The organism is Paenibacillus hunanensis (assembly GCF_014645615.1).
Taxonomy (GTDB): domain Bacteria; phylum Bacillota; class Bacilli; order Paenibacillales; family Paenibacillaceae; genus Saccharibacillus; species Saccharibacillus hunanensis.
Genome location: NZ_BMMB01000011.1, coordinates 1 through 57,671, shown reverse-complemented (window position 1 = coordinate 57,671; position 57,671 = coordinate 1). Strand labels below are relative to the sequence as shown.

Genomic DNA, 57,671 nt, shown 5'->3' with positions numbered 1-57,671 from the left:
ACCCTGTCAGGTGAATGCCAGTAACCTCGGACGTGATCGGCAGTAGCGATACATAAGGATAGCCTTGATTTTGAATAACGGATGTGGTGGAGGTCAGCGATATGTAGTTATGCATATCCTTAATGGCGCAGCTCACCTGATGATGAAGAGCACGAATGAGTAGCTGTACATTGGCGATCGAATGATCAAATCGCGTACCCAGCGCACCGAAAATAACAATCTCATCGATATGACGTTCCATTGCCGCTTCAAAAGCAGCCTCGGTATCGGTCAGATCCTTCTCAATCGGATCATACACAACCAGTTCACCAGCTTGCTGACGAATCTGCTCCAGCTCTGTCTCCTGATCGTTCAAGGAATCAAAATCACCGATGGCCAGCTGTGGCTGTACACCATGCTGAATCAAAAATAACGCACCACGATCAGCACCAATGACCAGATCATCTTCACGAATCTCCTTTAAAAAATCAGGATGTAACTGACCGCCGGAGAAAATAAGAGCGCGTTTTGCAGCCATGAAATTCCCTTCTTTCTGTATAAAATAAGTCGGATTGTGGCATTGATCGCAGGTGCCGAACAATCGGTTCTATTCGTAACTGTAAAAGGAAATTAACAGTTGCGCAACTTTTGCTCACGCCGATACAATAGAGGATGGGAGCTGCGGGTTTCTTTTCATAAAGTATAAAAAGGCATTAACCTCAGCAAAATGATTCATCTATCTCGAATTGTAAGCGCAAACAAATGAAGAACACCGTTTGAATCCCTGTATTTAAATGTAATAAGTTATGAACAAACCATCACAGACACGTAGAAACGAATTCAACAACCCATGTTCTACTCGCCAGCTACGAGCAACATGCTATGCAGAGCAGATGGGTGATCTTGTCCATACATAACGAAGCAGAAGAGACGGAAGCAGGATAACTAATGATCCATGTGCCGTCCCATTCTGTTCGATTGTATCGACCTGATCATCCGTGCGAACTATAGCAGGTGCCAGCAGCATGCCATGGCATAGGGGGAAACGAGAAAGCGAACAGCTTACACTTATGCTGTAGTCCTTATACTTCCTGCAAAAAATACTTGATCGCGTCAGGTAGTTCCTTTTGCCAGAAGCCCCATAGATGCTTGCCATCTTTCTCGGCATAGCGAACCGTGGCGCCGCGTTCTAGCAGCAGGTCGCGTGTATCCTGGTTAAGCTTTACAAAGTCGTATACGCCGGTATCACTTTCAAAATCGGTTTCCTGCAAGCCAATGATCATGTACACATCCAGTGCAGACAGATCGGATTCGGCAGCGATGAGCTGCTGGCTTTGTTCATAATACGCACCGGACAGGCTAATAATGCGGCGGAACAGCTCTGGATAACGAAGTGCGATATGAACGGAAACACTGCCGCCAAGGGAATCGCCAGCAAGTACACGCTCGTCCGCAGAACGGCGTACCGGATACTTTTCTTCAATATAAGGAATGATCTCCTCTGCGAAGCAAGCGGTATACGCTTCAAAGCGGCTGCCGAATGGCGCGTATTCCTGGGTGCGAATTTTGGTATTTACCTCTACGCCAACAACGATGAATGGCTCGATGTTTTCATCTAGAATCAGTTGATTGGCGTACGTAGCAATACGACCAAAGTTGAAAAATTCTTCACCATCCTGGCAATAAATGACCGGATAGCTGAGCAATTCATTATAGCCGGGTGGCAGATAGATGCGAAGCGTGCGAGCTTCACCCAGATGGCGGCTTTGAATTTCCTCTTTTAAGATTGTTCGTTTCAAGTAGCGTGAATCTGTCATGGTGGTCACCTTTTTCTATCGTAATTTTTGCAATGGGTTAAACGATGCGTTAAGATGGAGTCGTGTGATTTTCACGAAATGTATTTAAATTTGATCAAACTGTTATATTATTAAACCCCACCTGTTATATATACAATAATAGCTATCACACAAGAATTTCAATGTATGCTTTGACGAACCGAGTAGAACAGGTGTATAATAATTCTATAACAGCGGAACATGATATTCAAATTTTTTATTGAGGTGAATAAAATGAGCAAGGTTCCATATGAAGTTTATACGGAAGAAGTGGAAGCACTTTCCGTTCTCTCCCCAGAAGGTAAAATTGTCAACCCTGACAAAGTACCTGATCTGACTGATGATCAATTGAAAGAAATTATGTACCGTATGGTATTTACACGTACTTGGGATGACCGTGCAGTAAACCTGGGTCGTCAAGGCCGTCTTGGTTTCTACGCACCGGTATCCGGTCAAGAAGCAACAATGGTTGGTAGTGTATACGCGCTGGAAAAAGAAGATTTCGTTTGCCCAGGTTACCGCGATATGCCGCAGCTGGTATGGCACGGCCTGCCACTGTATCAAGCATTCCTGTACTCCCGTGGACATCAAGAAGGCGGACGCATCCCTGAGGGTGTAAACGTTCTGATGCCTCAGATCATCATCGGTGCACAAATCCTGCACGCGATGGGTATCGCTATGGGTTACAAGCTGAAAAAACAAAAACAAGTTGTTATCGCTTATACCGGTGACGGTGGTTCCTCCGAGGGCGACTTCTACGAAGGTCTGAACTATGCAGGTGCTTACAAGCTGCCAGTAATCTTCTTCGTACAAAACAACGGCTATGCAATCACAACTCCATTTGCAAAACAAACAGCTGCACTGTCGATCGCTCACAAAGCGGTTTCCGCTGGTATCACTGGCGTACAAATTGACGGTATGGATGTTTTCGCGGTTATCACTGCGGTTCGTGAAGCAGCAGAGCGCGCACGTAATGGCGAAGGTGCTACATTGATCGAAGCGTTGACTTATCGTTTCCGTCCGCACTCCATGTCTGACGATACAAGTAAATATCGTACAAAAGACGAAGAGGGCATCTGGAGCGAGAAGGATCCTATCGCTCGTCTGGCAAAATACCTGGCTGAAAAAGGCCTGTGGACAGACGAAGATACAGAGCGCGTACGTGAAGAAGCAAAAGCAAAAGTAAACGAAGAGATCAAAAAAGCTGAGAAAACAGAGAAAATGACTGTGACTGGCTTGATCGACAGCATGTTCGAAACTACACCTCACGATCTGGAAGAGCAAAAAGCAGACTTCAAATAAGATCGACATGCGGCCCGCTTCTGGGCCATGAGGTTTTAGCATAGTACGAACCAGCACATCCTTGATGCGTGAACATGAACAGTGAAATGTTTAAGGAGGAAATGAAGCAAATGGCACAAATGAATATGAAAGAAGCGATTCGCGACGCAATCCGCGTCGAGATGAAAAATGACCCTAACGTGCTCATTTTTGGTGAAGACGTAGGTAAAGTCGGCGGCGTATTCCGCGCGACAGAAGGTTTGCAAGATGAGTTTGGCGAAGAGCGTGTATTCGATACACCACTGGCTGAGTCCGCAATCGGCGGTCTGGCATTCGGTCTGGGTATCCAGGGCTTCCGTCCAATCGCTGAGATCCAATTCGTTGGATTTATCTTTGAAGCATTGGATCAAATGGCGATTCAAGCAGCACGTCTGCGTTATCGCTCCGGCGGTCGCTACAATGCACCAATCGTATTCCGTACACCTTACGGTGGCGGCGTAAAAGCGGCTGAGCTGCACACAGACGATCTGTCTGGTCTGCTGGCACAAACCCCGGGTATCAAGGTTGTTATCCCTTCGAACCCTTACGATGCAAAAGGTCTGATGATCGCGGCGATCCGTGAAAACGACCCTGTATTCTTCATGGAGCATCTTAACCTGTACCATGCATTCCGTGCAGAAGTACCGGAAGAAGCTTACACAGTTGAAATCGGTAAAGCGAACGTTGTTCGTGAAGGCTCCGATGTAACGCTGATCACTTATGGTATGACTGTTCACACAGCAACCAAAGCAGCAGATCAACTGGCTGAAAAAGGCATCAATGCTGAAATTATCGATCTGCGCACTCTGAGCCCGATCGATATCGATACAATTATCACTTCCGTACAAAAAACAAACCGTGCGATCGTTGTTCAAGAAGCTCAAAAGAGCGCGGGTATCGCAGCAGAGGTTATGGCTCAAATCAACGAGAAAGCGATTCTGCATCTGGAAGCTCCGGTTCTGCGCGTTTGCCCACCGGACACTATTTATCCATTTGCTCAAATCGAGGACGCTTGGCTGCCAACACCTCAGCGCATCATCGACGCTGTAGACAAAGTAATGAACTTCTAATGAGATTTCCGGCGTTGCCGGAGCTCACGTTCATCGCTTGATGAATTAAAGGTGCAAGGAACAAAAGGCGGTTTGCAAGATGGCATCCGACTGCGACCCCTCCATCCCGGGAAGATGGTGAGCAGCGGAACTTTCTACAGGCGCCTTTTGGCTTGCCCACTGGCTGCTATACAGCCACTATACAACAAGAACTACACATATTACTTATCAACGATTGTTGAAATAAAGGCCTTTTCAGTGCTGTTCAACAATTTTAATCAGGGAGGTTTTGCAAGTGGCAAGATTCGTATATAAATTTCCAGAGCTTGGTGAAGGTCTGCACGAGGGCGAAATCATCAAGATGCACATTAAACCAGGTGACAAAGTAACAGACGACAGCATTATCATGGAAGTACAAAATGATAAAGCAGTTGTTGAGGTTCCTTGTCCAGTAGAAGGTACTGTGCTTGAAGTACTGACTGCTGATGGTCAAGTATGTCACGTAGGCGAAACTGTAGCGATCATCGATGCGACTGGCGATATTCCAGATCAAGATGAAGAGCCAGCAGAAGAGTCTGCACCAGAGCAAAAGAGCGGTCAAGAAACAGACGCAGCTAAAGGTGGAGTAGACACAACTTCTTCTCCAGCAGCTTCCAGCCCATCTGATGCAAAAGACGGTCAAGCAACTAATGCTTCGACTCCAGCTGCACCGAACAAAGATGTACTGGCTACACCAAGCGTTCGCAAATTCGCACGTGAGCAAGGCGTTGATCTGTCCCAGGTTTCTGGTACTGGCAACAACGGCAAAATCACTCGTGAAGATGTTGAATCGTTCAAACAAGGTGGAGGTCAAGCTTCTAGCGCGACAGCAGAAGTAGCAGCTGAAGAAAAAGCAGCAGCACCTGTAGCATCCGCAGCAGCGCCATCTACTACTACAACTTCCGCAGCAGGCGAAGAAGAGCGCGTACCATTCAAAGGTATCCGTAAAGTTATCGCTAACGCTATGGTTAAATCCGCATACACAGCTCCACACGTAACGATCATGGACGAAGTAGACGTTACTGAGCTGGTTGCATTCCGTACACGTATGAAGCCACTGGCTGAAAAACGCGGTACAAAAGTAACTTACCTGCCATTCATCGTAAAAGCACTCGTGTCGGCTGCTCGTCAGTTCCCGGCTCTGAACGCTTCGATCGACGAAAAAACAGAAGAAATTGTATACAAAAAACACTACGACATCGGTATTGCAACAGATACGCCTAACGGCCTGATCGTACCGGTTGTTAAAGACGCTGATCGTAAGAGCATCTTCATGATCGCTGATACAATCAACGATCTGGCTGTTCGTGGACGCGATGGCAAACTGGCTGCTAACGAGATGAGAGGCAGCACAATCTCGATCTCTAACATCGGTTCTGCTGGCGGTATGTTCTTTACTCCAATCATCAACTTCCCTGAAGTTGCGATCCTGGGTACAGGCCGCATCAGCGAAAAAGCGGTTATCAAAAACGGCGAAGTGGTAGCAGCACCAGTAATGGCACTGTCCCTGAGCTTTGACCACCGTATTATTGACGGCGCAACTGCACAACACTTTATGAACCATATCAAATCACTGCTCGCTAACCCTGAGCTGTTAACTATGGAGGTGTAATTCAATGGTAGTAGGAGATGCTTCTATCGATATTGAAACGTTAGTAATTGGTGCGGGACCTGGTGGCTATGTAGCCGCTATCCGCGCTGCGCAACTGGGTCAAAAAGTTCTGATCGTCGACAAGTCTGAGCTTGGTGGCGTATGTTTGAACCGTGGTTGTATTCCTTCCAAAGCACTGATCGCAGCTGCTCACCAGTTTGAAGCTGCACAGCACGGCGAACAATTCGGTATTACTGTAGGCGACGTACAAGTTGACTTCGGTAAAACGCAAGAGTTCAAAAATGGCGTAGTTAAAAAAATGACTGGCGGCGTAAGCGGTTTGCTGAAAGGCAACAAAGTGGAAGTATTCCATGGCGAGTGTATGTTTATCAACCAAAACGAAGCGCGTCTGTTCAACGACCATGAGTCCCCGCGCTACCGTTTCAAAAACTGCATCATTGCAACTGGCTCCCGTCCAATCGAGCTGAAAGCATTCCCATTCGGTGGTCGCATTCTGTCCTCGACAGAAGCTCTGAACCTGCCTGAGATTCCAAAATCGATGATCGTTATCGGTGGTGGATACATCGGCGCCGAGCTGAGCCAAATGTATGCTAAATTCGGTACTAAAATTACAATCATTGAAGGTCTGGATACCATCCTGCCAGGCTTCGATAAAGATATGACTACACTGGTAGCGAAAAACATGAAAAAATCCGGTGCAGAAATCTTCACAAACGCTAAAGCGGAAAGTGCTACACAAACCGACAAAGACGTTACTGTGAAATTCACTGTAGACGGTAAAGAACAAGAGCTGACAGCAGACTACCTGCTCGTTACAGTTGGTCGTCGTCCTAACACAGATGGCGAACTGGGTCTTGATCTGATCGATGTTGAGCTGACTGATCGTGGTCTGGTGAAAATCGACCATCAAGGTCGCACTAACATTCCACACATCTATGCAATCGGTGATATCGTTGAAGGTCCAGCACTGGCACACAAAGCTTCTTACGAAGCAAAAGTGGTTGCAGAAGCAATCTCTGGTATGCCTTCCGTGATCGATTACAAATGTGTACCTGCTGTAGCGTTTACTGATCCTGAATGCGCAAGCGTAGGTCTGACTGAGACTGAAGCAAAAGCAAAAGGCTACAAAGTATCCGCAGGCAAATTCCCTTACGCTGGTAACGGCCGTGCGACTTCCCTCGGTAACACTGAAGGTTTCGTAAAAATCGTTGCTGACGAAGAAACAGGTATCGTGCTGGGTAGCCAGATCGTAGGTCTGGAATCCTCCAACATGATCGCTGAAATGGGTCTGGCAATCGAAATGGGCGCTACCCTTGAAGATCTGGCACTGACTATTCACGCTCACCCAACACTGGGCGAGATCGTAATGGAAGCAGCTGAGCTGGTAATGGGTCACCCGATCCACGTTATCGCTCCACGCAAAAAGTAAGACCTTTACTCGTCTGTAAAGACGAATAGGGAAGACGTACAGACGGATATGGCTATGCCCCTGTAGGTCGCGGCAATCTTCTTATCTTCTATTGTTGCATTCAGCGGTGCAGCAATGCGAAAAAGGAAGATTGTGCGCTTCCTTACAGGTATCTTTCTCCATGTCGTAGCTTATTCGTAGATTTCATCTAATTTGGCATGGTTGTATCGGCTGTACGGATTCCTCTGGTATATGAGTTGTAGACGCATGCGCAGCATCTATAGCTATGTTGGACACTGTCATCCTAGGCAGACGAACAGCATATACCTGGCCGCCAGTGAGCTTCTGGCGGCCTTTATTTTATGTATTCTCTCGGGTGAATACATGTTCGTAAAAATCTCTTGGATTTCATCAAAATCTATGATAGAATGGACAAGGTGTTTCAAGTGATATTTACGGATAATGAACGGACTATACATTGTTTCAATAGATGATGTTGAACCTTCACCTGCTTGCAGGCTGAAGCGTATAGTTAAACGAACAATTCCTGATTACCAATGAAGTGAGGTGAATTCACATGCGCGTTATCGTTACTTTGGCATGCACAGAGACTGGCGATCGTAACTACACAACAACCAAGAACAAACGGAACCATCCGGAGCGTCTTGAGCTGAAAAAATATTGCCCACGTCTGAAAAAATACACGCTTCACCGCGAAACTCGTTAATTTTCGCTATGGTGTGTACGTAAACCCCGGTTGCAATTGTAGCCGGGGTTTTTCATTATGTTTCCAGAGGCAGTATCTATGCATATGGCGACCCAGTAAGAGCGAGTGTAATACGTATTATGAAATTTTCAAAATCGAACATCATCCGGTTGTATGGACACGTGGATATGTGTACAATGATACCAGCCTACCATTTGTACATTATGCTGCACTCATTACATATGTTTATGAGTACAAGAAAAAGCGATGATTTGTGGTCAGGTCGCTAGATTTGATCATAAGTCTGATGTCTCCATCAGATCCAATCGGTTCTACACATACATGTAACAAAGTACGAGTCATGCAGTATCCCGAGCATGACCGTACTGGATAAAGTCTACTATTTTAATGAGGTGTATATAATGAAAGCATATCTAGAGCTGTTAGAAGATATTTTGGAAAATGGAGTAGAGAAGGGGGATCGTACAGGAACAGGCACCCTATCTGTGTTTGGTCGTCAGATGCGTATTAACCTTCAGGAAGGCTTTCCACTGCTGACCACGAAGCGTCTGCATACACGTTCCATTATTCATGAACTGCTCTGGTTCCTGAGCGGAGATACGAACATCAGCTATCTGCGCGAGAATGGCGTCACGATCTGGGACGAATGGGCAGACGAAGACGGTAATCTCGGACGCGTATACGGCTCTCAGTGGCGCGACTGGCGCGGTCCAGGCGGTGAAACGATCGATCAGATCACATCGGTCATGGAGCAAATCAAGCGCAATCCAGATTCCCGCCGCCACATCGTAAATGCTTGGAATGCAGCCGAGGTCGATCATATGGCACTGCCACCATGCCACTATGCGTTTCAGTTTTATGTAGCAGACGGCAAACTGTCCTGCATGTTCCAAATGCGCTCTGTCGACACCTTCCTGGGACTGCCATTTAATCTGGCATCCTACGCTCTGCTGACCCATATGGTCGCCCAGCAATGCGATCTGGAGGTGGGCGACCTCGTCTGGACAGGCGGCGACGTACACATTTACAATAACCACCTGGAACAGGTTAAGCTCCAACTGACACGCGAGCCTTATCCGCTGCCAACATTGACCATCCAGCGTAAACCGGATTCCATCTTCGATTACAAGTTCGAAGATTTCCAATTCGAAAACTACCAGCACCACCCAACGATCAAAGCACCTATTGCTATTTAATTAAGGATAAGGTGATTGGTAATAGGGGTCTATTGTAAGCATATCCTATCAATACGATGAATGAGAATGAGCTTTAACTTTAACGGTTTTAACGGTATATTTCAGGTATCTATTAAAATGTATTCAAATAAACTCAAACATCATTCAAACACTACTAAAGAGGACACTTCCTCAACGAAGTGTCCTTTTTAGTAAACATATAAAATGTAAAGAATATACGGTTGCCTTAAATCAATCGCTAAATTGGTTGCTTTAGATTGATCGTAAAATAAATAAAAGCATTCTTAAAATGGACGGAATGACCTCACGCGGCTTTAAAATAAACTTATTTCATTTATTATGCAATGTATATCATACAAGTATCATACATGTAATTCATAATAAACGAAAAGTATCTACACACCCTCAACTAACCAGCACTAGCCCATCACCCAGCACAGAACGGAAGACAGAGAACAATGCCAAAAGACCGACCTTTAAGCCGGGATACGCCATCTTTCTCACTATTCAAAGTATCCCGGCTTAACCGGAGGTCGTTGGCATGTTCTTTGTCTGAAGTGGTTGACTCCGAGAGCACACGCAAACCTAGACTCTCCATCCTTGATACTCCCACTTTGATGTTCCCACCATCCATCGACTTAAAACAAGCTGATCAATTTTATCAATCCCCTCCTATAAAACATTTAATCACTTGCTTTTTCACGAATTATCCCTTATACACTCCACAAAAACATTCGTAAAAGATTACAAGAAGTTGATGCAGAATGATAGCTTTTAATGATATGATATAGAATAAACTTATCCGGAATATATTTCGGAAGACTGGAGGTTCAGCCACAATGACAATTACCCTCATATGGGCGCAGGACCAGAACGGCGTGATCGGCAAGGATAATGATATGCCGTGGAAGCTGCCTGCTGATATGGCTTATTTCAAACAACAGACCCAGCACAAAACCATTGTCATGGGGCGGAAAACCTGGGAGTCCTTTGGCTCCAAACCACTACCGAATCGTCGCAATATCATATTAACGCGAGATTCCAGCTTTACTGCGGAAGGTGGCGAGGTTGTGCATACACCCGAGCAAGCACTGGAGCTGGCAGGAAGCGAAGATGAGCTGATGATCATCGGTGGTTCACAAATCTATAAGCTATTTCTTGAGCATGCCGACTGTCTTCTTGTTACACAAATTGATCATCCATTCGATGGAGATACCTTTTTCCCAGAAGTGAACTGGTCTCAGTGGAAGCTAGAATCCGCTGTGCCTGGTGTACGAGATGAGAAGAATGCGTATGACTACCGATTCGAGCAATATGTGCGTGCCTAGCTGATAATTAGCTGGCTTCGCTATCATTCGCAGTATGAACTAGAATGAGACGGACGCACGACAGTGAATGGTGAAGCGGCTCGCATCAGGTATACTACAATAAATGTATATTTATTAGCAAAAATTTATATTGACTGTATAAGCGACAAAATGATATATGAATGTATGTGTAGTTGGACGAAGGGTAGCGCATCATGATCCATTTGCATAAATGTATAAAAAATAAATAGAGTAGCTGAAATCCCTTGCTATATCTCGCTTTCAAATAACAATACGATTGTAATGCGTGACTGGAATTATACAAAAAAGCTTGAAAATATCCAGATTGTTCTTGCAAGATCTTTCATGACGGTGTAATCTCTATGTAAAAAGTACAAATAATTATGCGCTTAATCCATTTTGCCAAAGTTGGTCCTGGTGCTACTCTTGAAAATAAACTTATCGGCAAGCTGATGGATAGAGAAGAATCGGCAGCGTATAGAACGGATGGGGGAAATATTAACATGTCTACACCTACTGGATTCATGGAATACAAAAGACAAATTCCTGCGGATCGTAATCCGCTTGAGCGTGTAAAAGACTGGGAAGAGTTCCACAAGCATTTATCCGAAGAAGAGCTGCGTACACAGGGTGCACGTTGTATGGATTGCGGTACGCCGTATTGTCATACAGGTATGAATATGGCAGGGTCCACCTTTGGCTGTCCGGTTCATAACCTCATTCCAGAGTGGAACAATCTGGTATACCGTGGACTTTGGAAGGAAGCGTTGGAGCGTCTGCATAAAACGAATAATTTCCCTGAGTTTACTGGTCGGATCTGTCCGGCTCCGTGTGAAGGATCTTGTACGGTGGGTCTGATTGGACAACCGGTAACGATCAAAACGATTGAAGAAGCAATTATCGAACGAGGCTTTGCTGAAGGCTGGGTTGTACCTGAGCCACCAGAAAAGCGTACAGGTCGCCGTGTAGCGGTTATCGGCTCTGGCCCGGCGGGTCTGGCATGTGCAGCACAGCTGAACAAAGCTGGACATAGTGTAACCGTATACGAGCGCTCGGATCGTGTCGGCGGGTTGCTCACATACGGCATTCCAAGCATGAAGCTGGAGAAAAATATTGTTGAGCGTCGTGTGAACCTGCTGAGAGCAGAAGGCATTGAATTTATCACCAACACAGAGATTGGTAAAGATATTCCGGCACAGCAGCTGGTGGACGAATATGATGCAGTCGTGCTTTGCGGCGGTGCAACGAAGCCGCGTGAATTCAACATTGAAGGCAGCAAGCTAAACGGCGTCGTCTACGCAATGGATTACCTGAACAGCACGATTAAAAGCTATCTTGATAGCAATCTGGAAGATGGTAACTATATGTCCTCCGAAGGCAAAAATGTCATCGTCATCGGTGGCGGGGATACAGGTTCTGACTGTGTAGCTACATCTCTACGTCATGGCTGCAAAACCGTAACCCAGTTCGGTACACACGACAAGGCTCCACTGGAACGCGATCCAATCGCTAACCCGTGGCCGCAATTCCCGAATGTGTACACACTGGATTATGCTCAGGAAGAAGCAAAAGCGATCTTCGGTAGTGATCCACGCGAGTTCTCCATCATGACAACCAAATTTGTCGGTGATGAGAACGGAAACCTGAAAGAACTGCATACGATTCAAATCCAACGTATCGTTGACGAAACAGGACGCAAAATCTATCAGCCAATCCCAGGCACCGAGCGTGTATTCCCAGCTGAGCTGGCACTGATCGCTATCGGCTTCGACGGCCCAGAGCAAACTCTTGCTCAACAGCTGGGTCTGGAAACGGACCGCTGGACAAACGTAAAAGCACGTTACGGCAAATACAACACTAACGTTGACAAAGTATTCGCCGCTGGCGACATGCGTCGTGGTCAAAGTCTGGTTGTATGGGCAATCAACGAAGGCCGCGAGGCTGCACGCGAAGTGGATAAATACCTGATGGGTGCAACGGTACTGGTATAATTTGTAGCACTTGTATGACAAACCGATCTATTTGTACCAGCATTCTAGTTTATAATCTTTCCTTAATACGTAGATGTGGATCAACAAAATAAAAATTGCTTTCACTTCATCTATACAAAGTGAAGCCGAAAAGTATTCCCAAAGACTCTATCCTATGCACATAAGCATAGATAGAGTCTTTTTTTATCTTTATTCATACAGAACCCTATTTCACACACAATCATATAGAGCTCTAAATATAGCTCTAATCATGTAGTGCTTATCCATATCTATCAGACCCCATTGCCCAATCCCCTCATTCATGCCAACTTCTATGTTACTTTAAGCACACATCGCGTCTATCTGTCTCTTCTGTATATTCCCAATTCTACCTCCTATGCTATTGCACAATAAGTATCCGCCCAAACAATAGCTTAAAATAACGAATCCCCTATCTACACGGATATTGCTCGTTTTTCATACTATGGTATATTCTATTTTCCAGCACAGATGAAGCATACCCACAGAGCGGAAGGCAAAGAACAATGCCAAAAGACCGACCTTTAAGCCGGAATACGCCTTCTTTTCCACCATTCAAGTATTCCGGCTTAACCGGAGGTCGCTGGCATGTTCTTTGCCTGGAGCGGTGTCTACCAAACATCAGCCAAAACAAATTCCAATGCAGTGCAATCCTCCCCAAACATGCACATACTTTTACGCATAGCCAGCTTGTGCTATACTAAAATAGAGTTAAGTGATCGTGGAAAACAAGGGCTGCACTCCAGAGTGTAGCTCCTTTTTTTGCCAAAAATCTATAGTGCTGAGCATAGCTACTTTGTAAAAAATCATCATAAAAGCAACGATAGCATACAAGCTCAGCATCCTAATCTATACAAACTACCACCATTCCGAGAAAGGAATGAAAGCATGAAAATTCTTGTTATTGCCGAAAAGCCGGATATGGGACGTAATATTGCGGCTGTGATCGAGCCAGGTGCGAAAAATCAGCGTACGTATATCGAAGGCGAACGCTATGTGATCACATGGGCGATTGGGCATCTAATCGGGCTTGCAGAGCCAGAGGCGTATGATTCCAAATACAAGCGCTGGAACTTTGGCGATCTGCCGATTATTCCAGAGCAATTCAAAATCGTGCCGAACCCACGTACAAAGGATCAGCTTAAAGTGATCGGAGATCTGGCAAAGCGTTGCGATCGTATCGTGAATGCCTGCGATGCCGGGCGAGAGGGTCAGCATATTTTTGCGCTTATTCAGCGTCAGCTCAAGCTGCGTCAGCCGGTGAAGCGTTTATGGATCTCAGACTTGACCGCGGAAAGTATCCGTAAGGGCTTTGATCAGTTGCGCGATGGCAGTGAGTTTGAGAATTTGACGCAGGCGGCGCGTGCACGTAGTGAGGCAGATTGGCTCATTGGTATGAATGCATCGCGTGCCTTTACGACCAAGCATAATAATCTGTTATCTGTTGGGCGTGTACAGACGCCCGTGCTGGCGCTGATCTATGATCGGCAAAAGGAGATCGAAAACTTTACATCTCAGACCTTTTACGAGGTGCGAGCGACCTTCAAGCAACCAAGCAAAACGTATGAAGGCGTATGGCAGGGTGAAGAGCGACTCACCGACAAAGCGAAGGGTGAGGCGATCGTAGCTAAGGTACAGGGAAAGGAAGGCAAGATCAGCAAGTATGAGATCAAGGAAACGAAGGAATACCCATATAAGCTGTATGATCTGACCCTATTACAGCGCGATGCCAATGCGAAGTTCGGATTTTCCGCGAAAAAGACATTGGATGTCGCGCAAGCATTGTACGAGCGGCATAAGGTCATTTCGTATCCGCGTACCAACTCCAACTATGTAACCAAAGAAAATATCGATGGCATGCAAAAGGTGCTCGGTATGCTGCAAAATGGCGAATATGCTGAGCTGGCAGGTGGCGCAGAGCGTAGTCGGGTGCATACAGGGAACAAGGCAGTATGTAACCCAGCGCGAGTAGAGGATCACCATGCGATTTTGCCTACATTGAAAAAACCAGGCACACTGAGTAAGGAAGAGCAGCAGCTGTATGATCTGATCGTACGACGCTTTCTTGCACAGTTTTACCCACCTGCCGAATATAAGCAGCACACGGTATTAACTGTAGTCGAGCAGGAAACGTTCCGCACTAATGTCAAGGAGCTGCTCTCACTTGGCTGGAAAGTCACACTGCCAGATAAGGATAAAGCCAAATCAGGCAGCAAAACGAAGCGTAGCACTCGTGACGGCGACAATGAAGAGCAGCAGGAGGAAGTCGAAACGGACAAGCCCTTCGTGCTGGACAGCAAGCTACCTGTTCAATGTCGTAAAGCGGAAGTGAAGGAAAAGGAAACCCAGCCACCTAAGCCTTACACCGAGGGTACATTGCTGAAAGCGATGGAGAGTGCCGGTAAGCAGATTGAGAATGAAGAACTGCGCGATGCGATGAAGGAATCGGGTCTGGGCACACCAGCCACGCGAGCAGCAACGATCGAGCGTCTCAAGCAGGTAGGCTATGTGCAGGCGAAAGGGAAAAAGATCGAGCTCGCCTTAAAAGGTCGTGCTGCGATTGAGCTGATTCGAGCTGCTGGTGTAGAGCTGTTAACCTCACCCGAAATGACCGGACAATGGGAGCGTCGCCTGAATCAAATTTCGCGTGGAGAAGCCGACCCCGATCGCTTTTTAGAAAGTGTCAAAAAATTCGCTGGATTGGTCGTCAATAAAGTACGCACCCAAACACCAGCCGCCGCGGATATTTTCGGTGATGAAGGAGCACGTGGCAAAGGAAAGGGTAAACGCACTGCTCGCAGCAGCAGTCGTTCCTCCAGTACTACACGTGCTTCATCAGCTACAGGCTCAGGCTCCAAGCGCGGTACAAGCACACGTGGCAAATCAGGCTCTCGTTCATCCAATGCTAGTAATATGCCAGATGATCTACCGTTGCCTGCGCCGCCACCAGAGAATGAAGACGGGTACACCTCCAGTCGCTCTATGACCGCTGGAAGCTCTACTGCGACAAGTAACCGTAACACGTCCAGCTCATATGAAGCCGAAGCATCCATATCATCAGCGACGCGTACGCGGTCTGCTGCATCCCATGGATCAGCTTCACCAGCGCATACCGCTCTCGGTGCTTGTCCGCGTAGCGGCTGTGGTGGAACGATTATCGAAGGCAAAAAGGGCTACGGTTGCTCCCATTTCCGCCAGGGCTGCGGCTTTGTCATCTGGAAAGAATTCGCAGGCAAAAGCGTATCGATCCAAATGCTCAAAGCTTTACTGCTCAAGGGTGAAAGCCAGGTACTCACCTTCAAACGCGGAGGAGAAGCCTTCAAGGCTCGCATTCGCCTGTTGGATCGAGAAACGGGTAAGCTGGGCGTAGAAAAAGCGGAATCACAGTGAGCGATAATAGTAGCGATAACAATGTAATCGCAATAGTAGCTTGTCATAATCACACTGCCGCAGGGTTCATGTTATTGATTTATGTTGTGTGAAAGTGCATGATCGCATAACCTTTGTTCATTCGTTCAGATATTTCTTTATCGTCAGCGATAATAGAGGCGTATGATATATTTTATATATATTGTATAGAAGTACAGAAAAATAAAATGATTTAAACACCTAAACACCTAAACACCTAAACACCTGAGTTTTGGAATACCCAACGGCCTGAATATCTAAAAATTTGAATACAATTATTGTTAGTTACTCATGAATGCCACTTTTTGCTTGTTCTTGTCTTACAACCAGCAAAAAGCCTGCTCTAGCACATAACGGAAGACCAAGAACAATGCCAAAAGACCGACCTTTAAGCCAGGATACGCCATCTTTCTCACCATTCAAAGTATCCTGGTTTAACCGGAGGTCGTTGGCATGTTCTTGGTCTGAAGTGGTGTATGCAACACATGCAACACATCCACCAGACGCCATAAACTCAACAGATACGATATATGAACTCAGCGCAATACATGCAACAAACACGCTACACACTAGCATAGCTCTCGACAAACCATGAGCAAGCAATACAACCACCTCTGCAAATAAATAAAAACGGACCAGGATTTAACCCCAGGTCCGTTTGTTATCGTAAATATGAAGATGCTGCTGAATCGTATGTGGCACCTCTGTCAGCTTGGCTACAGTATGGAACGATTGCTCCGTACCAGTTTGAAGCTGAACAATATCGTATGCCCATTCATGCTCCTGCTTAATGTAGATCGTGTTCAGCGCTGCCTGTAGAGCCGGCTGCACATCGGAGCGTAGTGAATTACCAATCATCCACGTATCCATGCGCGGCAGAAGCTGCGTCGTAATAATCTCTTCCAGTGCACGAATATTTTTGTGCTGGCGAATGAAAATACGATCATCAAAAAATGTGCTAAGCTTCATCTGGTCAATTTTACGCTGCTGAATAGCCGTTTCGCCGCCTGTATACAGATACAGTGTATGGCCTTCTTGCTGTAAATGCTCTAGCGTATCGACCATGCCAGGATAAGGCTCGACTTCTTGCTCATACACACTGCTGCCGAGAAGACGCAGCTGGCGTTCCTCACGCTCAGCTAGAGGACGACCGTACAAGCGAGCAAAGTGTCGGTACGTTTCTACCAGCGAAGCCGGGAAATGCTCGCTAGCGAAGCCGACCTGATGCACACCGGCAACATCGATTTCGATTTGCTTTTGCCGGATCGTATCCATTTCGATTCCATATTCCTTAAACCAGCCCGATACCAGGCTAATGAATTCATCCAAAATCGAATTAAAGTATTTGTTACAGTAGATCAACGTATCATCCATATCGAAGATCAGATGCTGGTGTCGAATGTCTTTCATGAAGTTCACTCCTTAAATACGGATATACGATTCAAGGAACAGCTGTAGCTCGGACGCACCGTCCTGGCGCAGGCTGAACCGATCAATATCCTCTCTGCCCAGATGAATGCGTAGCAGTCCAGCAACACGTAGCATCATCAGATGATGCATCAATGTCTCCTGTGGCTGTAGCAGATCATGGGCCATATCTTGCAGGGAACGGGGCTCATCGCCACCGATATAACGAAGCATTCGGAGTCGCTCCGGATCAGATAATGCACGGGTCATGCGAAGCAGCACATTAGGTGGATCTTCTTCGCCTTCCTCATGTACATCGACTGGATACTGAATCAGCAGAAAGCCCTCATAGAAGCAGTACGTATTAATCGGGCGGTTATGCACGGTTGGGAACAGAATGACTGTGTTCAAGCCTTGCATTTCCGGTACAACTAGTCCGCCTGATGCGTATTCGATCAATGCGGCCGGGTCCATTTTGTCAAGCAGGCGCATTTTCTCTTCGCCATCTTCGGTGATGAGGGTCATGATCTCATCTTCAAGCTCGTTAAAATAATGCTCATACCACAGCTTGAGTAGTGGAGCATAGCTTTGCTGAATACGTGCCGCTTCACTTTCGGTCAAGCCAGGCATCAGGGGGTGAATCTCATTCCACATCGCCGCTGCTGACGTGGCTTCCAAATGGTGCAGGAAATCACGTACCGTGCCTTCACGTGTACGGCAGCTTGCCCAAGCATACAACGCATCATAATCATCAAACGGCCATGAAGATGCTTCCAAAATAGCCGAGCGCACATCTTTACTTAACCTATTATCAATTTCCCTGATCCATTCGGGGCCGAGATCGATATCACGAATCCATTTTTTGGTCACATAGACCATAAAACTGCCGAGCAGATCGTAGACCGGGGAAACGTCTATTTTCACCTGATAGCTCATGAAACCAAGACCTCCCAAATATAATCGGTAGCAGTCAGCTTCCTCGTATAGGAAATACTGAAAAACAGGAGCTGATTCCTAAATCCCTGTTGTGCTTATTATGGCTTGTTCACCTACGGATTGTCCACTATAATGTTCGGATGGTCTGATTTGTTTTCATACCTGTTTCCATACACGTTTACATACGGAACAACCATCATTAAATTACATCATAAAACGCACACTTTGTAAAATAAGTGACTAATCTGGAGGATCGCATCTGTGTTCAACAAGACAAAACAAGACAAGACTAACCCGAATCATGTTACATCAGCTTCACCAGAAGCGAACGGGCATCAGACGATGCACTTCGTGATTCTTGTACTCGCCATCATTAGTGCGGGATTAAGTCAGGGGATGCTATTACCCGTACTGGCCATCTTTTTGGAAAAAATGGGTGTATCGTCGACACTGAATGGCTTGAATGCCGCAGCATTGTACGTCGGCTCCTTTGCAATGACGCTAATGGCGGAAAGACTGGTCGGCAGGCTTGGCTTTAAAAAGCTACTATTGCTCGGCTTACTCATTGTGATTATCGCATTGCCGCTATTCCCGCTTGTTCCGGGAGTTGCATTCTGGTTTGTGCTTCGGTTGCTGGTCGGTATTGGAGATAGTGCCATCCATTATGTCGCTCAGTTGTGGGTATTGATGGTTACCTCGCCAGAGAATCGCGGACGCAATCTGTCCATCTACGGCATTTCCTACGGGATTGGCTTTAGCATTGGCCCACTAGGCATCTCATTACTGGACTGGGGAATGGCGGTGCCATTCCTGCTGATGGCCATCGTGTTTATCATCGTGGCATTACTCGTCTGGTGGAAGCTTCCATCCGGTGGACCAGGACGCGGTGAAGCGATGAAGCCGGAAAAGGGACGGTTTGTACGAAGTTATCGACTTGCCTGGTATGCGCTCATTCCAGCATTGCTGTATGGCTACATGGAAGCGGCAATGAACAGTAATTTTCCGGTCTATGGACTACGTACCGGATTATCGACGGATCAGATTGCCTACTTACTTCCTTTTATCGGCGTCGGCGGGCTTATATTACAGCTTCCGCTTGGAATTTTGAGCGATCGCTGGGGACGTAAACGCGTTCTAATGCTGGCAGGTGCGCTCGGTGGATTACTTTTCATGCTTGTTCCATTTGCAGGTACGAAGCTGGTTGCGATTGCCATTCTATTTGCAGTAGCCGGCGGGCTAGTCGGCTCGTTTTTCTCGCTTGGTCTTGCGTATGCGGCAGACGTGCTGCCACGAGCCTATTTACCAGCTGCCAATGTGCTTGCTTCGTTTCATTTTAATTTTGGTAGCATTGTCGGGCCGGCGGTTGGTGGTAAGGGAATCGAGATGGGCTCCGCTTCGAGTCTATTCTGGTTACTCGGCGGTTGTTATGTGATCTTTGCACTATTGGGTGTATTATTCAGGCAAAAGCAAAATAAAATGTCGTCATAGATGGCATTTATTCGCTTTTTCCCCTAAACTATAGAATAGAAGAATAGTACGATATTTTGCTCGCGCAAAAATCTTTTTTCATTTCACCTCGTATGTATGGTTCTCAAAAAAATCAGAATATTATCGTTTCAGCAACAGCTTAGAAGGGCGGTCTGTAGTAGATGTCGATGATTCAAATTGATAATCTGACCAAAGCGGTCGGTGAGAATAAAACCAAGGTGCTGGATCATATTAGCCTGGAAATTCAGCATGGCGAAATGATTGCACTTGTGGGACCTAGCGGTAGCGGTAAAAGCATGCTGCTCAAATGCCTGGCGATGAAAGAAAGCTGGAGCGAAGGTAACTTTCGTGTAGGGGATACCGATATTTTGAAAGCAGGCTTTAGCGGTAAGCGCAAGCTGAGTAAGGAGTGGTCGTATCTGGAGCAAAGCCCACAGCTTCATCCAGAGCGTACAGCTCTCAAAACCGTGCTGATCGGTCAAATGGGACAAACGCCCCTCTGGCGTATGCTCACAGGGATGGTACGCTCCGATGATTATATGGGTGCGATGGATGTGCTGGAAACACTCGGACTGCTCGACAAAGCGCATCAGAAGGCAGGCACATTAAGCGGTGGTGAAAAGCAGCGTGTAGCGATCGCCCGTGCGCTCGCTCATGGTGCCAAGGTTATTCTCGCTGATGAACCGATCACCGGGCTTGACCCTCGCTCTGGTGAGGAAGTGATCAAAACGTTACGCGGCTTATGTTCAAGTGAACGACTAACAGTGATCTCGGTCATTCCGCTGGAGCTTGCGGAGCGCTATGCGACACGTATTATCGGCTTGCAGGAAGGTCGGATTATGTTTGACGTGAAGGGACGCAGACTGACCAGTGCCGAGCGCAGCAAATTGATCTGATTCCGCAATCTATCTTGTCTACATAGACAGCTGTTACGTAGCTTGCAGGCTTGCGAGCAGGGTACAGCATGACATCTTGAGCAGTACATGATGTCTGGAATATGAAATTCAACAGGTGGCGCAGCGCTACTTGAAATGAAAGAGTGATATCATGAGTAAAAGTATCTGGATCAAGCTATTTGCGGCAGTAGGATTGCTGTTTTTGTTAAGTGCTTGTAGCTTCAATCCACTTGCCGATCCAAAGACGCTCATTCAGACACCTGAGCTACCATCAGATAAGCAGACATTGAGCAGCATTATTAGCTCGGAGCTACCTGAAGGAGCCAGTATTCAGAGCCCGAAAAACGGCAATGGCAGCAAAATTCAGACCGTCGATCTGGACGGCGATGGCACAAGTGAGACGATTGTCTTTTATCAGACGACTACGGGTAGAATTGTTGGCTTGATCTTTGAGAAGTCTGGTGATACGTGGGTGAAAAAAGATACGATCGATAGTGCCGGCTTCACACTGGAAAGTGTAGAAATTACCGACATTACTAATGATGGTCATCGCGATCTGATTGTCGGTTATTCTAATGATACGAGCAATTCAGAAAGCAGCCAGAAACGGCTTGTTATTTATAGCTACGATAAGGGCAAGATCAGCATTGTAGATGATATGCCATATTCCTACTATTCCATCATTGATATGGATGGGGACGGTATTAATGATCTGGTCATTACCAAAATTAATAATAGTGGGTATGTGAATATTGCTGCCTATCGCTACAAAGCGGGCTTCCAGCTGATAAGCTCGATGGATCTGGTCAATACAATCGGAAGTGACCATTTTTATAATGTGGTCGCAGGTAAGGTTACCGCGAATCAGAATGGAATTATCATGGATCAGACCCTTGGCGTATCTGCCTTCTCACATCTGATCGTGATGGAGGATGGACAGCTCAAGGATGTGTTCCCGCTGAGTCGACAGGCAACCTATAAGGACATTCAGATTACGAGTGAAGATGTGAACAATGACGGCATTCTGGAGATTGGCATGGCTGAGATTCCAGAGGGCTGGGAAAATATTGCACCAACGGAGATTCCAAGGTTCACCAGCTATTATCAGTGGAGCGGTGGAGCTGATCTGACCAAGCTGGTCAGCCAGCAATATCGTGATGAACAGGGACGCTTCGTGATCAAGCTAGCGCCAGAATGGATCGGTAAGGTAACGATCGATACCAAGTCGAACAAAAATCAGGATCTACGCTTCATCTTGAAGGATACAGGCGAGAAGGTCGCTGAAGTACGCTTCTTTAGTGAAAATGAATGGAACAACCATAGCGGCGATTGGGAGATTATCGCTCAGAACCGCGGCCAGGTGATTGCACTCTGGGAAAATAGCAAAATCAACGTCATTCAAAACTAGCCGTATAACGATCCTATTTTTATACTAAAACACTACTAACAGCCTGACTCTGGAGGAGGATTACACATGAGTAAAGTATTGATTATGGAGGACGAGGAGTCCATTCGCAGTTTTATTATTATTAACCTGAAGCGTAATGGCTTTGAGGTGCTGGAAACAGAAAACGGAGAGCAGGCGCTTCATATGCTGGAGACTGTACCGGATATCGACATCGCGTTGCTCGATGTGATGGTGCCAGGCATTGATGGCTTTGAGGTATGCCGCCGTATCCGTGAGAAGAATGAGCGCATCGGTATCATTTTCCTAACAGCTAAGGTGCAGGAGCAGGACAAGGTCTATGCGCTATCTGTTGGCGCGGATGATCATGTGAGCAAGCCGTTTAGCCCAACTGAGCTGATCGCACGTATTCAATCCTTGCTGCGTCGTGTTAATGTACAGCGTGAATCGAATACGAAGGTATCGTTTGAATCGGGTCCATTCACATTGGATCTGATCTCCAAGCAATTTAAAAAGAGCGGTAAGCTAATCGAGCTGACACCGACCGAGTTCTCACTCGTTCAATTTTTCCTTGAAAAAGAAAACACACCACTGAGTCGTGATGTGCTACTGGATCATGTATGGGGTAAGGAATATATGGGCGATCCGAAGATCGTGGATGTGAACATTCGTCGTTTGCGTCAAAAAATTGAAAATAACCCATCCGAGCCGGAATTCCTGCAAACGGTATGGGGACATGGGTATAAATGGAGAGGCCGGGATTCATAATGATTAAAAAGGGGATGACCCGTCAGATCGTCCTGCATTATTTTATCGTTGTATTTTTGACGATCTTGCTGGTGGAGCTGGTATTTTTATTCGCGATCCGCACCTACTACTATGACGGGATATCAAACTATTTGCAGTCCTCCTTTGACAACACACGTGCACCTGCCAATTATCGTGATATTGTGTCTAGCTACAGTCTGGATAAGGCAGAGGTGCAGGTGCTTGATCTGAAAGGGAATGTACTGCAAAACTCGACTGCATTTATCGTGGATAAGCCGGTGCAGACTGGCGACATTCCACAGGCACTTTCCGGTTCGACCGGACGCTGGATCGGCAAGCAGGCAGGGACAGGCGAGGATGTTATGGCTGTCACGCGCATGATCAAGATCAACGGGGATAAGGAATACCTTGTACGCTATGTGACCTCGCTGGAGCTCGTTAACCAGAAGCTGTTTTATATCACCATGGTATCCGCAGGGATTGGCGTCATTATTCTAATCGTCGTCCTGATGGTTAGTATTGGACTCGCCAATTCGATCGTTAAGCCGATTAACAATATTATCGGTGTCTCTACGCTGATGGCTAAAGGGGACTTTAACGTTCGGATCAAGGGCAATTATCCCCATGAGATCGGGGAACTTGCTGCGACATTGAATTATATGGCAGACGAGATTGTACGTAGTAACCAGATTAAGGACGATTTTATCTCCTCCATCTCGCATGAGCTGCGTACACCACTGACCGGAATTAAGGGCTGGAGTGAGACACTCGTATCAGGTGGTTTTGATCCGGAAGAAACCAAGCTTGGGATGAGCATTATTTCCAAAGAAACCGAGCGCCTGATCGGGCTGGTGGAAGAAATGCTCGACTTCTCGAAGCTACAGCAAAATCAGATGAAGCTTGTGATCGGCCAAGTGAATCTGAAAGAGATTTTACAGGAAACGATGCTGAATGTATGGGCAAAGGCAGAGCAAAAGCAAATCAAGCTCGTGCTGGAGCCTGGCGATGCGAGCTATATCGTACAGGCAGATGGTAATCGTCTCAAGCAGGTATTCCTGAATCTGGTCGACAATGCGATCAAGTTCTCACCTAATGAATCCACGATTAAGCTGGTGATCAAGGAGCTGGCACCAGAGCGTGTACGTATCGTGGTGAAGGATTCCGGTATCGGTATTAGTACAGAGTTTTTGGAAAAGGTAAAGGATCGCTTTTTCCAGGTCAATCCGAATCAGGGTGGTACAGGTCTCGGTCTGGCGATTACGCAGCAGATTGTGCAGCTGCATAAGGGTGAAATGCATATCGAAAGTGAGCTGGATCACGGTACATCGGTCATGGTCGATCTGCCATTATTAGAGAAGAAGCCTGCTACGCCGGATCTGACAAAAGAAGCGAACTAATAGCAGCAACAATAGCAGTAGCAGATAGAACAGAATATATAAAAATCCCCTCAGGGTACACAGTGAAGCTGGAGCTTATCCATTTTGCTTAGAAATGTGACTCTCTGAGGGGATTTTTGTAGTATAATAGCTCAAACCATAACGCTTCATACATAGAGCATAGTGTGAAAGGGGTATATTTAATGTCACAGGAGTACAATTCGATCGGATCCAACGAGTTACATATTCGGCGTGCTGAACGAGGAGAGGAGGCGCTGATTACTTCTTTTCTGGTCGAGGCTGCCGATTGGATGGAGGAGACAGGAACCGGACAATGGCGTCGCGCGATGTTTACACCTGAGCTGATTGAGGGCTATTTTAAAGAACGAGAGGTATACGTAGCCGAATATAATGGTGAGCCGGCTGGAATGTTTACGTTGCAGCTAGGTGATCAGGAATACTGGCAGGATAAAAATGATGAAGACTATTACTATCTCCATCGTCTGACCGTATCGCTCAAATTCCGTGGTATGAATATAGGGTTATCCATGCTGGACGGGGCGGTACAAATCGCAGCTGACAGCGGTAAAAAAGGACTGCGTCTTGATTGCCTGACAGAGCTGATCCCGCTAAATCGTTTTTATCAGCGACAGGATTTTCGGTATATGGGTACGCATAATGTGAATGGCAAGCTGGCTAATTTGTATGAGAAGCTACCACCAGCCAGGGAAAACGAGCTACGCTTAGAATTTTTTGGTGAGCGTGATATGGATCATCTGCTGGGCTGGACGGATCAACAGGATGCACAGATGCTGATGCAATGGAGCGGGCCAATCTGGCAGCATCCACTTCAGCGTCATGAGCTAGAGCAATATATCGATGGTGCCAATCATCCTTCCCATTCAGAGTGGCTCATCTATGCAGTAGTGGAGCGCCTTAGCGGTAAGACGATTGGACATATGGCACTGGGACGTATCGATCGTAAAAATCGCTCTGCACGCCTATCGCGTGTACTTGTCGGTGACCCTGCTGCACGTGGTAAAGGCTATGGGCGTCAGATGGTAATGGAGGGCTTGAGAATTGGCTTTGAAGCGCTCGGCTTACACCGTATTACACTGGCAGTATTTGATTATAATGAACAGGCGGCAGGGCTATACGAATCATGCGGATTTCGTAAGGAGGGCTTACTACGAGATACAGCGCTGGTGGAGGGACGCTATTATAGCGTGTACGAGATGGCCATCCTGGAGGATGAATGGCAAGAACTCGCAAGCAACATATAGAAGGTGGTAATCGTTTAATAAAGTAGTTTAAACGAAAGGATGATTACCATGTATCGAATCATCGCCAAGCTTATTTTGGTAGCTGGAATCACTGGCGGATCTAGCTCGGCTATGGCTGCTACACCAGCAGCCTGGGAATTTAAAGTCAATGACAAAGTTATTTCGACCTCAACGACTTCCCCTTACCGTACGGAGGAAAATGTAGTTATGGTGCCTTTGCGTATCACATCGGAGCAATTGGGTTATCGTGTGCATTGGAATGCTAAGCAGCAGTATATCTCCCTTGATGCGCCATATCAGATTATTTCATTGAAGGAAAACACCAGGGACATTCATGTTGCCAATGACTTCCAAGCTATTCCTTTAGCCGGTGACTTTACACTGGATAGCCAAGTTGTGAAAAAGCAAGGTGTAACGTATGTACCTGCAACCTTTTTTGAACGATTATTCAATACGGTGGAAATTGGTCAACAATCGGTAACTATCGCGGTCAGTGTGGCGTATACGACAGACACCAATATACCGACCAATTCTTCAGCAGACAATAATAGCATCTCGGTAATAGAGTAGGAAGCAGATTTATGAATAGCAGACTGCATACTGCTTGCATGTCAAAAGCCACGCTTACGCAATGATGCGGTAAGCGTGGCTTTATTTATACCTGTATAAAACAATACATTAAGAAGACATACCGCCTGCATGAACACGACCGGATTTGTCGTATACTTCTTGCAGCAGACGAGCAGGCTGGGTGCGTACGGATGGTTTTGGATAGACCGTTTCATATGGACCCACTACTGCTATCTGTTCCGGTGTACCTTCAACCACAGCGCCATCCTTCACGATCGCGCCTTCAGCAACAATCGCATATTCGATATGCGCCTGCTTGCCGATAATTGCGCCTGGCATGATGATGCTATGTGACACTTCTGCCTGTTTGCCAATCGTGGAGCCGTTAAATACAACGGAACGCTCTACATTACCTTCCAGCGATGCCTTGCAGCTAACCATGGAGCAGTCTGGTGCATGAGCATGATCATTGTCCTGAAGTGGATTATAATCGGCTGAGAACATCGGCCACGCAGAGTTTTTTAACTCAAATTGACGGCTATGCTGTAAAATGTCCATATGAGCTTCCCACAGGCTATTGATCGTGCCGACATCTCTCCAGTAGCCAAGGAATTCATAAGCGACTACCTTTTCGCGCTCCGCCAGCATTTGAGGGATAATATTTTTACCAAAGTCGTGACTGGATTGCGCGTTCTTCGCATCCTGAATCAGATGCTGACGCAGGTATTGCCAGTCGAATACGTAGATGCCCATGGAAGCCAGATTGCTTTCCGGCTCAGCAGGCTTCTCGGAAAATTTGGTGATATTCATCTCCGTATCGGTGCTCATCACACCAAAGCGGCTTGCTTCTTCCCACGGTACCTCGACGACCGCGATCGTAGCACGCGCTTTATTTTCGCTATGGTATTGCAGCATTTCATTATAGTCCATATGATAAATATGATCCCCGGACAAAATCAGCACATCCTTCGGATCAAGTGCATCGATATATTCAATGTTTTTATAGATTGCATCGGCCGTACCTGTATATTCACCAGTACGCTCAGAAGAGAGTAAAGTGATATCCATCGGATTGCCATCAGTAGACCAGGCGTCGCCACCACCAATATGGTCGTGAAGGGATTGTGCTTCATACTGGGTCAATACCCCGACTGTATCGATCCCGGAATTAGCACAGTTACTAAGAGGGAAATCAATGATTCTGTAGTCTCCACCAAATGGAACTGCTGGTTTGGCTATAATGGAAGTCAAAGGAGCCAGCCTGCGTCCTTCACCCCCGGCCAGCAACATTGCAATGCATTCTTTGTTTGTCTTTTTCATGTTGTTTTCCCTCCCATTTTCATGACAACGCTCAGTTGACAATGTATTAGTCTTTTAAACGTTAGCAAAGCGTGTTGAAACAACAAAAATTGTAAAAAAATATAAAAAATCTTGAACATACTTTTTTTGGACGAAATGGTATTTATATTTATACGATTGACGCTGGAATTTCATTTGCTTCGCCAGTACAATAATATAAAAGCCCGTCAGAATAAGCATTTAGCGAGCTTGCTAATTTTTCATATTCAAGGCATATTGAAAAGGGTAATAAATAAAGTTGACTAATTTTTGTGGCGGAGATTGGCTTTTGTTATAATCCTTTCCAAAATAAGTGATTGATTATATTCCATTGTAGGGGAACATGTGCAAATGAAAGGCATTATTTGGAATTCGAAAATTGGCAGTACGTTAATCATTCTGGAGGTGATCATTTGAGACAACAACGTTCGCAATCGACGCTGCCTAGCTCGGAGGAAATTTATCTATTCCATGAAGGAACTAATTATCATGCGTATCGTCACTTTGGTTCACATCTAGCTTCCGAAGAAGGAAAGGAAGGTGTGCGCTTTACTGTATGGGCACCACACGCGCAGCAGATCGGTGTAGCTGGCGATTGGAATAACTGGAATGGAGATCATCATTTATTACATAAAATTGAGGACACGGGTATCTGGACGGGGTTCTTTGAAGACGTTCGGCTCGGTCATTTGTATAAATATCATATTACTAGCGCAGATGGGGAACGCCTGCTGAAGGCAGACCCGTATGCGATTCATGCGGAGGTACGTCCTGCAACGGCATCCGTTGTATCGACACTGGCAGGACATAAGTGGGAGGATGCTGCATGGCGTCGTAAGCGCCGCCCTCTATATCAACGCCCGCTGAATATCTATGAAATGCATGCAGGCACATGGCGGCAAAAGGAAGATGGCAGCCTGTACAATTATCGAGAGCTAGCTGACCTGCTGGTGCCGTATCTATCCGATATGGGCTATACGCATGTAGAGCTAATGCCGCTTACTGAGCATCCCTATGATCTATCCTGGGGCTATCAGAGTACAGGCTATTTTGCACCTACCAGTCGTTATGGCACGCCACAGGATCTAATGTACTTTGTGGATCGCTGTCACCAAGCGGATATTGGAGTGCTGCTGGATTGGGTTCCGGGTCATTTTACAAAGGATGCACACGGTCTGCGCCGATTCGATGGTACAGCGCTGTACGAATACAGTGACCCGGATCGAGCGGAAAAGCATGGCTGGGGCACGCTCTCATTTGACTTTGGCAAGCCAGAGGTACGTTCCTTCCTTATTTCCAGTGCGCTATACTGGCTGGATGTATACCATTTTGACGGTCTTCGTGTAGATGCGGTCACCAGCATGATTCGACTTGATTTTGAACGTGAAGGTGGAGGCTGGCGTCCGAATCAGTATGGCGGTGTGGAAAATCTGGAAGCCATCTCATTTTTGCAGCAGCTGAATAAGACAGTCTTTCATTATTTCCCACATGCGTTGATGATGGCAGAGGAGTCCAGCGCATGGCCGGGTGTAACCAAGCCAGCACATGAGAGCGGGCTCGGCTTCAACTATAAATGGAATATGGGCTGGATGAATGACACACTCGACTATGTAGAGACGTTTTTCGATGAGCGTCCGTCCAAGCATAATTTGTTGACCTTTCCAATAGTCTATGCCTACTCTGAAAACTTCACGTTGCCGCTCTCGCATGATGAGGTTGTGCATGGCAAGCGCTCGTTATTGAATAAAATGCCGGGCAGCTATGAGCAGAAGTTTGCCGGACTGCGTCTGTTACTTGCTTACCAGATGACGCATCCTGGGAAGAAGCTGCTCTTTATGGGTAGTGAATTCGGGCAGTTTATTGAATGGAAGGATCAGGAGCAACTCGATTGGCTGTTACTCGATTATGAGATGCATCGTAAGGCTCAGCACTATACACGCGAGCTGAATCATCTGTATCTGAAATCCCCCGCGCTATGGGAACGCGATCATGATTGGGAGGGCTATGAATGGCTCAATGCGGATGATGCGAGCAATAGTGTGATCACCTATATGCGTAAAGGACGCAAGCCAGCGGACACCTTGCTGATTGCGATCAATTTCCAGCCGGTTCCACGGGTGAATTACCGGATCGGCGTACCCAAGGCAGGCACATATGCTGAGGTTTGGAACAGTGACGATCCTCGCTTTGGCGGTACAGGCGGACGGACAGAGAAGCTGATCGCCTCGGAGAAAATTCCGTGGGATCGACAGGAGCAAAGTATTCGTCTGACGATTCCTCCGCTCAGTGTATTAATTTTGAAAAAAGGAACTGCCAGTAAAAAGGCGAAAAGCTAAAATCATAGCGAACGGAATATAGCCTGCAAAAGCGATAAGCTAATATGGCAGCAGGCAGGGCAGTACCGTTTACATTCAAAGGAGGAGTTTTGCATGAACATTTTATTTGCAGCAGCAGAGGCTAACCCTTTTATTAAAACTGGCGGACTGGCAGACGTGATCGGTGCGCTTCCCGCAGCACTCAAGAAGGAAAAGTGCGATGTGCGTGTTGTGATGCCTAACTATAATAGCATTAGCGAGCCTATTCGCAATCAAGCGACACTGGTTGATGTCGTTCAGGTGCAGGTCGGGTGGCGCAGCCAGTATTGCGGTATCAAGCAATTTAAGCAGGATGGCATTACGTTTTACCTGCTGGATAATGAATATTATTTTGGGCGTGATGGTGTGTATGGCTATGGTGATGATGGGGAGAGATTTGCCTTTTTCTGCCGTGCGGTACTGGATATTTTGCCAGTGATTGATTTTCAGCCAGATATTATTCATGCGCATGACTGGCATACAGGAATGATCCCACTGCTGCTGAAGGCGCAATATCAGTCGCTGCCATTTTACTCTAACATTCGTACCGTATTCACCATTCATAATCTGCTGTATCAAGGCATTTTCCCCTATTCGACGCTGTGGTCATTATTCGGTCTCGACGACCGTTATTTCCATGCAGGCGGCGTAGAGTATTATGGGAATGTGAGCTATATGAAGGCAGGTATCGTGTTCGCCGATCGTGTAACGACCGTTAGTCCTACATATGCCGAAGAGATCAAAATGCCGTATTACGGCTATGGTCTGGACGGTCTGCTGCGTTCACTCGGTGGACGTCTGCGCGGTATCGTGAACGGAATCGATACGAAAAGCTACAATCCAGCTACCGATCCTTATCTGCAAACGCATTACCGTAGTGCAACGAACAAGCGTCTGGAAAATAAGGCAGCGCTACAGGAAGAGCTTGGCTTGCCAGTAAGAGCCGATGTACCGATTGTGGCGATGGTTACCCGTCTCGTTGAATCAAAGGGGCTTGATCTGGTTACTCGTGTGCTGGATGAATTGCTCTATTATAATGATGTACAGTTCGTGCTGCTTGGTACAGGTGAAGCGATGTATGAGGACTGGTTCCGCGGAGCAGCCTATCGTCATCCGGAGCGTCTGGCAGCAGAGATTCGTTTTAGCGAGGGTGTAGCACGTCGTATTTACGCTGGAACAGATATGTTCCTGATGCCATCCCAATTCGAGCCATGTGGAATCAGCCAGCTGCTTGCACTGCGCTATGGCAGCATCCCGATCGTACGCGAAACGGGCGGTCTGAATGATACGGTGCAGTCGTATAACGAAATGACAGGCGAAGGTAACGGATTTACCTTCCATTCGTACAATGCTCACGATATGCTGTATACGATTCGTCGTGCAGTATCCTTCTATCAGCAGCCAAAGCATTGGAAACAGGTGATGAAGAACGCAATGACTGGCGATTATAGCTGGCAAACCTCTGCACGCGAATATCTGGATGTGTATCGCGAAGCGCAAATGTATTAATCAGTTACAATCATATGGGATTATGATCTTATATAAAATGGTACATGTAAAAGCTCGTTCTCTAGCTGGTAGAGAGCGAGCTTTTTGTATAGAGCAGGCTTATTTATCAGCAGGAATACATAACAGCTCCAGCAGTATATCACTACATATAGCGAAATGTAAGCTCATGGAAAAGAAACAAGCATTTGCAAATGAAAGACAGGTTTACAGAGAATAAGACATCATGTATACTGTTCAAGTTGATAATAATTATCATTATCATATGAAATATGTACATAAAGGAGATCATGTTATGAAAGTTCAATCCTGGTTCAAGCATCTGATGGTGGGAGGAGTCTGTGCCGCACTATTAGCTGGCTGTGGAAATGGAGCATCATCTAACGCTACCTCTTCTGCAAACAACGCTACGTCTACAGCAGGAAGCATCGTCATTCAGCATGATATGGGGACGACAGAGCTGAAGCAGCCAGCCAGTCATGTGGTCGCACTAGAGTGGTCATTCGTAGATGATCTGCTCGTACTTGGTATTACTCCTGTAGGAATCGCAGATGATGATAAGCCGAAAGCGATGGAGAAGCTGGCAGGCAAGCCAATTGAATATATACCGCTGGGCAAACGCGAAACACCTAATCTGGAAAAGATCGCAGGCGCAGCGCCGGATCTGATTATCGCCGATACCGATCGTCATTCGAAGGTGAAGGATCAGCTGGATCAGATCGCACCTACCATTGTTTTGAACAGTCGTAAAGGCTCTTACGATGATAGCCTCAAGGATTTTGAAACGATTGCGAAGGCAGTAGGCAAGGAATCCGAAGCAAAAGCACGTCTGGCGCAGCATGATAAGATGATGGCTGCGATGAAGAAGCAGGTCGAAGCTTTGCCAGAGAAAAAGGTGCTGGTCGGTGTAGCGCGTAAAGGTGACTTCAATGCGCACTCCACCACTTCCTATGCAGGGGAAGTGCTGAGCGATATTGGTTTTGAAAATGTAGTTCAGGGTAGTGAGAATGAGCCTTATAAAGAGGTGAATTTGGAAACGATCACGGCGATTGATCCCGATATCATCTTTATTGCTACCGATGATTCACAGGTGATTACTAATGAGTGGAAGAAGCTACCGGTATGGCAAAATCTAAAAGCGGTGAAGAATCATCATGTGTATATGGTAGATCGCGATATATGGACGCGTTTCCGTGGGATCACACCGGCTGAGAAGATTGGTCAAAGCGCGCTGGATTACATTAACGGCAAGCTCAAATCCGAATCGTAAGCTAAGGAACATAGCTTCATTATAAAAGCATGTAAAAAGAGAATTCCTGTTTCTCGTATACCGCACCTGTTGTGTGGATAGAGAGAGCTGGAATTCTCTTTTTAAGTTTGGTTTTACATACATTGCATGGGGCTGTATATAGCTAGCTCCGCAAAATAGGAATTTAAAATACTAATTTCAAATGTACCTGGACGCACCTGCATTCGAAGTCTGTGATCTGCGCTGCCTTATGATAAACGTACCTATATCAATCCACAAACTTGAATTTATTCTTGTTGCACATTATCTTGTTGCAGCATAACATTGCCATTTACATGTACTGCGGCTTGGTTTAGATGCTAAATTACGTTAGCACATCCAGCCTCTACGCAGCTAGCGTCTTATGATGACGCTCATAACGAACCGTCAGTACACAGGCAAGCGCAAATGCAATAATCATCAACCAGATTGGAATGCGTGGATCAAATGTATACGCCCAGCCGCCAATAATACCCGCTGGTGACGTGATCAGCAAAATAAGTACAGACAGCATGGAGAAGATCTTCGCACGCTTATTATCATCAATCGCATTGGCAACAGCCGCTTCCAGATAAGGCGAGCTAATCATCATACCGACCGCGGCAATCACCGTACTGAGTGCCACCCATGCCAGCTCGGTAATTGGACCCACCACGAGCATAACATTGGAAATGACCGATAATCCGAAGCCAGCCATCATCGATTTGTACATGGCCTGTTCTGGAATACGAGGCGTAAGTAGCCATAACACCACGAGCATAACAATCGAAGACACCGCTGGCACCAGAGAGATCAGATCATTATCAATATGTAAGTAATCCGCCATATATAACGAGAGATAGGTCGTTTTTAAGGTGGTCTGGAAATTGAACAATACGTATACACCGAAAATGAGCAAGAGCGAACGACTGGCTGTAATTTCACGAATTGCTCCAGCGTAATCAAGCAAGCTTTTACCGAGCCCAAGATCGCGAGTTTCTTGCATTTTACGATAACCCATCTCGGTTTCCTTCGTTGTCAGATGTCGACCGATAAATTGGAAGGTCATCGAGATTGCAGCAATCCAATACATGATCCGTGTGCCATCGACCAACCCATAGGAATAAACAAGCAGCCCGCCAAGTGGTGCAAACAAGCCACCAATCACGCTAATAATCTGCAATAACGTAAATACATAAGTACGGTCGGACGGGCGCGTATCCTCAACAACGAGACAATAAAAAGCAGTCGAGGGAACACGCTGCAAGCCATTCAAGAGCGCTGCCAATACAAAGAACCATACATTTTGCGATACCGCCCACACAATCGTAGCCAGCGTCCAGCTGAGTAGATCAAAATAAAGCACCGCTCGCTTCCGACCGAGTCGATCGGTCAAATAACCGCTTAAAAAAGAAGATATAACCTGAACAATCAAACTCAGCGTCGTAATCCAGCCGATTGCCGTCTCGGTTACACCAAGCTCGTACATATACAGCGTGGCGTAAGTCATTACCATGCTGTACGGAATCAGAAAAAAAGGCTCAAAGGCAAGACAGCCACGGCTGTTGCCTTGAAGTCGGGGGAACCAGGTGCGTGCCATAATGTGTGTAATCCTCCGTTTGGTAGTGGGATGGTAGAGCGGATAGAGCATTGAGTAGTAAAACACACCTCCTATTGATTTTCTCTTCCATGTCGTTATTATTGTAACAAGCCTCTCTTGTCTTTCAAATAGGTTTATTTGGAGCAAGATGATTCCTATCCTCATTGGGATTAGAGACGACTGCTAACAGTAAATTTATTGTAGCTACTCTTCGTTGTTGTTCCATTTATTTATATAAATTAAATAATAAACGTTTCTAGCCGTTGCTATTCATTCTAGATTAAGTATAGTGTAAACCGCTTACTAAGCTTACATAAAGAAAAAAGAACATAAAAAAGTTAAGCCACGCTTTTATTGAGTCTTGCCACTGTTTTTTAGATTGTAAATGGTGTGGTATAGTCGGTTAAGAAAGTAGTAAGCAATACATAAGCAAATCATTTTTTAAAATAATAATACGGAATAAGCATACCAGGAAAGGAACATAACGATGAGCCATTTTACTGTTGCAGTAATTACACCCAGTTTGCATGATTTGGAGCGTTTATTAGCTCCATTTCAAGAAAATAATATGGGAGATTGCCCGCAAGAATACCTTGAGTTTTTTGATGTGGAAGAAGAGTATCAACGATCTTATGAATCGGAGTCAGCAGAGTATGTAGAAATGGAGGATGGTCGTTTGCTTTCGCCGTACCACGCCATTTTTCGTGTGCCTTCTGCACAACTGATGACGCTTAAGCATGAAGTCCCGGCGCATTTAAGACGTGTGCAGATTCCGCATAGAGAGAAATACAGTACATTTGATGAATACATGATTCAAAGTGTTTTCGGTTATAGCTCCAGGGATGAAAAGACAGGGAGATGGGGCTACTGGGAAAATCCGAATGCTACATGGGACGATTGGCAAGTTGGAGGAAGGTGGCCGAATATGTTGTTGCTTCGTTCAGGCGAAAGAGCTAATGCAGCCCCAATTAAAGATATTTTCTTCATAGAACAGGAGCAATGTGAAGGTATTACCGTTGAAATACAAGGAATAACGATCCCCGCTACATTAGCTCCACAACTCGAGAGTTGTATAGCTGAAGCTTCTCAAGAATGGGATACGGTTATGGAAGGAGAACATTCGTCCGAGATAGCCTATTACATTCATCGGTACGTGAATAAACAAGGTTTTTTACGCGATGTATTGAGTATTAATACGTATGCAGTATTGACGCCAGATGGTGTCTGGCATACCCCTGGAGAGATGGGGAGATTCGGCATAGGTTCAGAAAGTCCAGAAGAAGCCAGAGAATTCAGCACTTCGTTCTATGCTACATTCATCCAAAATGCTGATCCAGAGCACTTTTTGGTCATAGTAGATTGCCATATCTAGATTTTAATGATCGAAAAGAATGATTGGGCTTGCAGTAATTATACGGATGAGAATATCATTTTTTAGCGGCACGAGTTGCAAACTGAATTAATGGAATAATTCCTAGAATGATATAAATAACAAAGAGAATATAAAACAATGCTTCGAAGTCTTGTTTAAACTCTGGCTTAGTAACCAGTACTGATATTCCCAATACCGCCATAATTGTATTTGTAATATGCGGTTTCGATTTGTACTTAAATGCACTATAAATCATAGCTGCTAGTATAAGGATGGTACATACAAAGATAATAACCAAATACATCTACACCTTTCATGATGTAAGACGATAGCTTGAAATAAATTGCAAAGCCATTTATCTACACCATATTTACTTTAAATGAACTTATATCGATCTATGGAATGTTCTTAGCTAGATCAGCATCAGCATTGTGATATGAACTGTTTAGCATATGGGAGTGCTAAAAACTAATGTCGTAACAGTGCCGCCTTTAGATATGAAAAAAATTTTTGCGGTATGAAGAAAATAATGCTGATTTCTAAATAAAATGCTAACATATGTATAACATTTATGTAAATGTTTTGATAATAATCCATACAATCAAGCTGAAACTTAAAAGAGCTACGTATCAATAAATCAAAGAAAATAAAGGGAGCAATATTATGTTAAAAAGAACCAGTTTACTATTCATTCTTATTAGTTTAGTGCTATACACGAATCAGCTTCAATCAACTCAGGCAGCTATACCTGCTATAGCACCGGGTATACATTTAAGCATCAATGGAGAAAATGTAAAGACAGATTATGAAGCTTATATTGTTACAGCAACTCAAACTGCGTATGTACCTATCCGTTTTGTAACAGAAGGACTGGGAGGAACTGTAAGCTGGGACAAAGTGAAGCAACAGGTTACCATTCATTCCAACGATCAACAAGAAATTGTTTTAACGATGGGTAGTAATGTGGCCTATCTGAATGGTGAGATGAAAGTTTTATCTAATGCTCCGCAAATAACGACTCCTAGAGCTATGGTGCCTGTTCGCTTTGTATCCGAAGTTTTAGGTGCTACAGTGGATGCTACAAAATCCAGTGATGGGATTTTAAATGTAAATATTACAATGGGGAAATGAGCACTTTAATCAATTTTTGTTTTCACAGATAATCTTCTTAATACAGTTAGCTACTTCATATTTCATGAAGATTATAATTATTACACATCTCACATAAAGGAGAACAACCATGCAAAAACTAAGCCCTTCCTTCAGTGGAGCCTTACGAACATTTTCCTTTTGGATCGCCAACGGTACGGTAGGAATGCCATTGTTAAAAGGAATCGATTATTCCTGTATTTTTGAAGAACCGAGTGCGCTTGAACAAGCGTATGCGATCTTTGCTAATGTAATTGAGATGGATAATGAAGGTGTAGTGTGCAATGCGAAGCATGCTGAAATGAGAGCAGCTCAGTTTATTCGTAGTTATGTGGATGAAAATTATACAGTAGAGCCGGAATTTGAAGGCTGGGAAGTCGCTTTACACTAGAAACTAAATAATAAAGAAACCAAAGATGATGCTGTACTACTAGGTAAATGTCTAATCTCAGTCAAACGATCTGTCCTATGTATGAGGAAAATCCAGCATAGCGTTAACTTGTTATAGGAAACCGTCTTTTCAGTTCTCAGCCGGCTTTTAACTTCCATTTTTAACTTTCATTATACAAATAATGATACAAATGATGATTTTTTATTCTTTATTATGTAAATATGTAAGATATTCTCTTAAGAAGCTGATCTTGAAAAACTTTTATTAAATTATCTTCATCTATTACAAGTAGGCTACATACAACTCATTTCGGAGGCTATCTAATGAAATATACACCGTTTATATGTATCATGATATTAAGCATTATTACATTAGCAATCTCAAGCTATGCCAGCCCTTCTTTTGCCGCCACGTCTTCCGTACAATTGGTCATTAACAGCCAGAAGATCCAGACGGATGCTCCTCCAGTGAATGTTGACGGCTCTAATATGGTATCGTTATCCTCATTAAAGGCATTAGGACTTCATTTGCAATGGGATGCGAAGGGGCGAAAAATAACGGTGCATTCCTCAGGCAATCGTAATACGCTATCCGTCGTAGTTGGTAATAAAGTAGCTCAATTCGGAGCACAATCCTTGCCACTACAAACGCCGCCTATTTTAAAAAATAATCGTGTACTGGTTCCAGTTCGTTTTATTAGTGAGGCATTTGGAGCGGAGGTTATTTGGAATAGTGCAGATCGGATCGTGATGATTCGCTCGGCAGAACAGCAGTCTAATTACAAAACTTTATATCAGGGAGCGGATCTGGTAAAAGCACGTCAGATCGCGATAGATTTACCGAGTGCAGATCAGCCGATATACAATAGTACAGATGAGGAAATTATCTACGCGTATCATTTTCCAGAAGGAGAAGCACTCCGTTACTATGATTATGAAGGTAATCATGTGAGCTATTATGAAATTGCAAATGATGTGAAATCCTTAGTCTGGGAAGCCGTTGTAGATGAGAAGGGTAGGTATATTAAAGAACACGGTAAGCGTCCTGTATCCGATTCCTCTACCGTTTATTTTAGAAAACATCGCATTGATAACGGAGTAGACTATGGTCGAGTAGGCGATAAAAAATCGTATACGGGTGAAGCTGCGAATGGAACACTGGCTCAAATCATTATGAAGATTCCTAATGAGGTGCGTACAGATCAACTGCAATCGCTACGCCAAGCAAGAGAAGCCGTACTGAGTATGAGAACCGTCTCATTAGGAACGGAATTGCCGACGATCGGCATACAGACATTGATTCGCTATTTTCCGATCGGTAAGTCTGATGTGTATTTTGATGCTACCGATGATTTGATCACGTATTATAAAATCGAAAACAATAAGCGTTACGAGATCTGGTCAGCTAATTATAAAATGGACGTACCCGCTAAGCATAAAGAATTGCCTTTCTTCCCCTATCACATTACAAAAGAAATAGGGAAAAGACCCACGATCACTACGCCTGTAGCGTATTATGTATACAGAGGAGCAATCTCAGACTTGCGCTATGGGTTGATTGATCTGCAAGGAAAGGAAACAGAGCTCGGTCATACTGATCCTTCACAAACGAAGCAATACTTTCCAGTTAGTAATGAAGAATTGGCGCTATTAAAATAAATGGTTGAGAGCCTTCTCATAACTGAACGCCAATGAACAATAATTATATTTTCTGAAGGCAGTATCCTTCACTTTCACGGATAAACTGCACTAGAAAATGATAGTCTAGCGCGCTTGGTTGAGTGAATCGATGGATCAAAATATCCGTGTGCATATGCAGATCTCATTTGACAACATATAGGATACAATTTAATATATGCTATAGCATATAAAAAGGAGGCTCAAAATGAAAAAGCTCATCTTAGCGCTTGAACGCGAATTACTCGTCGCCGAGAAACAGGATAACACATGGAATATACAATCGTTTTTCAAGGGTGCTAATCCAGTATCCCTGGCTGTAGATCCGCATGATGGTAATATCGTCTACTGTGCGACCTTTGATCGCGGATTGTGGAAAACGTACGATGGCGGGGCTTCATGGCAGGCTATCGATATTGCACCTTCGTTTGGTGAGTTTGCACGGCAAGATCAATCCAGTCGAGTGTATACCGTGCTTCAAATAGTTGCTAATCCTAACCATGAAGGGCAATCGATTCTGTATGCAGGAACCGAACCAAGCTCAATTGTACGGTCTATAGATGGGGGCAAGTCCTTTGAGACGCTAACTGATTTTGCCGACGCGCCTTCAAAAGCTAGCTGGTTTTTCCCACAGCGACCGCATACGCATCATGTGAAGCATATTGCGACTCATCCCCACGATCCGCATGCTCTGTATGCCACGATTGAGGTAGGTGGTCTATTTCAGAGTCCAGACGATGGTATGACCTGGATTGAATCTCCACATGCTCCACGTGATATTCATGAATTGTATACCCATGCGCAAGCGCCAAAACGTTTGTATGCTGCATTAGGTGATTCCTTTTTAAAGGAAAATGATCTCGGTCATGGCTATGCCGAAAGTCTGGATCATGGTGCGACCTGGCAGTATATTGCAGATGGGCTGGAGCACCATTATGTATATCATCTGGCTGTTGATCCGCATGATCCAGATATCGTACTTCTGGCAGCTTCCTCTAGTCCTCGACATGCGCATGAGTACCAGAATGGACAATGTGACTCGATGATTTATCGTAAGGAGAAGCACCAGGCATGGACACCCATTACAGCAGGGCTGCCTCCATCGAAAGGGACGCTGGTTTCAGTGTTAGATGTGAACGAACAAGGGGAGTTTTTCGTATTTAGCAATCACGGTGTGTATGTCTCTCAGGATCATGGGTTGACATGGGGACGACTCGATATTCCGTGGAAGCCAGGCTATGTGCATCAGCACCCTTATGCAATGGCTGTGATTGACTAGCGTCAGCGTATCACGACATCCAGCCCTGTATATATTGACAGTCGATGCAACATCTCGTATGATTCAGAAAATTATGATTTGAAGAATGGCGAGGTAACGCAATGAATATATACGACTTGACTGGATTTCTTGTGCATCGTACAGATGTGAAAATGACGAATTATTTTATGAGAAAATTAAGCCCTTATCAGATTACACCAGAGCAGTGGGGAATCATTTCGGTGTTGGATACAGAGCGAGCTGTGAATCAAAAGCAGTTAGCAGAAGCAATTGATCGCGACCAGACGACAGTGGTACGAATGATTCATTCTTTGGAGCGCAAAGAGATGATCAAAAAGATCACCAATCTGGAGGATAAGCGTTCACATCATTTATATTTATCGGAGAAAGGTTCCCATATCAAAAAAGAGCTGCTTCAAACTGTACAAGAAGCGCATGATTATGTGACACGAGGATTTACGGCAGAAGAAAGGGAGCAGCTACAATCATTTCTAAATCGTTTATATGACAATGTAAAGGATGAAGGATAGGACAGATTAATCGTTGATCCTTTAAGAAGGAGGACTTATTGATGTTAATGAATAAAGTAGCGATTGTTACAGGGGCAAGTCGAGGAATCGGAGCAGCTACAGCACGTCTGCTGGCACAACAGCATGCTAAGGTGGTCGTTAACTATTTTAGCAATGCTGCCGCAGCGGAGCAGGTCGTTGCAGCTATTCAAGCGGAGGGCGGTAAAGCTATCGCGATTCAAGCAGATGCGAGAGACGAAGCACAAATGAACACACTTGTGCAGGAGACGCTTCACCATTTTGGCAGGATTGATATCCTTGTCAGCAATGCGTCAATCGGCTTTCCGATGGCTTCATTTATGGATGTATCGTGGAATGATTTGGAGTTAAAGGTATCTGATGAGCTGAAGGCAGCCTTTGTTCCGGCGCGAGCGGTTGCGCCAACGATGATCGAGCAGCAAAGTGGCAAATTGATTTTTATCTCCAGTGGCTTAAGCAATTTTGCACAGGCTGGATTTATCGCTCATGGTGTGGCTAAAAGTGCATTAAATGCCTTTGCTCGCTATGTTGCGAATGAGCTAGGAAATCACCAGATTACAGCGAATATCATCTCTCCGGGTATGGTGGAAACGGATGCTACTTTATATACACCTGTTGAAATCAAGCAGCAGACCGCTCAGATTACACCACTTGGACGTATTGCACAGCCTGAAGATATTGCCCGTGCGGTTCTACTGTATGCAAGTGCTCATAGTGACTTTATTACAGGAGCTTATGTGCCGGTATCTGGTGGAATGGAAATGAACTAATCGAAAAGACCCATTATATGCTATAGCATGAAATGGGTCTTTTTCTTATTCTAATTGCTTCAAATCGAGAAGCTGTCAATATAGAAGTGTTCATGTATGCGTTGTAAAATACACATTACAATGCATCCATCATAGTATACCTATTTTATAGTGGGAATTTGAATAGAAACATGAATGAATGTCAATCGTAATCATTTTACCGAGGGAGACGATGCAATGGAGCAATCACGTTCAATTATGAAGCTAGAACTGAATCCAACGTGGATTGTAGAAGCGGCAATGGATTATGGCGAGATGATTATAGGAGCGATAAACTGGGATAATTTGAATCAATTAGCGCATTTGTTCTACGAATCGTATCACAATACAGTAGATGATGAAGGCGAGACGCCAGCTGAGTGGGAGCAGGAACTAGAACATCTAAGGTACGGAAAGTATGGGTCTGTTCTGTATGATTTATCATTTAACTTATATGCTGCTGAACAATTGATTGGTAGTATTGTATGTTCGAAGTTTAAAGGCATCCATTTAATATTGTATATCGTTATTTCTCCAGCATATCGTGGGAGGAGCTTATCGAAGGTGCTGCTTCGTGAAACGATTCATAGCGCTATACGGAAGCAGCTGGATTCACTTTATCTTGTGGTTACGGACAGTAACGTGGCCGCAACTCGTACTTATGATGCGATCGGTTTTAAAAAGGTAGGGACGGATTGGAAAGAGGTTCTCAAGAAGAATTTAGAATGAAGTTAAGGGGAGAGAAGCATGAAGAGGTGGTTTAAGTCGTTATGGTGGATTGCTATAGCTTTGAACTTTGGCTCCAATCTGTTGGTGATTGTAGCAGCAACAGCTAATTTTCAAAGGAGTATGGATTTAGAAAGTCGCTTTATGCTAGTAATTATAGGTATTCCTTCATTAATACTATTAATTATGTCGGTTGGCGGATTATTAACTCAATCGTCCAAGGATGCACTCCTAGCAAAGTACATTGCGGCTACGATCATTATCGTATTTTTAGTAGTACTGATACCTACCAATGTACGAATGGCTCAATCTCAAGCTGAAGGCTGGCTGTATGACTATGTAAGCAGCGACCCGCTCAAGCTTACAGCAGACGGGAAATATGAATATCGAATGGATCTGTTAAATAACTCGCAACGTAATCATAAAGAGGTTTTATACATAAAAGAACGAGCAGGTACTGAGGAGAAGCACATACGACTACCTATCCATGAGGATTCATCAAAGTCATACTCATTCGGATCTGGAAGGGGCGATTGGGGATGGGCACGAATGATGGCAACAACCGAGCCAGATCAGTATGAACTGACGACTACAGAGTACTTGGACGTTCCTATTCAAACGTTTATGATCAATGTTCGTGAAGGAACCGCTGAGCTCATCTCAGTCGAGCAATGATAGATAGAAGTAGCATATGCATTTGAAAATTTAGGTTTGGATGACGAGTAGGATCACCACAAAGCCCTTGAGAACTAATGCTCTCAAGGGCTTTGTTAGCTCTCATTTATGCCTATATACAATCAAACGACCCTATCCATCTCCAACTTCTTCAGCTTATAAAAATACCCTTGCTGTCGCATCAGCTCATCATATGTTCCAACTTCTACAATGCGTCCTTGATCCATTACAATAATCTGATCCATACGCTCTAATCCAGTCAAGCGATGACTGACCATGATCAGTGTATCCGCCTTAGCGTGCTGGAACAGTAGCTGCAATACACGCTGCTCTGTCACATAATCGAGCGAGGAGGTTGGCTCATCCAGTAACCACAGTGAGCCAGAGCGCAGCAGAATACGGATGAAGGCGAGACGCTGTTTTTCACCATCCGATAGATTCTCGCCTTTTTCCAGGACGAGGTCATCCAGCTTTTTATGGCTGAGATCCACCTGTGCCAGTAGCTCCAGCAAGCGAGTATCGGATACAGCATCTTGTTCCAACAGCAGATTGTCACGCAGTGTACCACTAAAAAAGTGATTATGCTGCAAGATCACACGGGCCTGCTTCCAGATACTTTCCTGATCCAGCTCCTGTATCGATATATCGTTCAAGCGCAGCTCTCCCTGTACGTGTGGATGCAGCTTGAGTATGAGCTCCAGCAGGCTCGTTTTACCTGAACCACTGGCGCCAACGATTGCTGTTTTGGAGCCGGCAGGAATATGAAGAGAGATATCCTGAAGCGTCCAGCGCCAGTCGCCATCATAGCGAAACGATACCTTTTCCATATCGATCCCAACAGGCTGTTGAGGCTCCAGCATACGGGATGCGGGTGCAGGAAGCTCGGCTTCAGCTAGTACGGTGTTCAGTCGCTTAGCCGCATATTCACTGTCTTTTTTATAAGCAGGTAATGTTGCCATAGCCGCCGATTCATCGAATACGGTCATTGCAGTCATAATTAGCATCGCGAGAAACAGTCCATCCATCGAGCCTTGCAGGATCAATAAGGCACCAACGACCAGCACTGCCCATGACATGAAGAAGGTCATAAATGAATGGAGGGATTGCCCACGTAACAGCCGGATTGCATCCTGCTGCTGTGCATCCGTCAACTCGCTCGCCAGCTTCGCTGTACGCTGTTCATGCTCTGCTAAACGACCGTATATTTTTAGATCGATAAATCCATACATCATCTCGGTCGAATCCGTTGCTAGCTGAGCGCGGAGCTGCTGAACAGCGCCCGTTTGCTTCAATTGACTTCTGCGCACAATCGCAGGTACACCAAAAGCGATGATGATCATGCCAGCGACAAATACGAGCGCGATCCAGATCGAGATGAAGGAGGTGACTACTACGGTTGTCAGAAATATCGATATGACGATAATCGGTGGATAAGCAACACGTAAAAAGTAAAATTGCAGACTCTCCACATCGCCAACAATCTTAGCCAGCAGATCACCGCTACGCTGCTGATTCAACCATTGCGGCGAAAGCGGAAGCAGCCTGGAGAAAAACGTCGTCCGCAGACGACTTAATAGTGAAAAGGTGGCGCGGTGCGAGTAGAGACGTTCTCCATAGCGACTTGCTGCACGCACCAGACCGAGCAGCTTAACCGATGCTGCGAGTAAGATCAATGTATATAGCGGCGGCAAAAAGACCGTTTTCGAGATCAGATAGCCACTCATCGAGAATAGTGTAACGCCTGCAATGCCAGCGATAAAGCCAGTAAGGATCGAAATTAAAATGTCCTTGCGTTCCTGTAGCATCGCGCGTGCAAAGATCGATAATTCACTCATGCCAGCACCTCCTGACGCTGTGTACGAACCATAGCTGCATATTGCGGAACCGTAGCGAGCAGCTGATCATGTGTACCCGTGGCTACTAGCGTTCCTTCTTCAACGAATAAAATCAGATCCGCATCGCGAATCGTATGCAGTCGATGCGCAATCGTAATCACGGTAGCATGTTGAGAGAGCTGTTTCATCGAATCCAGCAAAATATGCTCGGTATGCAAATCAAGCCCTGTCGTCGGTTCATCAAAAAAGAGTACAGCCGGCTGTTTGAGAAAAGCTCGTGCAAGTGCCAGTCGTTGTCGCTCGCCACCTGACAAGCCACGACCACCTTCACCAACGACGGTATCGTAGCCATGCTCTAGCTCAGTGAGAAGTGTAGCGAGTCCAGCCGCTTCGGCAGCATGAACAATCTCCGCTCTAGTTACCTCACGATCTGTCGCAATAGCAATATTTTCAGCTAATGTTCCGGCAAAAATATACGGATGCTGTGTAATATAACTTATTTGATCTAACCAGCTTGCTTCTTGCTCTGGTGTTAATTGCTGATTATAGAAGTGAATTTCACCGGAAGAGGGTTTGAGCAGTCCAGCAATTAGATGCAATAAAGTTGTCTTTCCCGCTCCACTTCGTCCGACAATCGCTACTTTAGCCCCCTGCGGGATAGCTAGTGAGCCTGCATGAAGCGAGAAGTTCTCTGCATGGTCTCCATATTGAAATTGAAGATCATGCCATGCGATAACAGAAGAGGATTCAGCCTGTTTCAATTCAGATCCATGAAATGCATGAGAAATAATCGTTGAGCTTCCCGCTGCCTTCCCGTTATGCTCTTTGGCAGAAGCAGAAGCAGTTGTAGATGCCGCTGCTTTTGCTGCTCCAGTTCCTTCTACCAGCAAGGCTTCAATCGTACGAATCGCCCCCAGGCTGGTTCGTCCTCCATGGAAGGCAGTCCCGACATTTTTGAGCATATTATAAAATTCCGGCACCAGCAGCAAGATCAAAAAGGCAGTATGAAAACGCATCGTTTTGAACACAACGAGCTGCAAAGCGAGCTCAAGCGCGACAATACCGATACCAAGCATCACAATTGTTTCCAGTGCAAAGGTGTTCATAAACGCTACCTTTAAAATGCCCATCGTCGAATCGCGATAGGATAAACTGCGCTGCTCAATCTGCTTCTGCTGCGCCTGAGCACGCCCGAATAGCTTGAGCGTAACTAACCCCTGTACCGAATCGAGAAATGTACCCGAAAATTGAGCCAGCTGCTGGAATTTCTCCTCTGACTTTTTCTGTGTTTGTATACCGATCAGCGCCATAAAGAGGGGGATAAATGGAGCCGTAAATAGCAAAATCAGCCCCGATGGAATATGCAATATAAAGACGACAACTAGAATCATGAGCGGCACGATCGAAGCCTCAATCATTTTCGGCGTGTACTGACTAAAATAAGAATCTGCCTCATCGACAGCATCCATGGCTACGCTGACCTTGCCGCCAGTTTGCCCCTGTCTTGCGAACAGTAATGGTTGTGTAGTCAGCCAGCGTAGGCATTTGGAGCGAAAGGTTCGCTTGGCATCCGCGGCAATTCGCAGTCCAATCGAACCATTACTGTAAGCAATCCATGTGCGCAGCAGCATCACGCCCAGCAAGATAGCGACAATAGGTATCCATACACGTACGGGCGCAGACTCTACGAAAACCTGCTGCACCGCCTGTGCTAGTAGTGCCGCTTGCGCAATCGTCATGATCCCAAGCGCAAGCGAGAGTAGACGTATCCAGCCGGTACGTTTTTTCTGTGTTTGCATGAACTCATATAGAAGCCCGGCTTTCGGTTTCATCGATAAACCTCCTCAACGTTTGCCTTTGACATAATCGGCATCAAAAAGGAACAGACGGAAGACGAGTGCCAGTGATGGAATAAGCAGTAATAATCCCCCGATAAAAGCAGCAATTAGCGCAATACCCATTGCTTCTCCGGTCGCACTACCCTGCACCGTAATATACGGATCAAGAATATACGGATAATGTCCGATACCATAAGCGAAAAAGGCACAGCCAAATTGCAGCATTACACTCATAAATGCCCAGCCATAACGACGTTCCTTATACAGCAGCCACAACACGATCAGGAAGAACACCACAGACAGACCGAGTAGCCACCATAGATTCATCATATTTTGAAAATGACGTGCATTGTACTGACTCAAATACAAAAATGCGGTAAAGGCTGCAATAATCGTCGGTGTGCTCCAAAATAACGCATAGCCGCGCAATAGCTTGAGCGCTGGCTGGTCATCCGCCCGATCAGCATAAAAGGTTAGGAATGAAGCACTGATAAACAGCACGGAAGTAATCGCCAGCGCTACAATACTCCAGGCAAGCGGGCTGGTAAGTAGCTTCATATACTCCAGCGTCACCACGCCATTGTTTTCCATAATAAATCCACCTTCGGACAGCACCAGTGCTACCGATAACGAGGCAGGAATAAGCAACCCAGTTGCACCATATAGAAATAAGAAGACGATATTCTTTTTCGAGCCATAATTCTCAAACGCATAAAATGAACCCCGAATCGCAATCAGCACAATCGCAATACTGCCCGGTACGAGCAAAGACGAGCCATAATAATGCGCCGCAGACGGGAAAAAGCCGATCAAGCCGATAAAAAAGAACACGAAGAACACATTGGTAATCTCCCACACAGGAGACAGATAACGTGAGATCAGTCGATTGATCAGATGATCCTTCCCTGTAGCCCGAGCATAAAAGGCGAAGAAGCCTGCGCCAAAGTCGATCGAAGCGACAATCAGATATCCGTACAGAAATATCCACAGCACCGAAATTCCGATAATTTCATAGCTCATGATTGCAGTTCACCTTCTTCCTTTACCTTGGCTGCATGAGTTGCCGCGATCTTCTCCAGTTCAACCTCTGCTGGATTGTTGCGGAACAGTCGTCGCAGGACGATGATGCATAGCGTTCCGAGCACAATGTATAGCAGTAAGAATAAGAAGAAGAGTGGCATAATACTTGGCGAAGTCGTCGCCGCTTCCTCGACACGCATGTAACCGCGAATAATCCATGGCTGTCGTCCTACCTCCGCGTAGAACCAGCCCAACTCCACCGCGAGAAAGGCAAGTGGCGCTCCCAGCACAATCGAGCGTAATAGCCAGCGATTGTATTCATTTCGCTTACGCCATAATAAAAAGACGAAAAAGATCGCCGATATCGCTAATAAAATAAAACCAATGCTAGCCATAAAATCAAACAGATAATGAATCCATAATGGTGGCTGCTCATTCGCAGGGAATTCATTTAAGCCAGTTACCTCAGCATTAAAATCGCTAAATGCCAGAAAACTGAGCGCTTTGGGAATGTGCAGCGCGCCGATAATCTCGCGTTCCGCATTCAGCCAGCCGAAGAAGATCAGGTCAGCCCCTTTTTCCGTTTCAAAATGCCATTCAGCAGCAGCTAGCTTCTCTGGCTGGTGCTCTGCGAGGAACTTGGCAGCCGTATCGCCAGCAAGTGCTGTCAGAAAGCTGAATACGAGCAGCACGCTCATCATGAGCTTGAGTGCCTTTTTCGTATAATCTGTCGCACCCTTGCGCAGAATCGAAAAGGCGGCAATTGCAGCGAGTAGAGCTGCTCCTGTCATATACGCCGAGGTTAATACGTGAAATACTTTAGATGGTGTTGCTTCATTAAACATCGCCTGCAACGGATACACGGCTGTAAATTGTCCATTTACGAGTGAGAATCCTGCGGGCTGGTTCATAAATCCATTCACCGTCGTGATAAAAAAGGCAGACATCGATGCACCGAGTACAATCGGAATCGTAAGCAGCCAATGCAAATAAGGATTGCGGAAGCGATCCCATGTATACAGGTAAATACCGAGGAAGATCGCTTCAAAAAAGAAAGCAAATACCTCCATAAATAGTGGCAAAGCGATCACATTACCAGCTAGCTGCATAAAGTTCGGCCATACGAGCGCGAGCTGTAGTGAAATAGCCGTACCTGTCACGACACCAACAGCGACGGAAATAATAAAGCCTCTCGTCCAGCGCTTCGCCATCAGCGTGTAGTGGTGATCTTTTTTACGTATTCCGACCAGCTCTGCGATAGCGATCATCAGTGGGATCGCCACACCAATCGTGGCAAAAATAACGTGAAAGGATAACGTTAATCCAGTCACAAGCCGGCTCCATAGTACAGTATCAATCATCATAATAGGAATCCTTTCTCCTTGGAATAAGAGATGTTCTATATGAGAGTAGCTTAACAACTTTTCCACGTTGTATGTGATTTTTGATACAATCTTCAAACAAAAATCAAAGATTTAAGGCGATTTAGTGAAAATATGCACAATAGCCCGTTAGGGTTATTGTGCATTGTAATGGAGCGTGCTGGTAGGTTGGTGGAATGGCTAGTTTTGACGGGTGTTGAATAGAAGGAGGGATTTTATATAGAAGAAAAATCATCGGAGTGGTGGCTAGTTCAGTACTCATCCGAAATAATTTCAAACATTAATCCTAAATGTGCTTTAGCTTCAATAAAAGCACTGGCTTGATCCCAATTGTCTATAGACTTACCAAAATCAATACTATGCTCTAAAAAGGGCTGGGTTTTGTTCTCAGTCAGCTCGAATCCATCTATGCCGTAGATTCTAGTTTGGTTTGCTTGTAGTGCAGCAATTTTACGTAATGCTAACTGGCTATTGTAAAATTGAGTGTTATTTTTTTGGATAAAGCCCCGTGTTTGATTGTATGTATCCATAGGTATGACCTCCTGTAAAGTATGATGGTGAGATTGTACTTTCTTATTAAGATTGTTTATAGTATGTTCCTGGTCAGTCTATTATGAACTTTTTGCCTATAGTGCAAGTTCATTATACCAAACCGTAAAATAGACTACGATCCATCAATCAGACAGAGGAAGTGAAAGATTATTCGGCACAGATACTTCATCCAGAGGAAGTGCATCGGCGTTTTGATGGAGTAAAAGAGCAAGCTAAAAAGCACATATAACAATAAATTTGGTATCGCGATCAATATAATGAAAGGAGACTTCAAACATGGGATATTATTTTAATGGAATTCTGACATCAATGGAAGCATGGACTACGTATAAGGCGAAATATGAGCATCTTTGCGCGATAGAGCTGTATCAACATATAGTCGCTATACCTATTAGTGACGATTTTTACGACGAATTGAACAATGAACAAGCGGTAAAGGTACAGAATTATGACTATCTGATAGAATCAATCAAGCAATTGTGCTCGGATTTCTCCATGATTTCTAGGACGGCATATATTGAAGTAGAATATTTTGGAGGCGTAGGCACGCAGAATGCAATCGTATGGGATGCAACTCATATCATTTTTGAAGACACATCGAGTGAGCATGCTGTCAATAAGGCCCTTCAACAACTCGGTGTAGTTCGAACCGATGATCATGATGAATTCGATACCGTAAAGTTGGGAAGACATCGGTCAACTGAACGCTGGCTAAAGGAAGAAAAACATCTACAATGACTATAGGTGCTGGATTGTATAGGATGGACTTACATAAAATTGACTAGCCGTAGACACTGAAAAATACAATAGAACAAAAGGCAAGTTATCCAATATGATAAAAGGAGAGGGCTATCATTTCTAAAGCAATATACCATAGATTGGAGGTTTCTTTATCATTAAAACGTTTAACTGCAATTATGAGAACTTGCTTGATATTAAATGATATTCATCCCTTGGATTACAATGATGTTTTTAATAAGTTTGCGCAAAAATTTAATGTTAGTTGTTTCGACGTTGAAAGCTACATATTAAACCAAACATCAAGCTATAGCGAAATGGCTAAGTATATATCTTATATTTGTTTTGAACTGATAGAAAGGATAATCCCTATAATATTCCAAAATAATAATCATGAAAATCAGAGGAGGTATTATTTTGATTAGTGATATAAATTTGTATAAATGGTTAATTTCATATTTAGCTAAATATAGAAAAAAGTATTTCTTGTTACTACTCGTTAGTTTATTGATTTCATTACTACAACTAGTAGCTCCTCAAGCAATAAAATACATTATTGACAGCATAATTCCTGAAGGAGCGCTTAATCGTCTATATATAATTTTAGTAGCTTTAGCAATAGGCATCGTGTTATTAATAACCTTCCAATCGATATCAAATCTTCTGTTAAGGTATATCCAAGAATATCCCGTTGCAGATTTAAGAATTTCACTACTGGAACATCTTAGAAAATTAGGAGTACCCTACATTGAAAAAGTTTCTACAGGAGCAATTTTAAATCTTTTTAATACTGAAATTACAGCAATACAAGAGTTCTACCGTAGAATACTTCCAGAGATAACTAGATCAGTTATTTTATTATTAGTTTCCATAGGGTATTTAGTATCTATTGATTGGAGATTAAGTCTTTTAATTATCCCATCTTTTCTTATCAATTATTTTATTGGTCCCTATTTTAGTAAGTTATCGGCTAAATACGGAAATGAAACGAACATATTGAGAGGCGATTATAACAAAAAAGTTTATGACAGTATTGTAGGAGTAAGAGAAATAAAATTAAACAATGCCTATGACTGGGATAATGCCAGCTTTATAAAATCATTTATAAATTATAAAAAATCTGAATTTAAGCTATTAACTATTAATCATACAAGAGCCTTTTTTAGAAACCTAGTGATAAATATCGGTTTTATTCTCATTATCCTAATTAGTTCATATCTTGCAATTAAAGGTGAGTTGACAATTGGTTCATTCGTTGCTTATTTATTCTGCTATTTTATTGTAATGGATAATCTTTTAGGGATGGTTAACATACTTACAGAACAACAAATACTTAAATTCCAAATCCGTAAAGTGTTTGATTTCAGTAATTTAAAACCCAGCGTAGATGAGAATTCAGTCCAAAGTGAATATAAAGTAAATGAAGAATTTAAGGGGGAAATCTCTATAAGAGAACTCTCATTTAATTACGGAACTAATTTTAACACTATTGATGGTTTAAACATTGAGATTAAACCTGGTGAAAAAATAGGTTTAGTCGGTGAAAGTGGCTGTGGCAAGTCTACACTCCTAAAATTATTAATGAGATTTTATCTACCTGTAAAAGGTGAAATCCGAATTGACGGAATTCCTATAAATAGTATTAATCCACATCAGCTTAGAGAGAATATAGGCATAATATTTCAAGATCCATTTATTTACGCAGATACTGTAGCGCAAAATATTCGATATGGAAACCCTAACGCCACTGATGAGGAGATCATTAAGGCAGCAATGGATGCTAATGCAAATGAATTTATTATGAGACTCCCTAATAAATATCAAACTATTATAAGTGAAAAAGGAAGTAGTTTGTCTGGAGGGGAAAAACAACGGATCGCTATAGCTAGAATGTTTCTCAGGAATCCAAAAATTGTTTTAACTGATGAGGCTACCTCAGCTCTTGACAATTTTAATGAACATCAAGTGATTTTAGCATTAAACAAATTATTTGAAAATAGAACAACTATATCAATAGCTCATCGAATTGCTTCAATTAAAGATTATGATAGAATTTTGTTTATGAAGGATGGGAATATTGCAGAAGAAGGAACCTTTGATGAATTATTTAAGTATAAAGGCGAATTTTACAATATGATTAAGTCAAGGAGACAGTTGATGTGATAAAAACTAATTTAAAGTGGTTTCTTAGTTACTTTTCCCAGGCTAAACTAGGGATATTTTTTGTAGTGCTTTTAGTTATAATTGCTGCCTTCTCAAATTCAATGATGGTTAGATTACAAGGAATAATTATTGATGAACTTTTGTTGTCTGCAGACTTCAATCTCCTGTTAAAGTATGTTTTTATTATTTTTGGTGTAACAATTTTATATTTTGCTTCAAACGGGTCTTCTAATATACTTGCTTTTAATAGCGCTCGTCATATTAGTGAGGCAATGGTTAGTGATCAATACACAAAATATCAAAGAATAAGTATGAATGAATTGCAGAAACAAAAGAGTATGCAATTTGTTAATCTATTTACTCATGATCTCAATCAAATTATTAATTTAATATCTTATCTTTTTCCGAAGCTTCTTTTAAATTCATTATATCTTTGCATTTACTTATGGTTTTTGCTTTCCACAAGTGTTTCAATGGCTCTTATTATGATAGGGATTGCCTTAATTTATATCTATCTTAATAAGAGACTTATAAAAAATCTACATAGCACAGCGGCATCCGTCCAAAATACACGTGCTGATTTGTTAGTAGGTATTGAGGAAAGAATAGTTTCAACCCGCGAAGCTATAGCATACAATAATTGGGATTTTGAAAAAAAAAGATTCAAAGTTTATTTTATGATTTCTTTGCAAAACTAACCAAAGAGACAAGAATGATAAATAAAAGAAATATATATGGTGAATCGCTGAAATGGAGAACACAGATCATCTTTTTAATCTATGGAGGTTATTTAACAATTAGTAATCAGATTACTATTGGAGATTTTGTTGTTGTATATCAATTTGCATCTCGATTTTTAGCTGTCACTAACGATTGTTATACACTTTCTACAGATTTAGTAGAAGGAATGGTCCATGTCGAACGGTTAAGAACTATAGACAAATACCAAAAAGAGCAATCTGGAAACATAATGTTATTGAATCCAATCAAAAAGATTCAATTTAAGAACGTATTTTTTAGATACCACCCCCAAGGTGCATTTGTTCTAGACGACCTTAACTTAGATATAGATGCGGGTAAAAAAATCGCACTAGTGGGGAGAAGTGGAAGTGGAAAATCAAGTATAGCAAAAATACTAACTAAATTAGAAACCGTTGAGTCAGGTCAGATACTTATAGATCAGATTCCCATTAATAACATCAATAATAATTCTTTACGTAATAATATTGCAATAGCATCGCAAGATCCTCATATTTTCCCAGAGAGTATTAAAACAAACATATTAATGGGAGCTTCGAAAACAGAAGAAAAAGTTCAGAAGACTATCCAGAGGGTGTGTATAAGTGACTTGATTGATAACCAATCTCAAGGACTAGAAAAACTGGTTGGAGACAGAGGTGTTACACTTTCAGGTGGACAAAAACATAGGCTTGCAATAGCTAGAGCATTAATAAGAGATAGTGAGATCTTAATTCTAGATGAGTCTACATCAGCACTTGATTTTGAAACCGAAAGAAAAATACAAATGAATATAGATAATTATAGAAAGGGAAAAACAACTATTATAATTGCTCACAGACTTTCGACGGTCATGAACTCTGACATGATTTGTTTTATGAAAAATGGAAGAATTGTAGCAAGCGGTACGCATGATGAATTAATGTCTGACTTTAATGAATATAGAGAACTGGTAGAAAAAGAAATAATTGATTAATTTTGTGTATAAAGAAAGGAGAAATTTAATTGAGTATTGTAGAAGAACTTATCTCAAATGTTACCATTCCCAAGATGATGACAGTAAGACAAAAGTTTCAACGAAAGGAAGACAAAACTGATATATGCATAACATTAAAAAATAAGTTGAATTTACCTAGATATTTGGATGTTATGCCAAAAAAAGAAAAAAATTACATAACAGCAGAGGAATCAAGAATATCAGCAAGATAGTCAAAATACTAGTTAATGAGCTAAAAGGTTATCAATGTGCCCCTTAAATTTGCTATCGTCGTAGTTGAAGATGCCAACGAAGATATTTGTATTTTAAAGCTATTGCCATCTTCCATGATTATAGCAAAAGAACCTTTTTTGTTAGATGAAGCTAAAAAGAGACTTGTGTTAAAGCTGTCGGTATTGGCATGGCTGATGTCGCTTACGTAACCATTTGAGGGCGTATCAATGATCTTGGCATCGCCAATTATACCGGGAACGTTCGACGATGGGACTTACATTCCCTTGAATAAAGCGATGCTAGGCACGTTCGGAGGTAAATCCTAGGTCTTTTCCCAGCAGATGAAGCATCACGATATAGGTACTGCTTTGCTGAAGCAGATGTTGGTTTTTCGTCTAAGAAAAGGAGCAAAAGCTTGCGATTCGTGCGAGACTTTTTTCAAAATAGCGAAAAATTGACTTGGTATTGAGCGTGGTTGTTGTTTACAATAAAGATGTCTTTGCATAGGAATCCACCTTCCCAAATGAGGTTTGGTCACTTTCATTTTGGACGTTTTTCTGAGCCAAGGCTATTTTTTAACTAGCACCACAGGTATACTTATTATATTTATTGGGGCGAGTAGCTGGCAGATTATTCCGACGATAGTTGGTATAGTACATATGATATGGGGCTGGCAGCCTGAGGAGTTAAATAGCGCAATTTCAGCTTTTTATATCTATGTGATTTTCAAGGTGTTTCGGTGGCTATAATTATAAATGTAGGGGCACCGATGGATAAAGGTTATCAAACGCTAATTCTTATTATTCAAATGTTCATGAGTGCACTGTTAGTATTATCTGTTTTTAAAGTGACATCCTATCATTTTCCGAATCCACTTCAAATAGTTAGCATCGGGGGTGTCATTTTAGTAGGTATCTTTTACATCATACATAAAAGATCGAAGAAAGCCTTGTAAACGAAAATATCTATACTTGAAAATGTTCTTTGAGGAGGATGAAAATGGGATTCCCAACACATATCGTTTCTGCTGGTGGCATTGTGGAGGATGGTAAAGGTAATATTTTATTAGTTAAAGCTCATGACGATGGCTGGGTGTATCCGGGTGGTATTACCGAAGTTGGAGAAAACTTGATTGACGGTGTGATTCGTGAGATCAGAGAGGAAAGTGGAATAGACGTTACTGTCAATCATCTGATCAATGTGGTTTCCAGCACAGCGGTACATAAATGGTATGACGGTACAACCGATGTTCCAACAAAGGTCATGTTTGATTTTGTATGTACAGCAGAAGGCGGGCAGCTAACAATCTCTGAGGAAACCAGTGAATGTCGCTGGGTGCCAAGAGAACAAGTTCTCGATCTGATTACACTACCTGCTATACGAATGCGATATGAAGCTTATTTAAATTATAGTGGCTCGGTAAATTACATAGAATACAGTACGCCAACGATGGCAGAATTTGAAGTAAAGGATCAAAGGCACATCTAAAAGCTTTTAACGTAGATTCTCTATCAGGCGAATGATAAAACAGGATTCAAGAAAGAGAGAAGAATCCATGCGTACCAAAGCCCTTTTATCAAATTAAAATTCAATCCTGCTAAAACGCAAAGTGCAATGCAATATGAAAAGATGAACCGGAGCTTATTTCAACATAAGCTCCGGTTCATTTGATCTATAAATTGTATACGGTTATGCAAGTATAAAGGGAATTACAGTTTACGGACAATCTGTTTATCCTCTATCGTATACACCTGATCAGCAACATTGTCTACGAGTCGTGCATCGTGTGAAATAAAGATAATGGTGCCAGCATAGCTTCTCATCAAATGTTCCAGCGCTTCGACTGAAGCAAGATCCAGAAAATTACTTGGCTCGTCCATTAGTAAGATATTGTATTGACCAAGTAGCATTTTTGCAAGCTGTAATTTGATTATTTCCCCTCCACTTAATACGGATAGTTGCTTTTGCAAATCTTGAGGCGAGAATGCTAGTGCAGCTAGTACAGAACGGATTTCGGGTATGAGGTATTCGCTGTCTTCCTGCATATAGTTCATCACGTTTTGATTACCCACAAATGTGTAGCCATTTTGCATAAAATAACCAATTTTTGCTTTTGGCGCCAGTGTTATGCCTGCTTCATGATTGATGACCATTTGAAAAAGTGTTGTTTTTCCTGAACCATTCTCACCAGTGATTGCTATCTTTGCGCCTAGTGCGAATTGGAAAGAGGCTTTATCAAAGATAATTCTGTCTCCAAACTGTTTGGTAATCTCGTGACCAATAATAGGAAAAGAGTTATGGAGTGCTACAGACTGAGTTTGACGAAACTGAATAGCAGAAGTAGGATCTGGCGGCTTTACATCGCCAAGGATTTCGATTCGATGCTCCATATTTTTCACTGCATTATACAATTTTTTCTGCTTACTGCCTGTCGATTTTTGATGAGCTAATCTGCCTCCACTTTCGGTGTTGGGCTTTTTCGATGCTTTTTTCTTTTTTTGATCTATTTTTTGAGCTTGACTTTTTTTGTCGGCAATGGACTTTTCCAAACGATCGCGTTCAGCGATGAAGTGTTTGAATTGCGTGTGCTGATTGTTTCGTTCTGCCTCTTTTTGCATAACGTATTCGGAATAATTGCCAGGGTATTCGGTAATACTGCCATCCCTTAATTCCCATATTTTATTGACTAACTGATCCAGTACGTATCGATCATGGCTAACAATAAGCAAAGCACCTGAATAGAAGGAGAGTTGGTGAATCAAGAAATCAATCCCTTCCCGATCAAGATGACTTGTAGGTTCATCTGCAAAAATGGCATGTACGTCGCCAGATAGAGCTTGACCAATTTTTAGTCGGGTTTCTTCGCCACCACTTCGGTGCTCTATATTTAATTTGTTTATGCTGAACTTACCCATCAATGCGTAATCGACTTGTTCGTCCATGGTAACAGAATCCAATTGGGGGATATAGCTGAAATTCCCTTCTTTTCTTACAGTTCCTTGTGTTAGCGTTACCTGACCTAGTAATACTTTTAACAGCGTGCTTTTTCCGGCTCCATTGGTACCAATTAAACCAATACGATCATATGGATAAAGCTCTAAATGATCAATATCTAATATATTTTTTCCTAAATACTCCATATATATATCTTTTGCATGAATTAATGCATTCATTTTATAGGTCTCCTTTATAACATCACGATATTCATAAAATCATCGTAACGAATGAGGCTATTGATTATAAATAGATTGTATTTAAAAATAAAAACAAAAATGCAGATCAAAGCCAATGTGTAGGCTTTGATCTGCATTTTCACGGTAAAGTACATTACAATATAACGAAAGGCATAGCTAAATAAACGATCCCCATCGCTATCCATATCACTCTAAACGCAAAAATAAGCAACTCAAAAAAGCCTACACTCATGTGGTATTATCCCCTTTAAGTAGACATTCGAAAAAAGACATCTGTTAAGATGGATTTAATC

The 57,671-nt window shown here is 43.8% G+C and carries 46 protein-coding genes (1 of these 46 running past the window's edge); 34 read left to right on the top strand and 12 right to left on the bottom strand.

Annotated features, from left to right (window positions below; all coding sequences use genetic code 11):
- On the bottom strand, nt 1-517 hold the 5' portion of the coding sequence (locus IEX62_RS20410; RefSeq protein ID WP_188777740.1) for a thiamine diphosphokinase. The gene continues 131 nt to the left of window position 1, outside the view; the window shows 517 of its 648 coding nt (coding positions 1-517); its start codon is at nt 515-517; its stop codon lies off the left edge, out of view.
- A 544-nt stretch (nt 518-1,061) separates the two neighbouring features.
- Nucleotides 1,062-1,796 carry an alpha/beta hydrolase gene (locus IEX62_RS20405; protein ID WP_188777738.1) on the bottom strand — a complete coding sequence of 245 codons (735 nt, stop codon included), beginning with the start codon at nt 1,794-1,796 and terminating at the stop codon, nt 1,062-1,064.
- 252 nt (nt 1,797-2,048) lie between these two features.
- On the opposite strand from IEX62_RS20405, the gene pdhA reads away from it, so the two are divergent.
- The 9 genes from pdhA (at nt 2,049) to IEX62_RS20360 (ending at nt 15,892) form a co-directional block, all read left to right on the top strand.
- Entirely contained in the window at nt 2,049-3,116 is a 1,068-nt protein-coding gene (pdhA, locus tag IEX62_RS20400) for a pyruvate dehydrogenase (acetyl-transferring) E1 component subunit alpha (protein ID WP_188777737.1), read from the top strand.
- Nucleotides 3,117-3,226: 110 nt separating this feature from the next.
- Entirely contained in the window at nt 3,227-4,204 is a 978-nt protein-coding gene (locus IEX62_RS20395; protein ID WP_188777735.1) for an alpha-ketoacid dehydrogenase subunit beta, read from the top strand.
- 274 nt (nt 4,205-4,478) lie between these two features.
- Complete coding sequence (locus tag IEX62_RS20390) at nt 4,479-5,834, top strand: dihydrolipoamide acetyltransferase family protein (protein WP_188777734.1); 1,356 nt, start codon at nt 4,479-4,481, stop codon at nt 5,832-5,834.
- A gap of 4 nt (nt 5,835-5,838) precedes the next feature.
- Complete coding sequence (gene lpdA, locus IEX62_RS20385; RefSeq protein WP_188777732.1) at nt 5,839-7,263, top strand: dihydrolipoyl dehydrogenase; 1,425 nt, start codon at nt 5,839-5,841, stop codon at nt 7,261-7,263.
- 556 nt (nt 7,264-7,819) lie between these two features.
- Nucleotides 7,820-7,969 (top strand): 50S ribosomal protein L33, encoded by a 150-nt coding sequence (gene rpmG, locus IEX62_RS20380; RefSeq protein WP_082472246.1) that lies wholly within the window; start codon nt 7,820-7,822, stop codon nt 7,967-7,969.
- A 401-nt stretch (nt 7,970-8,370) separates the two neighbouring features.
- On the top strand, nt 8,371-9,165 hold the full coding sequence (gene thyA / locus IEX62_RS20375; protein ID WP_188777730.1) for a thymidylate synthase: 795 nt from the start codon (nt 8,371-8,373) through the stop codon (nt 9,163-9,165).
- A gap of 839 nt (nt 9,166-10,004) precedes the next feature.
- A complete protein-coding gene (locus IEX62_RS20370) occupies nt 10,005-10,493 on the top strand; it encodes a dihydrofolate reductase (RefSeq protein ID WP_188777728.1) in 489 nt (162 codons plus the stop codon).
- Nucleotides 10,494-10,996: 503 nt separating this feature from the next.
- Nucleotides 10,997-12,484 (top strand): glutamate synthase subunit beta, encoded by a 1,488-nt coding sequence (locus IEX62_RS20365; RefSeq protein WP_188777726.1) that lies wholly within the window; start codon nt 10,997-10,999, stop codon nt 12,482-12,484.
- 906 nt (nt 12,485-13,390) lie between these two features.
- Nucleotides 13,391-15,892, top strand: a complete 2,502-nt coding sequence (locus IEX62_RS20360; RefSeq protein WP_188777724.1) for a type IA DNA topoisomerase — start codon at nt 13,391-13,393, stop codon at nt 15,890-15,892.
- A 660-nt stretch (nt 15,893-16,552) separates the two neighbouring features.
- Here the strand turns inward: IEX62_RS20360 and IEX62_RS20355 are convergent.
- Nucleotides 16,553-17,320, bottom strand: a complete 768-nt coding sequence (locus IEX62_RS20355) for an HAD family hydrolase (RefSeq protein ID WP_188777722.1) — start codon at nt 17,318-17,320, stop codon at nt 16,553-16,555.
- A 12-nt stretch (nt 17,321-17,332) separates the two neighbouring features.
- The gene (locus tag IEX62_RS20350) at nt 17,333-18,253 is read right to left on the bottom strand and encodes a winged helix-turn-helix domain-containing protein (protein WP_188777720.1); all 921 of its coding nucleotides are present in this window, start codon (nt 18,251-18,253) and stop codon (nt 17,333-17,335) included.
- A 261-nt stretch (nt 18,254-18,514) separates the two neighbouring features.
- Between IEX62_RS20350 and IEX62_RS20345 the strand changes: the two genes are divergently transcribed.
- From IEX62_RS20345 to IEX62_RS20315, 7 genes are all read left to right on the top strand, one after another.
- The gene (locus tag IEX62_RS20345; protein ID WP_268239824.1) at nt 18,515-19,741 is read left to right on the top strand and encodes an MFS transporter; all 1,227 of its coding nucleotides are present in this window, start codon (nt 18,515-18,517) and stop codon (nt 19,739-19,741) included.
- A gap of 167 nt (nt 19,742-19,908) precedes the next feature.
- Nucleotides 19,909-20,637, top strand: coding sequence for a phosphonate ABC transporter ATP-binding protein (locus IEX62_RS20340; RefSeq protein ID WP_188777835.1), 729 nt, complete (start codon nt 19,909-19,911; stop codon nt 20,635-20,637).
- 151 nt (nt 20,638-20,788) lie between these two features.
- A complete protein-coding gene (locus tag IEX62_RS20335) occupies nt 20,789-22,045 on the top strand; it encodes a hypothetical protein (RefSeq protein ID WP_188777718.1) in 1,257 nt (418 codons plus the stop codon).
- Between the two features lie 66 nt (nt 22,046-22,111).
- Nucleotides 22,112-22,810, top strand: coding sequence for a response regulator transcription factor (locus tag IEX62_RS20330; protein WP_188777716.1), 699 nt, complete (start codon nt 22,112-22,114; stop codon nt 22,808-22,810).
- Nucleotides 22,810-24,207 (top strand): sensor histidine kinase, encoded by a 1,398-nt coding sequence (locus IEX62_RS20325; protein WP_188777714.1) that lies wholly within the window; start codon nt 22,810-22,812, stop codon nt 24,205-24,207. The genes IEX62_RS20330 and IEX62_RS20325 overlap by 1 nt, the downstream gene beginning before the upstream one ends.
- 182 nt (nt 24,208-24,389) lie before the next feature.
- Entirely contained in the window at nt 24,390-25,469 is a 1,080-nt protein-coding gene (locus tag IEX62_RS20320) for a GNAT family N-acetyltransferase (RefSeq protein ID WP_188777712.1), read from the top strand.
- 48 nt (nt 25,470-25,517) lie between these two features.
- Nucleotides 25,518-26,039 carry a stalk domain-containing protein gene (locus IEX62_RS20315; protein WP_188777710.1) on the top strand — a complete coding sequence of 174 codons (522 nt, stop codon included), beginning with the start codon at nt 25,518-25,520 and terminating at the stop codon, nt 26,037-26,039.
- A 108-nt stretch (nt 26,040-26,147) separates the two neighbouring features.
- Here IEX62_RS20315 and IEX62_RS20310 read toward each other — a convergent pair whose 3' ends face one another.
- A complete protein-coding gene (locus tag IEX62_RS20310) occupies nt 26,148-27,359 on the bottom strand; it encodes a glucose-1-phosphate adenylyltransferase (RefSeq protein ID WP_188777708.1) in 1,212 nt (403 codons plus the stop codon).
- 431 nt (nt 27,360-27,790) lie between these two features.
- Here IEX62_RS20310 and glgB point away from each other — a divergent pair, with 431 nt between their 5' ends.
- The 3 genes from glgB to IEX62_RS20295 all read left to right on the top strand — a co-directional run bounded on the left by glgB (nt 27,791) and on the right by IEX62_RS20295 (nt 32,507).
- Nucleotides 27,791-29,713: a 1,4-alpha-glucan branching protein GlgB gene (glgB, locus tag IEX62_RS20305; RefSeq protein WP_188777706.1), complete on the top strand. Its 1,923-nt coding sequence runs from the start codon at nt 27,791-27,793 to the stop codon at nt 29,711-29,713.
- A 93-nt stretch (nt 29,714-29,806) separates the two neighbouring features.
- Entirely contained in the window at nt 29,807-31,240 is a 1,434-nt protein-coding gene (gene glgA / locus IEX62_RS20300) for a glycogen synthase GlgA (RefSeq protein ID WP_188777704.1), read from the top strand.
- A 292-nt stretch (nt 31,241-31,532) separates the two neighbouring features.
- Nucleotides 31,533-32,507 carry an ABC transporter substrate-binding protein gene (locus tag IEX62_RS20295; protein ID WP_188777702.1) on the top strand — a complete coding sequence of 325 codons (975 nt, stop codon included), beginning with the start codon at nt 31,533-31,535 and terminating at the stop codon, nt 32,505-32,507.
- 364 nt (nt 32,508-32,871) lie between these two features.
- Here IEX62_RS20295 and IEX62_RS20290 read toward each other — a convergent pair whose 3' ends face one another.
- A complete protein-coding gene (locus IEX62_RS20290) occupies nt 32,872-34,104 on the bottom strand; it encodes an MFS transporter (RefSeq protein WP_188777700.1) in 1,233 nt (410 codons plus the stop codon).
- A 487-nt stretch (nt 34,105-34,591) separates the two neighbouring features.
- On the opposite strand from IEX62_RS20290, the gene IEX62_RS20285 reads away from it, so the two are divergent.
- The 9 genes from IEX62_RS20285 to IEX62_RS20245 all read left to right on the top strand — a co-directional run bounded on the left by IEX62_RS20285 (nt 34,592) and on the right by IEX62_RS20245 (nt 42,708).
- Nucleotides 34,592-35,476 carry a hypothetical protein gene (locus tag IEX62_RS20285; RefSeq protein WP_188777699.1) on the top strand — a complete coding sequence of 295 codons (885 nt, stop codon included), beginning with the start codon at nt 34,592-34,594 and terminating at the stop codon, nt 35,474-35,476.
- A gap of 663 nt (nt 35,477-36,139) precedes the next feature.
- A complete protein-coding gene (locus IEX62_RS20280; protein ID WP_188777697.1) occupies nt 36,140-36,607 on the top strand; it encodes a copper amine oxidase N-terminal domain-containing protein in 468 nt (155 codons plus the stop codon).
- 109 nt (nt 36,608-36,716) lie between these two features.
- Nucleotides 36,717-37,016: a DUF7677 family protein gene (locus IEX62_RS20275; RefSeq protein WP_188777696.1), complete on the top strand. Its 300-nt coding sequence runs from the start codon at nt 36,717-36,719 to the stop codon at nt 37,014-37,016.
- 323 nt (nt 37,017-37,339) lie between these two features.
- Nucleotides 37,340-38,674: a copper amine oxidase N-terminal domain-containing protein gene (locus IEX62_RS20270; RefSeq protein WP_188777695.1), complete on the top strand. Its 1,335-nt coding sequence runs from the start codon at nt 37,340-37,342 to the stop codon at nt 38,672-38,674.
- 226 nt (nt 38,675-38,900) lie between these two features.
- Nucleotides 38,901-39,971: a beta propeller repeat protein gene (locus IEX62_RS20265; RefSeq protein ID WP_188777694.1), complete on the top strand. Its 1,071-nt coding sequence runs from the start codon at nt 38,901-38,903 to the stop codon at nt 39,969-39,971.
- A gap of 101 nt (nt 39,972-40,072) precedes the next feature.
- Complete coding sequence (locus IEX62_RS20260; RefSeq protein ID WP_188777693.1) at nt 40,073-40,501, top strand: MarR family winged helix-turn-helix transcriptional regulator; 429 nt, start codon at nt 40,073-40,075, stop codon at nt 40,499-40,501.
- Nucleotides 40,502-40,542: 41 nt separating this feature from the next.
- Nucleotides 40,543-41,289 (top strand): SDR family oxidoreductase, encoded by a 747-nt coding sequence (locus IEX62_RS20255; protein WP_188777692.1) that lies wholly within the window; start codon nt 40,543-40,545, stop codon nt 41,287-41,289.
- A gap of 216 nt (nt 41,290-41,505) precedes the next feature.
- A complete protein-coding gene (locus IEX62_RS20250; RefSeq protein WP_188777691.1) occupies nt 41,506-42,036 on the top strand; it encodes a GNAT family N-acetyltransferase in 531 nt (176 codons plus the stop codon).
- Nucleotides 42,037-42,054: 18 nt separating this feature from the next.
- A complete protein-coding gene (locus IEX62_RS20245) occupies nt 42,055-42,708 on the top strand; it encodes a hypothetical protein (protein ID WP_188777689.1) in 654 nt (217 codons plus the stop codon).
- Nucleotides 42,709-42,830: 122 nt separating this feature from the next.
- Here the strand turns inward: IEX62_RS20245 and cydC are convergent, their stop codons facing one another.
- From cydC to IEX62_RS20220, 5 genes are all read right to left on the bottom strand, one after another.
- Complete coding sequence (gene cydC, locus IEX62_RS20240) at nt 42,831-44,543, bottom strand: thiol reductant ABC exporter subunit CydC (RefSeq protein ID WP_188777687.1); 1,713 nt, start codon at nt 44,541-44,543, stop codon at nt 42,831-42,833.
- Nucleotides 44,540-46,375, bottom strand: coding sequence for a thiol reductant ABC exporter subunit CydD (gene cydD, locus IEX62_RS20235; protein WP_188777685.1), 1,836 nt, complete (start codon nt 46,373-46,375; stop codon nt 44,540-44,542). The genes cydC and cydD overlap by 4 nt, the downstream gene beginning before the upstream one ends.
- 12 nt (nt 46,376-46,387) lie before the next feature.
- Nucleotides 46,388-47,401 (bottom strand): cytochrome d ubiquinol oxidase subunit II, encoded by a 1,014-nt coding sequence (locus IEX62_RS20230; RefSeq protein ID WP_188777683.1) that lies wholly within the window; start codon nt 47,399-47,401, stop codon nt 46,388-46,390.
- Nucleotides 47,398-48,765, bottom strand: a complete 1,368-nt coding sequence (locus IEX62_RS20225) for a cytochrome ubiquinol oxidase subunit I (RefSeq protein ID WP_188777681.1) — start codon at nt 48,763-48,765, stop codon at nt 47,398-47,400. Before IEX62_RS20225 ends, IEX62_RS20230 begins: the two co-directional genes overlap by 4 nt.
- 269 nt (nt 48,766-49,034) lie before the next feature.
- Nucleotides 49,035-49,313: a hypothetical protein gene (locus IEX62_RS20220; protein ID WP_188777679.1), complete on the bottom strand. Its 279-nt coding sequence runs from the start codon at nt 49,311-49,313 to the stop codon at nt 49,035-49,037.
- A 298-nt stretch (nt 49,314-49,611) separates the two neighbouring features.
- Here IEX62_RS20220 and IEX62_RS20215 point away from each other — a divergent pair, with 298 nt between their 5' ends.
- From IEX62_RS20215 to IEX62_RS20190, 6 genes are all read left to right on the top strand, one after another.
- The gene (locus IEX62_RS20215; protein WP_188777677.1) at nt 49,612-50,073 is read left to right on the top strand and encodes a hypothetical protein; all 462 of its coding nucleotides are present in this window, start codon (nt 49,612-49,614) and stop codon (nt 50,071-50,073) included.
- Nucleotides 50,074-50,490: 417 nt separating this feature from the next.
- Nucleotides 50,491-52,236: an ABC transporter ATP-binding protein gene (locus IEX62_RS20210; protein WP_188777675.1), complete on the top strand. Its 1,746-nt coding sequence runs from the start codon at nt 50,491-50,493 to the stop codon at nt 52,234-52,236.
- Nucleotides 52,233-52,934, top strand: coding sequence for an ABC transporter transmembrane domain-containing protein (locus IEX62_RS20205; protein WP_188777673.1), 702 nt, complete (start codon nt 52,233-52,235; stop codon nt 52,932-52,934). The genes IEX62_RS20210 and IEX62_RS20205 overlap by 4 nt, the downstream gene beginning before the upstream one ends.
- 14 nt (nt 52,935-52,948) lie before the next feature.
- Nucleotides 52,949-53,950, top strand: a complete 1,002-nt coding sequence (locus IEX62_RS20200) for an ABC transporter ATP-binding protein (protein ID WP_188777671.1) — start codon at nt 52,949-52,951, stop codon at nt 53,948-53,950.
- Between the two features lie 29 nt (nt 53,951-53,979).
- Complete coding sequence (locus IEX62_RS20195; protein ID WP_188777669.1) at nt 53,980-54,183, top strand: hypothetical protein; 204 nt, start codon at nt 53,980-53,982, stop codon at nt 54,181-54,183.
- 1,000 nt (nt 54,184-55,183) lie between these two features.
- The gene (locus IEX62_RS20190; protein WP_188777667.1) at nt 55,184-55,672 is read left to right on the top strand and encodes an NUDIX hydrolase; all 489 of its coding nucleotides are present in this window, start codon (nt 55,184-55,186) and stop codon (nt 55,670-55,672) included.
- A gap of 221 nt (nt 55,673-55,893) precedes the next feature.
- Here the strand turns inward: IEX62_RS20190 and abc-f are convergent, their stop codons facing one another.
- Nucleotides 55,894-57,357 carry a ribosomal protection-like ABC-F family protein gene (abc-f, locus tag IEX62_RS20185; RefSeq protein WP_188777665.1) on the bottom strand — a complete coding sequence of 488 codons (1,464 nt, stop codon included), beginning with the start codon at nt 57,355-57,357 and terminating at the stop codon, nt 55,894-55,896.
- Nucleotides 57,358-57,671: the final 314 nt, after the last annotated feature.

What these genes read in the sequence shown, in the direction of transcription:
- IEX62_RS20360 (WP_188777724.1), top strand. Translation starts at nt 13,391, where the DNA reads ATGAAAATTCTTGTTATTGCCGAAAAGCCGGATATGGGACGTAATATT.
- cydC (WP_188777687.1), bottom strand. Translation starts at nt 44,543, where the DNA reads ATGAGTGAATTATCGATCTTTGCACGCGCGATGCTACAGGAACGCAAG.
- IEX62_RS20325 (WP_188777714.1), top strand. Translation starts at nt 22,810, where the DNA reads ATGATTAAAAAGGGGATGACCCGTCAGATCGTCCTGCATTATTTTATC.
- IEX62_RS20340 (WP_188777835.1), top strand. Translation starts at nt 19,909, where the DNA reads ATGATTCAAATTGATAATCTGACCAAAGCGGTCGGTGAGAATAAAACC.
- IEX62_RS20225 (WP_188777681.1), bottom strand. Translation starts at nt 48,765, where the DNA reads ATGATGATTGATACTGTACTATGGAGCCGGCTTGTGACTGGATTAACG.
- IEX62_RS20265 (WP_188777694.1), top strand. Translation starts at nt 38,901, where the DNA reads ATGAAAAAGCTCATCTTAGCGCTTGAACGCGAATTACTCGTCGCCGAG.
- IEX62_RS20190 (WP_188777667.1), top strand. Translation starts at nt 55,184, where the DNA reads ATGGGATTCCCAACACATATCGTTTCTGCTGGTGGCATTGTGGAGGAT.
- glgA (WP_188777704.1), top strand. Translation starts at nt 29,807, where the DNA reads ATGAACATTTTATTTGCAGCAGCAGAGGCTAACCCTTTTATTAAAACT.
- IEX62_RS20335 (WP_188777718.1), top strand. Translation starts at nt 20,789, where the DNA reads ATGAGTAAAAGTATCTGGATCAAGCTATTTGCGGCAGTAGGATTGCTG.
- cydD (WP_188777685.1), bottom strand. Translation starts at nt 46,375, where the DNA reads ATGAAACCGAAAGCCGGGCTTCTATATGAGTTCATGCAAACACAGAAA.
- pdhA (WP_188777737.1), top strand. Translation starts at nt 2,049, where the DNA reads ATGAGCAAGGTTCCATATGAAGTTTATACGGAAGAAGTGGAAGCACTT.
- IEX62_RS20270 (WP_188777695.1), top strand. Translation starts at nt 37,340, where the DNA reads ATGAAATATACACCGTTTATATGTATCATGATATTAAGCATTATTACA.
- IEX62_RS20290 (WP_188777700.1), bottom strand. Translation starts at nt 34,104, where the DNA reads ATGGCACGCACCTGGTTCCCCCGACTTCAAGGCAACAGCCGTGGCTGT.
- IEX62_RS20370 (WP_188777728.1), top strand. Translation starts at nt 10,005, where the DNA reads ATGACAATTACCCTCATATGGGCGCAGGACCAGAACGGCGTGATCGGC.
- IEX62_RS20285 (WP_188777699.1), top strand. Translation starts at nt 34,592, where the DNA reads ATGAGCCATTTTACTGTTGCAGTAATTACACCCAGTTTGCATGATTTG.
- IEX62_RS20260 (WP_188777693.1), top strand. Translation starts at nt 40,073, where the DNA reads ATGAATATATACGACTTGACTGGATTTCTTGTGCATCGTACAGATGTG.
- rpmG (WP_082472246.1), top strand. Translation starts at nt 7,820, where the DNA reads ATGCGCGTTATCGTTACTTTGGCATGCACAGAGACTGGCGATCGTAAC.
- IEX62_RS20365 (WP_188777726.1), top strand. Translation starts at nt 10,997, where the DNA reads ATGTCTACACCTACTGGATTCATGGAATACAAAAGACAAATTCCTGCG.
- IEX62_RS20275 (WP_188777696.1), top strand. Translation starts at nt 36,717, where the DNA reads ATGCAAAAACTAAGCCCTTCCTTCAGTGGAGCCTTACGAACATTTTCC.
- IEX62_RS20230 (WP_188777683.1), bottom strand. Translation starts at nt 47,401, where the DNA reads ATGAGCTATGAAATTATCGGAATTTCGGTGCTGTGGATATTTCTGTAC.
- IEX62_RS20200 (WP_188777671.1), top strand. Translation starts at nt 52,949, where the DNA reads ATGATAAATAAAAGAAATATATATGGTGAATCGCTGAAATGGAGAACA.
- lpdA (WP_188777732.1), top strand. Translation starts at nt 5,839, where the DNA reads ATGGTAGTAGGAGATGCTTCTATCGATATTGAAACGTTAGTAATTGGT.
- IEX62_RS20280 (WP_188777697.1), top strand. Translation starts at nt 36,140, where the DNA reads ATGTTAAAAAGAACCAGTTTACTATTCATTCTTATTAGTTTAGTGCTA.
- thyA (WP_188777730.1), top strand. Translation starts at nt 8,371, where the DNA reads ATGAAAGCATATCTAGAGCTGTTAGAAGATATTTTGGAAAATGGAGTA.
- IEX62_RS20330 (WP_188777716.1), top strand. Translation starts at nt 22,112, where the DNA reads ATGAGTAAAGTATTGATTATGGAGGACGAGGAGTCCATTCGCAGTTTT.
- IEX62_RS20215 (WP_188777677.1), top strand. Translation starts at nt 49,612, where the DNA reads ATGGGATATTATTTTAATGGAATTCTGACATCAATGGAAGCATGGACT.
- IEX62_RS20315 (WP_188777710.1), top strand. Translation starts at nt 25,518, where the DNA reads ATGTATCGAATCATCGCCAAGCTTATTTTGGTAGCTGGAATCACTGGC.
- IEX62_RS20245 (WP_188777689.1), top strand. Translation starts at nt 42,055, where the DNA reads ATGAAGAGGTGGTTTAAGTCGTTATGGTGGATTGCTATAGCTTTGAAC.
- IEX62_RS20320 (WP_188777712.1), top strand. Translation starts at nt 24,390, where the DNA reads ATGTCACAGGAGTACAATTCGATCGGATCCAACGAGTTACATATTCGG.
- IEX62_RS20350 (WP_188777720.1), bottom strand. Translation starts at nt 18,253, where the DNA reads ATGAGCTATCAGGTGAAAATAGACGTTTCCCCGGTCTACGATCTGCTC.
- IEX62_RS20295 (WP_188777702.1), top strand. Translation starts at nt 31,533, where the DNA reads ATGAAAGTTCAATCCTGGTTCAAGCATCTGATGGTGGGAGGAGTCTGT.
- IEX62_RS20355 (WP_188777722.1), bottom strand. Translation starts at nt 17,320, where the DNA reads ATGAAAGACATTCGACACCAGCATCTGATCTTCGATATGGATGATACG.
- IEX62_RS20395 (WP_188777735.1), top strand. Translation starts at nt 3,227, where the DNA reads ATGGCACAAATGAATATGAAAGAAGCGATTCGCGACGCAATCCGCGTC.
- IEX62_RS20220 (WP_188777679.1), bottom strand. Translation starts at nt 49,313, where the DNA reads ATGGATACATACAATCAAACACGGGGCTTTATCCAAAAAAATAACACT.
- IEX62_RS20250 (WP_188777691.1), top strand. Translation starts at nt 41,506, where the DNA reads ATGGAGCAATCACGTTCAATTATGAAGCTAGAACTGAATCCAACGTGG.
- abc-f (WP_188777665.1), bottom strand. Translation starts at nt 57,357, where the DNA reads ATGAATGCATTAATTCATGCAAAAGATATATATATGGAGTATTTAGGA.
- IEX62_RS20310 (WP_188777708.1), bottom strand. Translation starts at nt 27,359, where the DNA reads ATGAAAAAGACAAACAAAGAATGCATTGCAATGTTGCTGGCCGGGGGT.
- IEX62_RS20255 (WP_188777692.1), top strand. Translation starts at nt 40,543, where the DNA reads ATGTTAATGAATAAAGTAGCGATTGTTACAGGGGCAAGTCGAGGAATC.
- IEX62_RS20405 (WP_188777738.1), bottom strand. Translation starts at nt 1,796, where the DNA reads ATGACAGATTCACGCTACTTGAAACGAACAATCTTAAAAGAGGAAATT.